The sequence below is a fragment of the Siphonobacter sp. SORGH_AS_0500 genome, assembly GCF_002838835.1.
In the GTDB taxonomy this organism is placed as follows: Bacteria; Bacteroidota; Bacteroidia; order Cytophagales; family Spirosomataceae; genus Siphonobacter.
In genome coordinates, this window is record NZ_NHPP01000017.1 from 1 (window position 1) to 57,671 (window position 57,671).

General features: G+C 44.3%; 48 protein-coding genes, 2 tRNA genes and 2 pseudogenes (1 of these 52 running past the window's edge). 17 read left to right on the top strand and 35 right to left on the bottom strand.

Going from position 1 to position 57,671, the window contains the following annotated elements; all coding sequences use genetic code 11:
* A partial coding sequence (locus BWI96_RS17290; RefSeq protein WP_157830414.1) for a hypothetical protein occupies positions 1-1,140 on the bottom strand: 1,140 nt, incomplete at its 3' end.
* Positions 1,141-1,764: 624 nt separating this feature from the next.
* On the opposite strand from BWI96_RS17290, the gene BWI96_RS17295 reads away from it, so the two are divergent.
* Complete coding sequence (locus BWI96_RS17295) at positions 1,765-1,968, top strand: hypothetical protein (RefSeq protein ID WP_157830415.1); 204 nt, start codon at positions 1,765-1,767, stop codon at positions 1,966-1,968.
* Between the two features lie 107 nt (positions 1,969-2,075).
* On the opposite strand, the gene BWI96_RS17300 is transcribed toward BWI96_RS17295, so the two are convergent.
* From BWI96_RS17300 to BWI96_RS17310, 3 genes are all read right to left on the bottom strand, one after another.
* Positions 2,076-2,966, bottom strand: a complete 891-nt coding sequence (locus tag BWI96_RS17300) for a zeta toxin family protein (RefSeq protein ID WP_106637793.1) — start codon at positions 2,964-2,966, stop codon at positions 2,076-2,078.
* A complete protein-coding gene (locus BWI96_RS17305) occupies positions 2,963-3,364 on the bottom strand; it encodes a hypothetical protein (RefSeq protein ID WP_106637794.1) in 402 nt (133 codons plus the stop codon). Before BWI96_RS17305 ends, BWI96_RS17300 begins: the two co-directional genes overlap by 4 nt.
* Before the next feature lie 307 nt (positions 3,365-3,671).
* Positions 3,672-3,977: a hypothetical protein gene (locus BWI96_RS17310; RefSeq protein WP_106637795.1), complete on the bottom strand. Its 306-nt coding sequence runs from the start codon at positions 3,975-3,977 to the stop codon at positions 3,672-3,674.
* Positions 3,978-4,271: 294 nt separating this feature from the next.
* Between BWI96_RS17310 and BWI96_RS17315 the strand changes: the two genes are divergently transcribed.
* Positions 4,272-5,345: a hypothetical protein gene (locus BWI96_RS17315; RefSeq protein WP_106637796.1), complete on the top strand. Its 1,074-nt coding sequence runs from the start codon at positions 4,272-4,274 to the stop codon at positions 5,343-5,345.
* Positions 5,346-5,721: 376 nt separating this feature from the next.
* Here the strand turns inward: BWI96_RS17315 and BWI96_RS17320 are convergent, their stop codons facing one another.
* The 6 genes from BWI96_RS17320 to BWI96_RS17345 all read right to left on the bottom strand — a co-directional run bounded on the left by BWI96_RS17320 (position 5,722) and on the right by BWI96_RS17345 (position 11,187).
* Positions 5,722-6,084 carry a hypothetical protein gene (locus BWI96_RS17320; protein ID WP_106637797.1) on the bottom strand — a complete coding sequence of 121 codons (363 nt, stop codon included), beginning with the start codon at positions 6,082-6,084 and terminating at the stop codon, positions 5,722-5,724.
* A gap of 40 nt (positions 6,085-6,124) precedes the next feature.
* On the bottom strand, positions 6,125-7,249 hold the full coding sequence (locus BWI96_RS17325; RefSeq protein WP_198555290.1) for an XRE family transcriptional regulator: 1,125 nt from the start codon (positions 7,247-7,249) through the stop codon (positions 6,125-6,127).
* 126 nt (positions 7,250-7,375) lie between these two features.
* Positions 7,376-8,122: a hypothetical protein gene (locus BWI96_RS17330; RefSeq protein ID WP_106637799.1), complete on the bottom strand. Its 747-nt coding sequence runs from the start codon at positions 8,120-8,122 to the stop codon at positions 7,376-7,378.
* Positions 8,123-8,419: 297 nt separating this feature from the next.
* Positions 8,420-9,529, bottom strand: a complete 1,110-nt coding sequence (locus tag BWI96_RS17335) for a site-specific integrase (RefSeq protein WP_106637800.1) — start codon at positions 9,527-9,529, stop codon at positions 8,420-8,422.
* A 335-nt stretch (positions 9,530-9,864) separates the two neighbouring features.
* Positions 9,865-9,937 (bottom strand) — tRNA-Thr (locus BWI96_RS17340).
* Positions 9,938-10,002: 65 nt separating this feature from the next.
* Positions 10,003-11,187: a sorbosone dehydrogenase family protein gene (locus tag BWI96_RS17345; RefSeq protein WP_106637801.1), complete on the bottom strand. Its 1,185-nt coding sequence runs from the start codon at positions 11,185-11,187 to the stop codon at positions 10,003-10,005.
* 466 nt (positions 11,188-11,653) lie between these two features.
* Here BWI96_RS17345 and BWI96_RS17350 point away from each other — a divergent pair, with 466 nt between their 5' ends.
* A complete protein-coding gene (locus tag BWI96_RS17350; RefSeq protein ID WP_106637802.1) occupies positions 11,654-13,381 on the top strand; it encodes a diadenylate cyclase in 1,728 nt (575 codons plus the stop codon).
* A 212-nt stretch (positions 13,382-13,593) separates the two neighbouring features.
* On the opposite strand, the gene BWI96_RS17355 is transcribed toward BWI96_RS17350, so the two are convergent.
* Together BWI96_RS17355 and hflX are read right to left on the bottom strand one after the other, a co-directional pair.
* Positions 13,594-13,665: transfer RNA gene (locus BWI96_RS17355), tRNA-Arg, on the bottom strand.
* 60 nt (positions 13,666-13,725) lie between these two features.
* Complete coding sequence (hflX, locus tag BWI96_RS17360; protein WP_255400707.1) at positions 13,726-14,928, bottom strand: GTPase HflX; 1,203 nt, start codon at positions 14,926-14,928, stop codon at positions 13,726-13,728.
* A 373-nt stretch (positions 14,929-15,301) separates the two neighbouring features.
* Here hflX and metF point away from each other — a divergent pair, with 373 nt between their 5' ends.
* Positions 15,302-16,255, top strand: a complete 954-nt coding sequence (metF, locus tag BWI96_RS17365) for a methylenetetrahydrofolate reductase [NAD(P)H] (RefSeq protein ID WP_106637803.1) — start codon at positions 15,302-15,304, stop codon at positions 16,253-16,255.
* A gap of 107 nt (positions 16,256-16,362) precedes the next feature.
* Here metF and BWI96_RS17370 read toward each other — a convergent pair whose 3' ends face one another.
* Positions 16,363-16,890, bottom strand: a complete 528-nt coding sequence (locus BWI96_RS17370; protein ID WP_106637804.1) for a hypothetical protein — start codon at positions 16,888-16,890, stop codon at positions 16,363-16,365.
* A gap of 184 nt (positions 16,891-17,074) precedes the next feature.
* Between BWI96_RS17370 and BWI96_RS17375 the strand changes: the two genes are divergently transcribed.
* Positions 17,075-17,512, top strand: coding sequence for an iron-sulfur cluster assembly accessory protein (locus tag BWI96_RS17375; RefSeq protein WP_106637805.1), 438 nt, complete (start codon positions 17,075-17,077; stop codon positions 17,510-17,512).
* Here BWI96_RS17375 and BWI96_RS17380 read toward each other — a convergent pair.
* Positions 17,441-18,019, bottom strand: coding sequence for an HNH endonuclease (locus tag BWI96_RS17380; RefSeq protein WP_106637806.1), 579 nt, complete (start codon positions 18,017-18,019; stop codon positions 17,441-17,443). The two genes, BWI96_RS17375 and BWI96_RS17380, sit on opposite strands and share 72 nt — an antisense overlap.
* 206 nt (positions 18,020-18,225) lie before the next feature.
* On the opposite strand from BWI96_RS17380, the gene BWI96_RS17385 reads away from it, so the two are divergent.
* Positions 18,226-18,582 (top strand): CoA-binding protein, encoded by a 357-nt coding sequence (locus BWI96_RS17385; protein WP_106637807.1) that lies wholly within the window; start codon positions 18,226-18,228, stop codon positions 18,580-18,582.
* Between the two features lie 252 nt (positions 18,583-18,834).
* On the opposite strand, the gene pssA is transcribed toward BWI96_RS17385, so the two are convergent.
* The 5 genes and pseudogenes from pssA to BWI96_RS17410 all read right to left on the bottom strand — a co-directional run bounded on the left by pssA (position 18,835) and on the right by BWI96_RS17410 (position 22,708).
* Positions 18,835-19,533, bottom strand: a complete 699-nt coding sequence (gene pssA / locus BWI96_RS17390; protein ID WP_106637808.1) for a CDP-diacylglycerol--serine O-phosphatidyltransferase — start codon at positions 19,531-19,533, stop codon at positions 18,835-18,837.
* A gap of 27 nt (positions 19,534-19,560) precedes the next feature.
* Positions 19,561-20,217, bottom strand: a complete 657-nt coding sequence (locus BWI96_RS17395; RefSeq protein ID WP_106637809.1) for an MBL fold metallo-hydrolase — start codon at positions 20,215-20,217, stop codon at positions 19,561-19,563.
* Positions 20,218-20,285: 68 nt separating this feature from the next.
* A complete protein-coding gene (locus BWI96_RS17400) occupies positions 20,286-21,209 on the bottom strand; it encodes an alpha/beta fold hydrolase (RefSeq protein WP_106637880.1) in 924 nt (307 codons plus the stop codon).
* Positions 21,210-21,219: 10 nt separating this feature from the next.
* Positions 21,220-21,935 (bottom strand): annotated as a pseudogene (locus BWI96_RS17405) (SAM-dependent methyltransferase).
* 2 nt (positions 21,936-21,937) lie between these two features.
* The gene (locus BWI96_RS17410; RefSeq protein ID WP_106637810.1) at positions 21,938-22,708 is read right to left on the bottom strand and encodes an alpha/beta fold hydrolase; all 771 of its coding nucleotides are present in this window, start codon (positions 22,706-22,708) and stop codon (positions 21,938-21,940) included.
* A gap of 186 nt (positions 22,709-22,894) precedes the next feature.
* Here BWI96_RS17410 and BWI96_RS17415 point away from each other — a divergent pair, with 186 nt between their 5' ends.
* Positions 22,895-23,869: a polyprenyl synthetase family protein gene (locus BWI96_RS17415; RefSeq protein ID WP_106637811.1), complete on the top strand. Its 975-nt coding sequence runs from the start codon at positions 22,895-22,897 to the stop codon at positions 23,867-23,869.
* Between the two features lie 51 nt (positions 23,870-23,920).
* Here BWI96_RS17415 and BWI96_RS17420 read toward each other — a convergent pair whose 3' ends face one another.
* Positions 23,921-24,517: a DUF4082 domain-containing protein gene (locus BWI96_RS17420; RefSeq protein ID WP_106637812.1), complete on the bottom strand. Its 597-nt coding sequence runs from the start codon at positions 24,515-24,517 to the stop codon at positions 23,921-23,923.
* 187 nt (positions 24,518-24,704) lie between these two features.
* Here BWI96_RS17420 and BWI96_RS17425 point away from each other — a divergent pair, with 187 nt between their 5' ends.
* Positions 24,705-25,124: an OsmC family protein gene (locus BWI96_RS17425; protein ID WP_198555291.1), complete on the top strand. Its 420-nt coding sequence runs from the start codon at positions 24,705-24,707 to the stop codon at positions 25,122-25,124.
* A 377-nt stretch (positions 25,125-25,501) separates the two neighbouring features.
* The gene (locus tag BWI96_RS17430) at positions 25,502-26,056 is read left to right on the top strand and encodes a hypothetical protein (protein ID WP_106637813.1); all 555 of its coding nucleotides are present in this window, start codon (positions 25,502-25,504) and stop codon (positions 26,054-26,056) included.
* On the opposite strand, the gene BWI96_RS17435 is transcribed toward BWI96_RS17430, so the two are convergent.
* From BWI96_RS17435 to dusB, 12 genes are all read right to left on the bottom strand, one after another.
* The gene (locus tag BWI96_RS17435; RefSeq protein ID WP_106637814.1) at positions 26,053-26,961 is read right to left on the bottom strand and encodes a Ppx/GppA phosphatase family protein; all 909 of its coding nucleotides are present in this window, start codon (positions 26,959-26,961) and stop codon (positions 26,053-26,055) included. The two genes, BWI96_RS17430 and BWI96_RS17435, sit on opposite strands and share 4 nt — an antisense overlap.
* A 117-nt stretch (positions 26,962-27,078) precedes the next feature.
* Positions 27,079-28,713 (bottom strand): glycosyltransferase family 39 protein, encoded by a 1,635-nt coding sequence (locus BWI96_RS17440; protein ID WP_106637815.1) that lies wholly within the window; start codon positions 28,711-28,713, stop codon positions 27,079-27,081.
* Positions 28,714-28,760: 47 nt separating this feature from the next.
* Entirely contained in the window at positions 28,761-29,633 is an 873-nt protein-coding gene (locus BWI96_RS17445) for a lysylphosphatidylglycerol synthase transmembrane domain-containing protein (protein ID WP_106637816.1), read from the bottom strand.
* Complete coding sequence (locus tag BWI96_RS17450) at positions 29,630-30,589, bottom strand: glycosyltransferase family 2 protein (RefSeq protein ID WP_106637817.1); 960 nt, start codon at positions 30,587-30,589, stop codon at positions 29,630-29,632. The genes BWI96_RS17445 and BWI96_RS17450 overlap by 4 nt, the downstream gene beginning before the upstream one ends.
* Positions 30,590-30,703: 114 nt before the next feature.
* Positions 30,704-31,672, bottom strand: a complete 969-nt coding sequence (locus BWI96_RS17455) for a GDP-mannose 4,6-dehydratase (RefSeq protein WP_106637818.1) — start codon at positions 31,670-31,672, stop codon at positions 30,704-30,706.
* Positions 31,673-31,876: 204 nt separating this feature from the next.
* The gene (locus BWI96_RS17460; protein ID WP_106637819.1) at positions 31,877-33,472 is read right to left on the bottom strand and encodes a glycosyltransferase family 39 protein; all 1,596 of its coding nucleotides are present in this window, start codon (positions 33,470-33,472) and stop codon (positions 31,877-31,879) included.
* A gap of 33 nt (positions 33,473-33,505) precedes the next feature.
* On the bottom strand, positions 33,506-33,817 hold the full coding sequence (locus tag BWI96_RS17465; protein WP_106637820.1) for a hypothetical protein: 312 nt from the start codon (positions 33,815-33,817) through the stop codon (positions 33,506-33,508).
* A 150-nt stretch (positions 33,818-33,967) separates the two neighbouring features.
* Positions 33,968-34,564: a TetR/AcrR family transcriptional regulator gene (locus tag BWI96_RS17470; RefSeq protein WP_106637821.1), complete on the bottom strand. Its 597-nt coding sequence runs from the start codon at positions 34,562-34,564 to the stop codon at positions 33,968-33,970.
* Positions 34,565-35,062: 498 nt separating this feature from the next.
* The gene (frr, locus tag BWI96_RS17480) at positions 35,063-35,623 is read right to left on the bottom strand and encodes a ribosome recycling factor (RefSeq protein WP_106637823.1); all 561 of its coding nucleotides are present in this window, start codon (positions 35,621-35,623) and stop codon (positions 35,063-35,065) included.
* A gap of 72 nt (positions 35,624-35,695) precedes the next feature.
* Positions 35,696-36,415 (bottom strand): UMP kinase, encoded by a 720-nt coding sequence (gene pyrH / locus BWI96_RS17485; RefSeq protein ID WP_106637824.1) that lies wholly within the window; start codon positions 36,413-36,415, stop codon positions 35,696-35,698.
* Between the two features lie 131 nt (positions 36,416-36,546).
* Entirely contained in the window at positions 36,547-37,437 is an 891-nt protein-coding gene (locus BWI96_RS17490) for a DMT family transporter (RefSeq protein ID WP_232793786.1), read from the bottom strand.
* 262 nt (positions 37,438-37,699) lie between these two features.
* A complete protein-coding gene (gene dusB / locus BWI96_RS17495) occupies positions 37,700-38,692 on the bottom strand; it encodes a tRNA dihydrouridine synthase DusB (RefSeq protein ID WP_106637826.1) in 993 nt (330 codons plus the stop codon).
* Between the two features lie 117 nt (positions 38,693-38,809).
* On the opposite strand from dusB, the gene BWI96_RS17500 reads away from it, so the two are divergent.
* Positions 38,810-39,727, top strand: a complete 918-nt coding sequence (locus BWI96_RS17500; protein ID WP_157830416.1) for a CPBP family intramembrane glutamic endopeptidase — start codon at positions 38,810-38,812, stop codon at positions 39,725-39,727.
* Here the strand turns inward: BWI96_RS17500 and BWI96_RS21685 are convergent.
* Positions 39,691-39,852, bottom strand: coding sequence for a hypothetical protein (locus tag BWI96_RS21685; RefSeq protein ID WP_157830417.1), 162 nt, complete (start codon positions 39,850-39,852; stop codon positions 39,691-39,693). The genes BWI96_RS17500 and BWI96_RS21685 overlap by 37 nt on opposite strands.
* Positions 39,853-40,042: 190 nt before the next feature.
* Here BWI96_RS21685 and BWI96_RS17510 point away from each other — a divergent pair, with 190 nt between their 5' ends.
* The 4 genes and pseudogenes from BWI96_RS17510 (at position 40,043) to BWI96_RS17525 (ending at position 44,247) form a co-directional block, all read left to right on the top strand.
* Entirely contained in the window at positions 40,043-40,888 is an 846-nt protein-coding gene (locus BWI96_RS17510; protein ID WP_106637829.1) for a phosphatidate cytidylyltransferase, read from the top strand.
* A 413-nt stretch (positions 40,889-41,301) separates the two neighbouring features.
* A complete protein-coding gene (locus BWI96_RS17515; protein WP_106637830.1) occupies positions 41,302-42,369 on the top strand; it encodes a sensor histidine kinase in 1,068 nt (355 codons plus the stop codon).
* Between the two features lie 121 nt (positions 42,370-42,490).
* Positions 42,491-43,238, top strand: a pseudogene (locus tag BWI96_RS17520) (LytR/AlgR family response regulator transcription factor).
* Positions 43,239-43,305: 67 nt separating this feature from the next.
* Positions 43,306-44,247, top strand: a complete 942-nt coding sequence (locus BWI96_RS17525; protein WP_106637831.1) for an aldose 1-epimerase — start codon at positions 43,306-43,308, stop codon at positions 44,245-44,247.
* Between the two features lie 205 nt (positions 44,248-44,452).
* Here BWI96_RS17525 and BWI96_RS17530 read toward each other — a convergent pair whose 3' ends face one another.
* Together BWI96_RS17530 and BWI96_RS17535 are read right to left on the bottom strand one after the other, a co-directional pair.
* Positions 44,453-47,800, bottom strand: a complete 3,348-nt coding sequence (locus BWI96_RS17530) for a carboxypeptidase regulatory-like domain-containing protein (RefSeq protein ID WP_106637832.1) — start codon at positions 47,798-47,800, stop codon at positions 44,453-44,455.
* A gap of 158 nt (positions 47,801-47,958) precedes the next feature.
* Positions 47,959-51,315: a TonB-dependent receptor gene (locus BWI96_RS17535; protein WP_309707983.1), complete on the bottom strand. Its 3,357-nt coding sequence runs from the start codon at positions 51,313-51,315 to the stop codon at positions 47,959-47,961.
* Positions 51,316-51,932: 617 nt separating this feature from the next.
* On the opposite strand from BWI96_RS17535, the gene BWI96_RS17540 reads away from it, so the two are divergent.
* The 3 genes from BWI96_RS17540 to BWI96_RS17550 all read left to right on the top strand — a co-directional run.
* On the top strand, positions 51,933-53,081 hold the full coding sequence (locus BWI96_RS17540; RefSeq protein ID WP_106637833.1) for a cysteine desulfurase family protein: 1,149 nt from the start codon (positions 51,933-51,935) through the stop codon (positions 53,079-53,081).
* Positions 53,082-53,360: 279 nt separating this feature from the next.
* Positions 53,361-54,782 carry a TolC family protein gene (locus BWI96_RS17545; protein ID WP_232793787.1) on the top strand — a complete coding sequence of 474 codons (1,422 nt, stop codon included), beginning with the start codon at positions 53,361-53,363 and terminating at the stop codon, positions 54,780-54,782.
* A gap of 115 nt (positions 54,783-54,897) precedes the next feature.
* On the top strand, positions 54,898-57,671 hold the 5' portion of the coding sequence (locus BWI96_RS17550; RefSeq protein WP_106637883.1) for an efflux RND transporter permease subunit. 457 nt of this gene lie beyond the right edge of the window; the window shows 2,774 of its 3,231 coding nt (coding positions 1-2,774); it begins with the start codon at positions 54,898-54,900; its stop codon lies beyond the right edge, outside the window.

A 57,671-nucleotide genomic window follows, 5' to 3' on the forward strand; every position in this document is an offset into this window, starting at 1 on the left:
CCAGTTGGCGGGCCGCTGGATGATAAAAGTGATCACGTCAGAAGTGGCTACGCCTTTGATTTCGTAGAGGGTGACGAGGTAGCCATGGCCGTTAGCCTGGCCCGCTTGCTTGAACTCGCTGTTATCAATCTCTGCACTTACCGTTAAATCGGGCAGAGCAGCAGCGGCTTTACCAATGGCCAGAGCCGTAATGGTAGTGCCCGCAGGAATCGTGCCTGAGAGCGTACTGTTTTCAGTATTGCCGCTTGCTCCGGTGGAACCGCTTAAGTTAATCCAGGATGAGCCATTCCAGCCCACCAGTCGTAGTGAGGCAGCCGTACCAAAACTGGTAACATCGGGGATGGAGACGGTTACATTGACAGCTCCTGATCCAGCTACGCGGATATAATCCCAGAAGCCCACAGTAGAAACACCCGTGATAGGACCAGTTAAAGAAGTCACCGAGTGGGTAGCATTATCGGAAGGATCCGTCACCGTAGCCGGACTACCGGCAAACCAAGCCGCACTGATGTGATTACTGGCATCCGTGGAAGCGGCCAGAGCCAGCGTCCGCAGGTCGGTAGCAGAACCTATAGGAAAAGTAAAAGCCGTGTTGCCGATTTTGGAAACATAGCCGTCCACGTGCTGAGCATCGGTAGTGCCGCCTGAGTAGGTAGCCCCGGCTTGGAAGCGAAGGGCTCCCGCCTGATGCAAATTGCGGAGGGTAGTCGTTAAGGCGTTTTGAAAGGTAACGGCAGTGTAAACGTTGGCCCCAGCTGTATTGGTAAAGGCAAACAGACTGGTACTGCCATTTTGAAGCAGCAGGGTAGAAAAGTTAGGAGCTACAGACCCTGACACGCCCTGCGTACCAGCGGTTCCGTTGGGACCACTAAAGGCATCGGTACTTCCTCCAGTTCCGTTGGCATTGTAGGCACTATTTACTCTGAAAGCATCAGCAGAGGTTTCGTAATGCTGGAAAACGGCTCCACCCGAAGCCGAGTAAGCGGAACCAGAGGCATTGGTAATGAGAGTATAGGCATCGCGGTTGGTGACTGTACCCATATTAGTGAAATTAGTGCCATCTATAACTAGCTGAGCCTGAGCAGACCCACCCACTAATAGGCAACCTAACAATAGCCCACTAAGGTAATGCTGTTTCATAAATAAGTTTGGTAGATAGGGGGTTATGGCTACTCCATAGTTTGAATATTCGGCAATATACGTACATAAAGACAGCAAGAGTTAGAAATATAGGCTCAAAAGTTATTTTTGATGGATAATAAGTTCAAAAGTTACACGACTCAGGTATTCTTAACTCAAAACTATCTTCTCGAATATATTCTAAAAAGTAGACTTTGGGATTGACCAAGTAGGAGGGGGTCTAGCCGTTGGTAAGTTCTCTATAGGACTTGAAGGAGCGATTTATGTTGCTCATTATCTAGTCTATAACTGGCAATATCTGATGTTTCAAATGTTGTTTTTTAGGCTTAATGTTGTAATAGTTGGAGTTAGCGAAGGTTAGATTGCCTTTCTGGAAGAAGTAGGGAGTTAAGTACCTACTACTATCTAATGAAAACGGAACCCCATAACTTTGATAGCTACATTATTCCGGGAGCTATATTACTTACTATATAAGCTATAATTCTTTTTTATATGGTATAGTGATAATTGAAGTCTGGATTATAAGTACATAGGAATTTTCAATAGAAAAATTATTTATTGCTAAATATTAACAATATTAGAGAATATACTAAATTTCTAGCTCAAACGCAAATAATTAAATTTATGGGATTCTTTGATTCTCTTTTTAAAGCCCAACCTGTTCAAATTACTATTAATGATGAGCGTGAAGCTTTTGTATCTATTCTCTATGCTTGTGCCTGTGCCGATGGGTACTTAAGCGATGATGAAATAGATGAATTGGCCTCATTTTTAAGTACTAAAGACAAGTTCTTAAGAACCTCTAATGCCATGCCCTATATCCTATGATCATGCGAAGGATATATTCGCTAAGCCAGCTGAAATTCAGGACGAAGCCTTAGCTACCAGAAAATGAATTGAGTAAAAGTTTATAATCATGCATTACTTATTTAAACTTATCTTTTTCTTTTTATAAGAGATTTTGATGGTTGGGGAGGGAATAAGTTCAATCTAATATTATTGGTGTAATATTTTAACCTTTCATTGACAACACTTATTAGGTCAAGTCTATTTTTAAAATAATTAGATATGTTACGATACTTATGGATCAAATGAACTTGTATTTTCAAATCCACTGGTCTTTGCCTATATTTTGCAAATATCTCACGTGCCTCTAATCTCTTTTTACCATCCCAATATTCTAATTCATTACTACCATCAGCCGGTGAATTATAAACAACATCACCATTTCTGAGTATAATCTTTAAACTATACCCATTAGTATTTTTTAAAAACTCTAAAGTATTACTTAAACCATTGAAAGCCTTATCATGTACGTGCTCTGGCGTATATCTTCCATATCCTTCTATCTTTTTAGAAACAATATACCTTTCATAGATCCCTAATAAGCTATAGTCGTATGGGACTGCTAGCATATTAATGGAAATGGAATACTTGTGTTTTTTGAGTAATTTTAGTAATGACTCGCAATGGTCAGGATTTGATAAAGTTTTATCTAGAATTAAGTTGTATTTTTTACTTATAGCTTCTTCCAGCATCAATTCTCCCATTTTTGATGCAAAGTCGTGAGTTAATTCTGCAGATGTAATATCATCCTTAAGATTATACTCATGAAAATTTGGATGATAAGCCCTGATATTATCTACATCAATGACAACTGAATTGGGCTCTTCTTTTAAGAGTAATTCTTTAACTTTGCTTTTGCCTGCTCCTGGTTGTCCTGCTAATATTCTGGCTACAGGATTATTTGAAGGCGTGAAACCATTGAAAAGATCATTCTTTAAAGCAAATAATTCTATAAAATATTTCTTACCGAAGTCATTCATAGGGGGTAGTCAATTTTTAAGAATAGTTCTTTTGGTTCTTCCTTTAATAAGGATTTTAAATTAGATAAAGCAAACTTTATGGTTTCACTATCGTTTAATTGTATTAATCTTTTTATCTTGGATAAGATATTGCTATTTTCTTCGAATAATTTAAGCTTTTCAGGATTGATACTGTTTAGATTTTCATTTCGAATTAAATTGAGATTTATTGACACTAGCTCATTGCATATGTCAATGGCTATTTGATTATTTAATTCTTCCTTTAAAAAAATATCTGACTCAAAAATGTCTTTTTCGAAAGATTCAGAAATGAATTCATTAACTCTCTTTTCGATGTACCCTTCGGGAAGAGATTCTGGATTTCTAAAATCTATTCGTATTTTTTTCTCTTTACTCATGATATTGTTTGTTTAAAAAGGACCATATTTGATTTTTTTTATTAATGAAAAATTTCCCATAATTCAAATTAATAAGTTTAAGACCCAATGAACTATGATACTATAAATATATAGTGTTTAGCTTAAATATAAAGATTAAATTTTACTATGGTTAATGAGAATGCTAATGAATAATCTTCTCTTGATGGAGTGTCATTAATAGTAATAGCTTTAATCAAATTAAGCTGGCTGGCAAAGAAAATTCTTTGTAAAAGGAATAAAGTCCCAGTTTGAAAACGGGACTTTGGAATTACTAATTGTAAAGTTCTTAAAAATTAATCTTGATGTTGGCTAAGGTATGGCTGTCACCTAGAATGGTAACTGTGGTGTCAGTATCCTTGACATCAATATCTTCAATGTAAGAAACAGGACTTTTATATTCTCCCTGCACGTCAGCTCTATCAGGCTCTAGGGTCAGTAGCAAGTCGGTGGGATTTATCCCTTGCGGATCATTTTTTCCCAAATGAAAATTAATCTTTTCTCCGTTCGTAGGTATTTCTCCGGTTACCTTTAATTCAAATGTATTCCCTTTCTCAGAAACTGAGGCAGACCACGATCCAATAGTCGATTCCATTTTAGGTAAATTAAAAGGTTTGATTATAAAGGCGTAAGTGTCTAAAGATAGCTAGTAATTGTATATAATTTCAAATTATTTACTTAAATTTTGTTTATAATGAGTATTTGGTAAAAGATAAGTAATACAACTTCTAAAGGCCATATATACGTACTAAGCAAGACAAACCTTCCGTCCTTTTTTTATGCATTCAGGGGCCTGCTCTGTACGGCCCTGTTAGCACTCAATCAGGAAGATGATAATTTCATCAGCTATGTGAAAGACAATCAACTAGTTATCCAGGCATCACCAAGTATGAAATTAGGCAAATTAACGGTTCAATATGCCGGGAATCAACCTAAAGCCAATCAGGATTTTGCTTTCACGGAAATCTTTTACCGCGACTGGTCTGGCTATCAGCTGGACACCCTGGGAAATACTAACCTGCTGTTAACTGACGATCGCTTTAAATTCGTGACCATCAAAAACGAAGAATGGTATAGCTCGGATCAGTCCAAAGGCTTCGTGGGTTATGTAAATTATTACGCTTCGCTTTCTTATCGATTTAATGATCCGATGTATCCCACGCGGTATTCGTTAAGTCCTAACTTGAAGTTGAAGTGGGTACTTGAGACGATCTTTAGCCAGCTAGGGTACCGACTGGAGAGAGCCTTCTTCAACGAGTATTCCAATTTACACCTATACACTAATAAAAGCCTGGACGAGCAGGTACCGGACCTGGTATACCCTTTCAATCAGTTCAAGGATACCATCCAGTTTGGTGAACACCTGCCTGATCTGACCTTACGTGAATTCCTGGAAGGGTTAGGGGTGATGTTGTTTCATCGATGGGAGCTGGATCCCGTTTTGAAAGTCATTCGATTCATTCCCTTAGATAGTCTGGCTACTTCAAACCCGCAAAAGGACTTTTCAAACCAGGTAGTAAAAGAATACTTAATCCAGGCAAATGAATCTACCGAGCATCAATTCCGCTTCAGTATTGACGGATCAGATGCCCTGGCTAAGGATTCGATAGGCAAGGATGCGACTGATCAGGAAAAAAACAGTTCGGAAATCTTCAAGCCATATCCGGAAACGGAAAGTACGGAAACTGAAAAGACGGAACGTCACGAATCCGTTTTTTCACCCCTGTATCAGGAGCAGGCGTACCTGTCCAGCGTACCGGCTACGGTGTATGGAATGCTCATGGCCAAGCAACGCGGAATTTCTCCTTTGTATGATCAGGAAGATACATCGCCCGCTTTGCCCCGGTTGTTTTTCTATGCGGGTTTAGCTCTGGTAGCTGATGTAAAGAATTCAATTGAAACCTCTAGCATCGATGCGAGCCGGATGCCGCCGGCCGATTGTAGCAGGGAGACTTACGGCTAACCTGGGAATTCATTATCCAAAAGTATGGTAAAAACTGGCTTGCACTTTTAAACGGAAGTTTCGACCTAAAGCGGGGGATGGATCTATCCCCGGTGGATCTGGCCAGCTTAGGCTTTACTAGAAAGCAGCACCTGGAGGGACTCAATTATTTGCCCTATGAAATCGATGTCGAGCTAGATAAGCACGGCGTGAAAGGGACAGCGATCGTAACCTGGAAGAAGGGTTGATTATCAGAAGATAATTCGGAGCCCAAACTTTAAGTGATGCCTATCTAGTCCGAGATCCGGCAGTTATCAGACTACTATAACTGGAATTCTTAACCAAGTAATCAAATATTATTTTGAAGAGACGGTAAAAGCCGTCTCTTCTTTTTTAATTATGATATGCTTTTATCTACTAAGAATGTGGCTAGTATTTTAAGCTTTAGAATGTAGTCATTCCAATATTTAAGATCATTGGAAGGATTTAATCCATCGTTGTAAAACCAGACTTGAATGATGTCTCCTTTATCATTTCGATGGATCCCAGCTGGGTCTTCCCATGCTAAAGCTTTAAGTTTTCTCTCAGTTATTCCTTTATACTTTGTATATATGGGTAATTCCATTTTTTGAAAAGTCCCTTTGTAGGATTCGTCATTAAATGCTAAAGGCATATATTCTCTATTAAATGCATACCATTCACTGGATTCTGTTCTTTTAATCCCGTAAGGTAAATTTATTCTGAAAAAATCTCCTAACATAGTTATGAAGTTATATTAACCTATTTTAAAATAGTAACACTTAATTTGATTTACCTAGCCCAGAAGAAGAATTAGAAGGCTTGCCTGTTGATTTTCTTATTGATGAATCTGGATTGTTATTCTTATTTCTAATAACTGTAAATTTAGGTTTGTATTCATTTAAATATTGTTGTTTAAATTCGTCTATATTTAAATATATAAGTTTAGCTATTTCTTCTTGAGTATAATCTAATTCTGATTGATATAAATTTATTATCTCTCTTATTAAACTAGGTTCTTCTGGAGGTATATCTAAATTAGGAGGTTCTGTTTTATTGTAATGATTGGCAGACATTTGCCTCCAAAGGTACTTTGCTTGATTTACAGTTATAAGATCTCTACTTTCTGCTTTATAAATCATTGCTCTCATAGACACCCGCCAGTAAAGCTTAAGATTTGCTAAAGTAGGTAGATCAAGTTTATTATAATTCTTAACAAACTCAGCCTCAGGTACTAAAAATTCGGAAGCAAATCTAAAAGCATCACCCTCATAATCAATAGCTTCGATAAGTACTTGGCCAAAATGCATAATTAAATGACCAAGTTCATGAGCAATAGTTAATCTTTGTCTATCTCCTTTAAGATTAGAATTATAACATATTATTGGAATTCTATCTTTGGTATACATACTTACTCCATCAACTTGATCTGTTCCAAAATCAAAAGAAGAGACGATTATACCATGATCCTCTATAAGATTAATAAGTTTTTTAATAGGACCTTTGGGGATACGCCAATATTCTCTTAAAAATTGGGCAGCAAGTTCCGGATCTCCTTGTTTAGATACATCCCACTGAAAAAGGTTAGGCTCAGGGCTTGCAACTTCATCTAATAATCTCTCAATGTGAATTCTTACAATGTTCATACGAGCTTCAATCATCTGTACAATTTTTACTGGAAGTGATTGGCTTCGTCTAAAGTAAATGATACTATAGGGATATAATGCATTTTTCTGGGCAAAAAAGTTGATTGGATAACCAAGGGCATCAGCAATTTTTGAAGCGTAATCTTCCTCAAAAGAAATCATTCGATTTTCAATCTTGGATAAAGTACCTTGTTGAACATTCAGCTTTTGACTGAGTTCTTGCTGGGTTATCCCTCTTGCTTCACGAGCTAGTTTAATCATTTCAGGATTAAACAGCTCGTGAGAAGTGGAAAATAAATTGTCGAAACTAAGCATTGCGGGGTTCCTATTATTAAATGGAAAGACTACAGGCGGATAAGTCTTATTCCGTTTTTACTAACAGCAACGTTATTCTGATCCTGATTTCAATCCAGGTGACGTGTTGTCAGAGTTATCTTTATTATCTTTTTTATTCTTACGAACTTTAGCTCTAGTTGGTTTAACTTCCGGTTTTAAATCTTGCTCTTGTACCGTGTTAAACAGAGACATCTGTTTAGAGTAATTTCCATACATGTCTGAAATCCAACTTGGGGTACCGTTGAAGTCCCTTTCAACTAGATATACATTTTTGATTTCAGTTTTACTTCCATCAAGTACGTAGCCAGCATATAAATACCTAATTGGCTTTACCCCAGGTATTGGCAATTGTCCTCTGAGATATCTCTTAGACTGTGTTGTAGGCGTATGTAAAGTTTTTCCGCTTTTATCCATAAGATTGAAGCGTATAACTACTTCTTCATCAATGACCACACAAAAAATTCCCTTCAACTGAACGAATCGGAGATGAGAATGCTCTTGACTAAAAATATCAAAAGAATATCTTAGCATATCCGACATTAAGCTACCGATAGAACGATTTCTAATTTTTACACCTGGATACTTTTCGGCAATAACCTTATTAGCATCATTCCAAACGTCCCAAGCTTCAGATATAACTGTAACTATATCTTGATAATGAGGAGTAACTAATGGAGCAAGAGTTTCTGGAATATCGTAAACTAACCCTGGAATTTTTACATCTTCCTTTTCCTGAGATTCTTTTTGTACTCGAGGTAGTGGTCTCCTGCCACCTTGATTACTTTCCGCCGTGGTCATGCCGTTTTGTTATAATGAAACATGTACTAGTCCAAGTGACTAGTGGTTCAAAGGTATTTCATTTTTACATAAATAAACAAAAAATATTCCTCTTTTTTTGTTAAAAATATTCCAAATATTATTATTTATCTGATAATCAGTGTTTTATGAATTTTATATTAACAACTATATTCTTTAATTGTAATTTATACTTATTAAGAATAAGTTTTGATACTTATAAAACGTTAAAATTAAGATGTAATATACTTAAATACTAAATAAACAGGGTCAACCTTATAGAAGGTTGACCCTGTTTATTTATCTCAAATGAGCGGTTTCCTTCAACACCCGTTTCTCAAGCACTTTCACGTAGTGCCGTTGAGTAGTGGTTATACTGCTGTGACCTAAGATTCTGGAAACCGTTTCCAGGGATACGCCATTATTCAAGAGAAACATCCCTGCCGTTTTGCGTCCTACGTGAGTAGTTATACTAAAATCGACTTTTAGGATTGGTTCCAGTACGTGAAGGTGCCTATTCATCGTATGGATATCGAAGATGGGTAGTCCGTCAGGATATTTGTTCAATAGTGCTCTGGTTTGGGGAAGTATGGGAATTAGACAAACGTCAGGATTCTTCTTCTTTCGTTTTTTGCGGACAATTCGAATGATAGGCTCGTCACAATAGGTTTGAATGTGATGATCTGGATTGAATGAAAAGAGTTCTGCATAGGCCATCCCTGTATAGCATTGAAATAGGAAACAGTCGACAACCGCTTCTAGTGTTCCCGTGAATTCTTTCTTCGACAACAGGGCTAGGTGAGTTTCATCGGCGAAATCCAGTACCCTACTCAAATTCTGCATATTTTTGGCTGCATGATCTAATCCATGCTCTTTCACTACTTTTAAGTACGAGTAGAAGTTATCAGCCTTTATAACCGTTATTTCATTTAAAGCTACGTCTGAGCGTCTGAACTCCTGTTTTATGAAGTCCATTAAATGATCCTTACACGTATACCACTTGCTGATTGTCGCGTTTTCTAAACCGTCTTCGGATCCCTGATTCTCTTCCAGCTTATCCAGAAACTTTTGATAGGTAACTAACAGGGTGGGGGAATACTCATTACCCTTTAAGTAATGGGCTCTAACGATGGGGGCAGTGCAGGGATGGCCTAACAGCCGGAGGGTATTGAATATCTCTTTGATATCAGTTCTTACATTATCCAAAGTAGAGTTATCTTCCTGCACCTGTCTGGACGATCCCTTGATCCTCTGTGATTTAGAATCCCATTTTTCTGGTAAGACAGACACACCGGTAGTGAAATCAGGAGCTGTGATGCCATCAATTCGTATCCGTGCGTAGATTTTGACAGGACGCTCACGATTAGTTTTCTTGGAAAGACGGAGCTTGAAGTTTATGCAAAGTAGCATTCTTTTTTAGGCATAATCATCTAGTTAGGTTGAATAAATGAGTATTAAATACTAAATTATAGTCATTCGTTCACGCTAATAGAGAATTTTTAGAGTAAGACTTTTAGTGTACCCTTTTAGGTAGAGGTGTACCTTCGGGAGTATCGCTAACCCATCCAAGTGTACCTCCAAATAGAAAATGTACCCTCAGGTGTGCCTACAAATAAGATGCTGATTAAATGGCAGTTAATTAAGATATAGGTCCTGAACAAAAGGCCTAAAAACAAAAAAACCGCTGAAACTAATCAGCGGTAAGCAGGATATTTTTCCTTGTGAGCCTCCTACAAGACTCGATGAGCCTCCTACAAGACTTGAACTTGCGACCTACGCATTACGAATGCGTCGCTCTACCAACTGAGCTAAGGAGGCTTTTGGTCGCACAAAGATAGAGCCTGAATAGGTTGCTTGTCAAGCTCTAGGGTAATATTTCTAGGCTAGGGTGTTAATTTGTAGAGAAAGCCTTTATTATTTTCCGTGTTTACGCCGAGAATGTACAGTTCCTTGTCTTCATCTTCTCCAAAACTATAGACCTGCCAGTTAGCCGGGCGATTTCGTAATTGCAATGATCCGCGGGGCCAGGTTTTCCCTTGAGATTCAGATAAGTACCAGGTGGGGCCTGACCAGTCGGCAAAGATGTATTTACCCTTCAAGGCTCCAATTTTATTGCCCCGATACACAAAACCGCCCGTGATGCTAATGCCCTCGCTGTGGGAGTACTCTGTAATGGGGTCGATGTAGTTTTTAGGGTCTGGATCTTTTTCGTTGTAGGTGTGATAGCCTTCCCGCACCCGCCAGCCATAATTGCCGCCCTTGGTAATAATATCCACTTCTTCGTACTGATTCTGTCCGACGTCCCCCGCAAAGAGTTTGCCCGTGCCCTGGTCGAAACTGATTCGCCAGGGGTTACGTAAGCCATACGCGAAAATCTCTGGTCGAACATCCGGTTTATTTTTGAAAGGATTATCCTGCGGAATGCCGTAAGGCGATTGGTTGACGTCAATTCGCAGAATTTTTCCTAATAGGGTATTCATATTCTGACCGTTACCATGTTCGCCATGCTTGTCTCCGGCTCCTCCGCCGTCGCCTACGGCAATGTATAGCATCCCATCAGGACCGAATTTGAGATCGCCACCATTATGATTGGACTCGGGTTCGTCAAATTCCAACACCACTTTTCCACTTTTAGGGTCAGCGGTTTTCTGATTGCTGGTGAATTCCTCAATGACGCTCTTATGATTACCCCGACCGCTGGTTTTGGCACTGTAATAGACGTAGAACTTCCCATTTTTTGAAAACTGGGGATGGAAGGCCAGTCCCAGTAAACCGCGTTCATCGTAACCATCACGTTTGATGACCATCGAACTAATGTCGAGAAAAGGCGTGGGGTTGAGTTTATTTTTTTCGATGACCCGAATGCGACCGACTTGTTCGGTCACGAATAAACGTCCAGATCCATCACCCGGCACAGCAAAGGCAGTAGGGTAGAGGAGTTGATCAGAAATTAACTGAATATGAACCGGAAGAGGCTTCTCCGTGAGGGCTCCGTCGGTAGACTGGCAGGCGACGTACCCACAACTCAGACTCAGACAAAGTCCCAGGGTAACAAAAGATCGAAGCATAGGAATAGAATTGGTTAATACCGTTTCGGTTCTGAAATAACTTAAAATTGAATACCAGAGGCCATGACTAATAGTAATGTTACGAAAAATGACGTTACGTCGTTAGCCTGGAAGAGCTTTTTTAGGAATATCCAGAATCAAGTAATACCTTAAAATACTCATAAGCATGGAAGATCAGAAACCAACGCAGACCGATCAGGAAGCCCTGATGCAACGGGCCCAGGAACAGCCCAGGAACTGGAAGAAATTCAGAGTCAGGGGCAACCTCTGACGGAATCGTTGATTGAAGAATTCATTCGAAGAAGAAGCCAGTAGTAGCGAATGAAAGAGTCATCCGTTTTCGATTCATTCTAACGTCGTATCATCCGAAAAGTAACTCAGACAATCTGGAGTCAAAAACGGTCTGTATTAGCCGTATTAAAGTTGAATAGAGTCCTAGTATTTCATTGAAACAGAACCCTCGTTTATGATACCTGCCCCTGAACAAACTTTCCAGGTTTTATTTGAATTGTATGCAAAAAGGTTATTTGCACTGCTGGATGTACAATTCGAGCCATTGGTATCGATCATTTGTATTCCTGAGGAAGAGGGAAAGGCCGTATCCATCATTACCTCAGGAGAAAAAGTAAATCCTGAAGCTTTTGACGAGGTAAAATTATTAGCTTCTGCCTTAGAAAAAGTAGACATTGAAAGCAGACTTAATTATTCAAATAAGTCCTACGCGAAAACCCATAAAGACTACATAAAAAGTAAATCGTTGGGCGAGGCGGTCCATAAAATATTAAATAGAGAGCTATACGACAGTAATATTGAAAGATTTATCTCGGGGGCTTCTTTGCTGAAAGGCTACCAGTTATTTGTGGTGCTGGAGCTGAATAAAAACACATTAGATAAGTTTTATTCCTTAAAAAAGGATACATATCTCGACTATGTAGTAAAATCTAAATCCTTTATCCATAGCGTGATCACGCTTTTTTTGAAAGAGTGTATTCATACCATTAACAGTTCTAAAGTAAATACGCCTCATTCAATCATCAGAGCCGAAAAAGAATTAATGATCAACGCGGCAAAAGATTTCATGCATTCGGTAGCCATGTCCGTCGAAATGCACGAAGCTCTGGTAGATCTTTATGAGGTTTGTAATTCCATTTCCTCGCTTAAATACGAAGGAAGTGAAAGCATCGGGAAGATGGTTATCGCCAAGCAGCATCACATGAATGTTAGTCTGGTGCTTGAACTGGAAGAGCCCATCAGTATATACGATTATAGAAAAGTAAGGAAGTTTCTGGAAGTATGTAATGACGAGACACTAATTGTCTCTGACTCCTACCGAATATACGGATTAGGAAAGATAACGGGAACCTACAACGCCAATCAGGAATCGCTGTTTGTAATCAACTTTAAAAGTCATTACGTCTGGGAAGTGCTTCACGACGACAAGGTCATGATGATTGTCGATTACCAGATTCCCGCCTTGCCTAAAGAGAGAATAGACCGGGAAGATTTCCATGTTCGCATCAGTCGTATTTTTAAAGACATTTCCGAAGGCGATTTGAATTCGCTTTGGGAGATATGTACCGTGGCATCCGAACAGAAGCACGGCACCATGCTGGTAATTTCAGACCAGGCCGAAAGCGAAGCGAAAAGGCTGAGCAATCAATGTTTCTGTATCAAGCCCAGGAAACTGGAAGCGTCTTTAATGAAACAAATTACCTCCATTGACGGATCGGTTTTATTAGACAAAGATTCCGTCTGTTACGCCATTGGGGTGATACTAGATGGCATGGCTACCAAAAATGGCGACTCGTCCAGAGGGGCCCGATTCAATTCCGCCATCCGCTATTATGACTACGTGGCTAAAGAAATTCCCACGGTTATTGTGATTGTTTCAGAAGATGGCATGATTGATCTGATTCCGAATCTAATGCCTAAAATCCACCACAAGGATATAGAAGAAGCCATTAAAAAACTGCGAGAAATGGAGTCAATTCACGGAAACAGAAGGCATAGCTACAATAAACTGATGAATTATTTCCGAGAACATTCTTTCTACTTAACGGAAGAAGAATGTAACATCATCAATACCCTCAGCGAAAAACTGGGAAATGAATTGACGGAAGAAGGACTAGCGAACATTGACTACGGTAAATTCCAGCCTAATAGTGATATGAATGATTCTTATTATTTAGATTAGTTGATAGTGTTTTGTTGAATGTTTATACTTATTATTCGGTAGTAATTGTCTATATTAATGGCTAAAATAAGCGGTTTTAATCGGTTTATTTCTGATTGATAACTGCTTATATTATGGCTTTTAGCAGTTACCCTATAGCAGAAAGCAATACGACCTATATTGCGACCTAAAACAAATAAAGCCCTGAATTTCAGGGCTTTATTTGTGAAAAGTGGCTCCGGCGGGAATCGAACCCGCATCTAGCGTTTAGGAAACGCCTATTCTATCCGTTGAACTACAGTGCCAGAAGCGTTGGTTTTTGCAAAATTCTAAGGAATCTTCACAAAAACCAACTCTGTTTTCATTTAATATGCATTCGGCAGGTCGAGCCAGTTCGGGAAAATCTGGAAGTGCTTGTCTTTGACCAGATTTAACAGCGACTGACGCAGTTCGTCGATGTTTTCTTTTTTCTCCGCCGAAATGAAAATCGCTTTGGGCTTCTCGGTGTCGAGGTAGCTGTTTTTCAGAAACTCGATGGGCGAGAAATTCCCTTCCTGAGCCTCAAATTCCAGTTCCGGGCTGGGCTTATAAAGATCAATCTTGTTAAAGACCAGGATGACGGGCTTGTCCGCCGCTCCAATTTCCGACAGAATCTGATTGACCACTTCAATGTGCTCTTCGTAACTAGGGTGCGAAACATCCACTACGTGCAGCAGAATGTCCGCTTCCCTTACCTCATCCAGCGTTGATTTGAAGGATTCGATCAGCATGGTAGGCAGCTTACGAATGAACCCAACCGTGTCCGTCAGCAGGAAAGGAATGTTTTCGATGGTTACTTTTCGCACGGTCGAATCTACCGTGGCAAAGAGTTTATTTTCGGCGAATACCTCCGCTTTGGCCAAACGCCGCATTAAGGTAGACTTCCCAACGTTGGTGTAGCCCACCAGAGCCACCCGAACCATCTGTTCGCGGTTTTTCCGCTGGTTTACGGCCTGACGGTCAATCTTAGCCAGTTTGTCCTTTAAAAAGGAAATGCGGTCGTTGGCAATCCGTTTATCCGTTTCCAGCTCTTTCTCCCCGGGTCCACGCATCCCTACACCGCCGCGTTGCCGCGATAAGTGCGTCCACATCCGGGTCAGGCGGGGTAATACGTATTGTTGCTGGGCCAGCTCCACCTGCGTACGAGACTGAACGCTCTGGGCACGCATGGCGAATATGTTGAGAATAAGCAGACTTCGGTCGATGATCTTCACCTCCTTATTGCGAGCCTGAAACGCCGTTTCCATGTTGCGGATTTGTCGGCCGCTCAGGTCGTCATCACAGATGATGAGATCCACCGCGTTGTCGATGACATAAGCCACGACGTCTTCGAAACGTCCTTTGCCCAGAAACGTATTCAGATCGGGGCGTTCGAGGCGTTGTACGAAGGTTTTAACAGTTTTTACGCCCGCCGTTTCAGCCAGAAACTCCAGCTCGGCCAGATATTCCGTGGTCTGTTCTTCGGATTGCTTAGGCGTAATCATGGCGATCAAAACCGCCGTTTCTATATCTTTTTCGGTGCTAAACAAAACTATATAAGGTCTTTTAAGGTAGCAAGACAGGGTAATCAGGTTGCAAAATCAGGTGTTTACCGCAGAACGGCCGCCTGGTCCCGTCACCACTACTTGTGAATAATAGAAGAAAATGATTCAGGAATGAATCATGACCGTACTTAGAAGAAAAAATTAATCCACATGATGGTAGAATCGTCGAATAATAGGGTTGATAAGGCAACAGCAGAACCTTGATATTCGGTTCAAAATCAGTGCAAAAATAATTAAAATTCCAGAAAAAACTGAACTGTTCGCGGAAATTGACGCTTAGAAAAGTAAAACTATGAAGCCCAATCAGCACAAAGCCTGAAGTTTTTCCGTACTTTGCCAGACTTATCCTAGTTTCCCCATGAAAGTTACCGAACACATAGAGCAGGCGAACGGAAAGTCGCTTTTTTCTATCGAAATCATCCCTCCGATTAAAGGACAGAGTGTCACTGAATTATTCGATTCCATTGAGCCTCTGATGGAGTTTAAACCTCCCTTCGTAGACGTTACTTATCACCGCGAAGAACTCATTGAAAAAAAGCATCCGAGTGGCCTGATTCAGAAGGTTCCCGTGCGTCGTCGCCCCGGAACGGTTGGGATTTGTGCGAAATTAATGGAACGTTTCAAGGTCGATCCCGTGCCGCACGTGATATGCGGTGGCTTTACGAAGGACGAAACCGAAGATTTTCTTTACGATTTACATTACCTCGGCATTGATAATACGCTGGTTCTGCGAGGCGACCCTGAGAAATCTGCGGGTGTGTTCAAACCCAAAGAAGGCGGACACGCGTACGCTACGGATCTGATTTCGCAGGTTGTAGATATGAATAGTGGTCGGCTGCTGCATGAAGAAACGGAGGCTCAGCCTACGAATTTCTGCATTGGGGTGGCGGGTTACCCAGAGAAGCACTTTGAAGCTCCCAATCACGCCAATGATTTGCGTTACCTCAAAAAGAAGGTAGAGTTGGGAGCCGACTATATCGTGACTCAAATGTTTTTCGATAATCAGAAATACTTTGATTTCGTAAAACGCTGCCGGGCCGAAGGCATTAACGTCCCCATCATTCCGGGACTGAAACCCATTTCCACGAAGAAACAACTGACGGTATTACCCCGCATTTTCCACCTCGATTTTCCCGAGGAATTGGTGAAGGCCGTGGAAGACTGTAAGAATGATCAGCAGGTACGGGAAGTGGGTGTGGAGTTCGGTATCAAGCAGTGCAAGGAGTTGCTAGACTTCGGTGTGCCGGTATTGCACTTCTACACCATGGGTAAATCCGATTCCGTAAAGCGAATCGCGGAAGCCGTATTTTAAGTTAATGTTTAGCGTTTTGGGTTTTGAGTTATTGATCTCATAAAATAAATGATAAAGCTATTTGCTGAACATTTTAACTCTAACCCCAAAACGCTAAACACATCAACTCATTGCCAGATTTTCTGGGCTTCCTGTTTGATTGCGTTTAGGGTTTCCTGCCATACTTCCATGGAGCGGCCTACGGATAACTCGCTAATCTTGCGGGCGAGGTCGAGAGCTGGGGCTTCGGCGGGAACTTCTGAGGCCGAACGATTGATTAAGGAAGTAACCTCCTGTACGGTTAAACGCAGGCGTTCCCAATTTTCATGGCTGATGTAAATCTGCTGGGCTACGTTATGCTGAAATTCCTGCCGGATTTCAGCGAGTAATAGCTGTTGTAGTTCAACGGCGGTAATGGCTTGTCCAGCGTTACGAATAAGCAGACTATTGGGACTAATGCGTTCAAGTAGGAGTGTGAGGCGTTCGTAAGCCTGCAAACGTAAGGGTAATACCTGCTTCAGAGCTTCTCCCTGGGCGTTCTGCTGCTGTTCAATAAGCTGTTTGTTCAGGAAAGCTTTTATGGTCAGGTAAAAAGCATATAAAACGAATCCGGCGGGTAAGGCTACTTTAATAAGATCACTGATAAGGTCTTGCATAGGAGTTTAGTTTGCAGTTTGCAGTTTGCAGTTTGCAGTTTGCAGTTTGCAGTTTGCAGTTTGCAGTTTGCAGTTTGCAGTTTGCAGTTTGCAGGAAAATATAAATCGGTAAATATAGGGGATATTGTTTGAAGTCAAGAGCACCTAACTCTAAACTGAAAACAGTAGACGGAAAACTGAAAAAATGATTACGCAGAAGATAATACCCATCACTCTAACTTCGGAGGCCCAGGAGCAGATCCGTGCGATCATCGAGAGCAAGAGCCTGCCTGAGTTTTATGGCTTGCGGGTAGGGCTGAAAGGGGCGGCTTGTGGGGCTTCGTTTCTGTTAGGGTTCGATACCAAGTCGCCTGACGATGATGAGTATACTCTGGAAGGAATCACGATTTACGTAGATCGCCGGCATTTGATGTACGTGATTGGTCTGACCATTGATTTTGATGAAGACGGCGAAGGGTTTGTTTTCCAGCCAGATCTTAAATCAATGCCCACAAGAAAAGCCCGACAGATTAGATTGCTATCGGGCTTTTCTTATGAAGGAATCAAAGGTCTATTTCACACCTTCAGTATCGTCCTCAACTTTCACGTGTCCCCAGTTCTCACCGGAACGTATGCGGTTTAGTTGAGTATGAGTAATGCCGAATTGCTTGGCAATCATCTTCAGACGATTCTTATCGCTCTTCAGCATCTTTTTAATCATCAGAACTTTACTCTCAGTTAGTTTGTAGTTTTTCGTGCGTTTTGGGCGTGGTTTTTCCTGGGGATTGGTTCGGTGGTGCTCGGTCATTTCATCACGAGTAACCCACTTCAGGTTTTCCCAGTGGTTGTTCAGCTTATCGTGGTCACGGTGAATGATAAATTTACGGTCGGCGTCGGAACGCTCCACAAAAAAATCAGCAACCAGCCGATGCAGGTAGCGGTTAATGACTTTACCTCCTCGGATACGGATATTCAGAGAACGATATCCCTGAATGATAGATCCCTTAATAATTTCCCCCTCAGGATCGTTCTGGAAACTACGAAGCCTTCCATAGTTTGATACTTCGTAATGGGGGGGATTTTCGATGCCTTCAAAAGGAATCTTAATCCATTTCTCATTCCAAAAACTACTAGATTTCTTCTCGCTCATGGTTAATTAATTAACATCCGTTCAAGTCAGGTTGACGGGTTAACTTACTTTAAATGTAGATTGGTTTTGGGCGGGCGGAGATGAAAGAAGATATAGTTGTTCAGAGCAGATGGTAAACTTTTTTTATTCATCACGACAAAACCAGTGCCGAATATCGTAAGAAATTTTCACGATTCACATGATTTATCCTATTAAATAAAAAAAATATGAAAACTTTAATTGTTGGAGCCTCTACCTATCCCGGCCGATACTCATATCTGGCAGCTAATAGCCTGTTAGGGCACGGACATGAAATCGTATTAATTGGAAAAGAAAACGGACAAGTGTCTGGTAATCAGATCTTACATGGACAACCCGAGCTCGAAGGCATTGATACTATTACTCTATATATCAACCCGACGCGGCAGCCCGAATTGTACGATTATTTGCTTAGTTTAAAACCTCGTAGAATCATCTTTAACCCCGGTACAGAGAATCCTGAGTTCGAGCAAATGGCAGAGGATCAAGGAGTTGAAGCGATTGAGGGATGCACGCTGGTCATGTTGAGTACTAGGCAGTATTAAGTATTAACCAAGGCAGGTTAGATTCTATTAATGAGTGATTTTTCCTAAATACTATCGAATATGAACTGGGTATAATTGGCCCTACGTTTGTTATAATTGAAATTTCTTAATAGATCCTTATATGTTAAGTGTACTGATTTAAATAGTGCCTAGTAAACGTTGGTGTTAGTCAATTATTGTTTCAATTACCTGAATAATAAAAAGAAAAGAAGCCCCTTAACTAAGGGGCTTCTTTTCTTTTTATTGCTGAATTTAATAGCTAGTCTTTCGGGTATTATTAAAAAGCGAAAGCAAAATGTATAAGGCAATGATTAAAGGAACAGATGTGAAGTTTAGCAGGATAAGCAGTAAGGCCGAGACAAGGAGGAAAATGAATTTAATTTCATTACCCTTCCAGCCAAACCCTTTAAACTTCAAAGCAAAAAGGGGCACTTCCATCACCAGCAAAAAGGACATGATGAAGCTAAATGCAATTAGGTAATTGGCATTGAGAATGATAGGACCCCACTCTTCGTGCTGACGCAGAATAACCGGAATGGAAGCAATCAGGAAGGCATTGGCGGGCGTAGGCAGGCCGATGAATCCAGAGGTTTGTCGTTCGTCGATATTGAATTTAGCTAGTCGCAGGGCCGAGAATACAGCAATGACAAAGGCGAAGTAACATTTCCAGGTACTGACTAAATCAGGAACACTTTCCAGAATCAGATGATAAATGATAATGGATGGTAAAACGCCAAAAGTGACCATGTCGGCCAGCGAATCAAGTTCTTTACCAATGGCCGATTGAGCTTTGACTAACCGGGCTACAAATCCATCGAAGAAATCCAGAATTCCGGCGATGACGATCAGGTACGAACACAGCAAAAGGTCATTATTAAAAGCCGCAACAATGCCGACGCAACCGCACAGCAGGTTACCGCAGGTCATGGCATTAGGAAGGTGCTTGAGCATACATTTCAGAAAAATAAAGTTTGTTAATCAGGCGTATTGCCCATTAGCCCCCACATAAGGATTGTATTGTTTCTCGCGACCAATGGTGGTCGAAGGACCATGTCCGGGAAAGACCTGTACTTCGTCGTTCAATTTAAAAAGCTTGTTTTTAATGCTGCTGATCAGGTCATCAAAGTTACAGCCGGGAAAATCCCAGCGGCCAATGCTTCCCTGAAACAGAACATCCCCGCCGATGCAGAGATTGTATTCCCGGTTCACAAAAGCCACATGACCCGGAGCATGGCCCGGCACGTGCAATACTTCAAGGATAGTGTTCCCAAAGGTTACATTCGTACCTTCTTCCAGCCAGGCATCGGGTTCGGCCTCTTCGTAATTAAAGAATCGGTAGGAGGGTGCCCGAACAACTACGGATTTTAAAATCGGCAAGTCAAGCGGGTGCAGGAAATAGGGAACGTGATAGGTCCGCTTCACGAAAGCATTGCCCAGCACGTGATCCACGTGAGCGTGCGTGTTCAGGAGCTTCACCACAATCAAACCCTGATCTTCAATAAAATCCTTTAACTCCTCCTGTTCTTCTTTGGTATAACAACCAGGATCAATAATCACGGCCTCTTTCGTATCATCCCAAAGCACGTAGGTATTTTCCTGAAGGGCGTTGAATGTAAAAACCTGTAGATATATCATACAAATTTGATTGAAAGCGTACGGTAGGATGGATGTTAAAAAAAGAACCATTGAATGAAATGATACTGCTAGTGTGGACGAAGCCAGCCAGTTACCGTATCGACAAAAATAGTTCGTTGATCGGCAAAAAGGTAATGTGAACAGTGATCTACGTGGGTAAAGAATCTTTTGCCAACCAATGATTTCAGCTGTGAAATCTGTGAGTCAGGAAAAATGCCGTCCAGTTTTCCATAAATGGCATAGATACGGACTTTTTTCTGCTGAATGTTTTTCAGTCGAGGAAATACGTTGAGACGTTTCAGCGGCTCATTCTGGTAAAAAAGAATCGGAGCTTCGTTATTCCGTATGCTCTGTTTCGAAAGGTCACTTTTCTCATAGGCTTCATATGTTTGCCGGGTTTCTATATCGGGCTGTACCACTTTGAAAAATCCGTTTTCTGAGGCGAGTTCGAAGCACTTTTTTCGGTAGGCCGCTGAATTTTTATCCAGTTTTTCTACGGCTGCAATCCTCGCCAGCATCGCCGGATCAGCGGCGTATTTTTGTTTTAACGTATCCAAAATGTGAGTGTACGTACCTTGTTGATCGACCAACGCTCCAGCCAAAATAAGCGAGGTTACCTTTTCAGGATGTGCTTCGGTGAAAAGCGTTGATACGAGTCCACCGAAACTATGGCCCAGAATTGTAGCTTTTTGAATGCCGTATTGAGCATACAACTGATTCAAATCCGTAAGGGCTTCCTGATACGTAAACCGGGCCTGCGGGTCTGTCGACCGGCCTTCGCCGCGACGGTCGTATACAATCACAAAAAAACCTCGATCGGCCAGCGTTTGTGCGGTGGTTCCTTCAAACAATGCGGAATTACCGCTGGGACCGCCGTGAATGAAAATAATCGGGGGATTTTTGCGATCTCCGTAAGCCGCCGTGTATAAGTTTTGAGCAAAGCTGGAAAAACTCCCTAGCAGGAAAAAGAATAAAATGAGTATTCGAAACATGAAGGAGTAATTAAACACCGAAGGCAAAAATGGTGGGTTTTTTATGTAAATCGGGTGGTTGTTCTCTCCACTGTTGAATAGAGAGCGTTCGTATCAATTCGTCGGGAGCCGTGAGATTCGAGCCTATACATAGCAACGTACGCGGATTACACACTCGCAGGACATCTTCCAGAAGGGCATTATTGCGATACGGCGTTTCCATGAATAACTGTGTTTGTCCGGTTTGGGCTTGCTTTTCAAGAGCCTGTATCCGCCGAATCCGTTCAGTTTTGTCGATGGGTAAATAGCCGTTAAAGGCAAACGATTGACCGCTAAACCCTGAACTCATCAGCGTCAGCAAAATAGAGGAGGGGCCTGTGAGGGGCACGACCCGAATGCCCAAATCATGAGCAAACCGAACAGCTACCGCTCCCGGATCGGCAATGCCGGGGCAACCCGCTTCCGAGAGAATGCCCGCATCTTTCCCCAACTTGAGTAAGTCTTTTACCTGTTGCTGCGTTTCTGCTCGCGGTGTGTCCTTGTGTAACTCAAAAAAGTAAGCTCGTCTATTTTTCGTCCGGTTTTCAGTTCAGAGATAAATCGACGGGCTGTTCGCAGGTTTTCAACGAAGAAAATATCCGTGCGGCTAATAACTTCCCGAATCTGTGGACTCAATACCGTCTCTGCCGTTTCGGGAGCGAGTACGGTGGGTAATAAAAACAAAGTTGGTTGCGTTTCTTCTGCCATCATTAACCCCGGATAAATTTCATCACTGCTTCAATAAACGCCTGCGGTTGCTCGGCCTGTACCCAGTGGCCCGCTCCGGCTATGGTTTCAATGCGAACGTCCGTGAAAATGCGGCGAATTTCCTTCTCATCTTCGTCGGTAATGTAAGACGATAGAGCCCCTTTCAGGAACAGAACGGGTTTGGTAATCGTCCGAATGCCGCTCAATTCACCGCCCACGGTTTCAATTTCCCGGGTTAGTACGGGCAGATTCAGCCGCCAGCTAAAGCCGCCATTTTCTCCACGAGCGAGGTTTTTCAGAATAAAATTCCGGGTGCCGGGGTGATCTTCGTATTGCGTAAAGAACATCTCCGCTTCCTGCCGACTTTTCATGGCCGCCAGCGGCATCAGATTCATGCCTTTGAGAATGCTGGTGTGATGAACGGGGTAGAAGCGGGGAGCAATATCCACCACCACCATTTTCTGCCAGGTATCGGGGTAGTTCATGGCGTACTGCATAACGGTTTTGCCACCCATCGAATGCCCAATCAGGATAGGATTGGTAATCTGCTGGTCGTTGAGAAACTCCTGTAGATCTTCGGCCATTTCTTGGTAACCGAAGTCATCACTCCAGGGCGAGCGGCCATGATTTCGCTGATCCAGCATAGAGACCCGGAAACCCAGGTCGGCCATTTGTTTGCCCACGGTCAGCCAGTTATCAGCCGAGCCAAAAACTCCATGCAATATCACGATGGCGGGGCCAGTCTCGCCCGCTTGCCGAAAGAACAATTTCATAGGTACTGAAGTCTGTTTCTGGAATTTTCTGAAAAAATTCCGGGTTAACTATACAACTTTTGCGGACAAAGTTATCCACGCGAAGCCAATCCTTCGTAAACTTGCCGAGGATTACCGTATTCATAGAGAAAATTTCGAGGTCTTAGCGAGTGAAGAACGGTCTTCTCTGAATACTGATCACCACACATGAGTCTTTCCATTCAACAAATACAAGCCCCCATCGATGCCGAAATGAAGGCATTCGAGGGAAAATTTCGTGATTTCATGAAAAGCGACGTCATGTTGCTGGATCAAATCATGAATTATATCGTTCGGCGGAAGGGGAAGCAGATCAGGCCCATGTTCGTTTTTCTGGCGGCCGGCGTTTGCGGAACTATTAACGATTCAAGCTATCGCGGAGCCGCTTTAATTGAGCTGGTTCACACGGCCACGCTCGTACACGATGACGTAGTGGACGATTCGAATTACCGTCGGGGTTTCTTTTCCGTGAAAGCTCTCTGGAAAAATAAAATCGCCGTTCTGGTGGGGGATTACCTGCTGTCCAGAAGTTTGATGCTGGCGGTCGATCACGAGGACTTTGATTTTCTAAAACTCATTAACCAGACGGTGAAGGAAATGGCTGAAGGGGAGTTAATGCAGATAGAGAAAGCCCGTCGCCTGGACATTTCAGAAGATATTTACTTTGAAATCATTCGTCAGAAAACGGCTACTTTGATTGCTTCCTGTTGTGCCGTCGGAGCCCGTTCGGTGGGAATGACGATGGACATTGTGAACCGGATGCGTCTCTTCGGAGAAAAAGTAGGCATTGCGTTTCAGATCAAGGATGATTTATTCGATTATGGCGATGCTGAAATCGGGAAACCCGTAGGAATTGATATCAAGGAAAAGAAAATGACCTTACCGCTCATTTTTGCCTTGAATCAGGCCGACTGGTTTACCAAACGCCGGATTATAAACATGATCAAGAACGATTCTGAGAATCCGAAGAAAGTGGCCGAAGTGATTGATTTTGTGAAGAAATCGGGGGGCATCGAATACGCCACGCAGGTAATGAAACGCTATGTAGATGAAGCTCTTGAAATTTTAAAGGAATTTCCGGTTAATCCTTTTAGTGAATCCCTGAAAAATCTGGTTCAATTCACGATTGAGCGGACGAAATAATAAAAAAGCTCCCGGACCAATCTAGTCGGGAGCTTTTTTCATGAAGGAGAATTAGTCGGGAATAAAGGTAAAATCAGCAACTCCAGTAAATAGATCCGTAGCTATATTATCCGTAGGAAATACCGATTCTGTTGTCGTCGATGTAATGGATTTGGATTGCTTTTGCAGGATGGTTACGTTACCCATAGTGAAAGGCATAAAACTTTCTCCTCCGGTTTTTTTAATGATATAGTAAGGTTTGTTTACATTTCCGCTTAGCGTATTGACGCTGATAAGGTATTTTTTAGTGGCATCCGTAATTTCAAGCGGATCAATGGAGGCCATTACCATCTTTTCCGGAGTAGAAATTTCAATGCTCTTCTGACGCAAGGATGTTTTTGTAGCCACATCCCACACCGTTACGACATAGGTACCCGTTTGAGGCAATTTACATCCGATTTCAGTAATTTTCCCCGGCACATTCCCCGTAAACACATACCCTACTTCCCAGCGGCCTGTAGTGAAATTTGTAGTCGTGAGATCCGTTCGTTTCAGGAACGTTTCCATGGGCCTTTCGGCTGGTTTGCTAGGTTTAGCGTCTTCTCCTTTTTTGCAACCTGTAGCTAGTACAACCAGTACCAGACCTACAATGGTAATCATAGCTTTCATCTTATGTTGAAGGTTTTTTGAATGAACAGGTACAAAGGTCAGACTTCGGCAGATCGTTGGAAATCCCCTATTTTAGGGACAAAGACTAAGGAGTTGCAGAAATTACCGGGGAGCTATAAAGGAGGTATACTTATTTTGAATGTATCTTTCGAAGATTTCTAATCTATCTTCATTATCTATCACAACCATGATCAAACGTAACGCAACAGCCGTCTGGAAAGGCACCGGCAAAGAAGGTTCAGGAGTAGTATCTACCGCAAGTACGGTATTAAACGAAACCCAATATTCATTTAATACGCGTTTTGAAGACGGAGTGGGAACGAATCCTGAAGAACTCATTGCAGCCGCTCACGCGGGTTGTTTTGCCATGAAACTCAGCTTCGACCTGAACGCAGCCGGTTTCACCGCTGACGAGATCAACGCGAAGGCTACCGTTGTGCTGGACCCCTCTAAAGGAGAAGTAACGGAAAGTAATATCGTATTGACGGCTAAAATTCCGAATATCAGTGAAGAACAGTTTCAGGCAATTGCGGCTGGAGCCAAAGCTAACTGCCCGATTTCTAAGTTATTGAACGCTTCTATCTCACTTGACGCTACGCTGGCATAAGCTGCCTGACTCTTTAGTTTGCGGAATAACGGCTCTGAAAAAGAGAATCGTTATTCCGCCTTTTTTAATCGTATTTTTGTGTTTAGGGAGATTGTATAAAGGAAAGTTTAGAGTAGAGTCTCCGCTGCCAGCTTTTCTGCTTGTAGCTAAACTAAAGGGTAGGTAGTAGGTACTGCCAGCGAAAAAAGCTGGCAGCGGCATGGCGATGGTTTTTTGTGGAGAGATACAAAAAGGAAAGTTTAGAGTAGAGTCTCCGCTGCCAGCTTTTCTGCTGGCAGCCAAACTAAAGGGCATGGATTAGGTGCTGCCAGCTTTTGCCTTAAAAGAACAACGGGTTTGGTTCTAGAACTGCAAACTAAAAATAGTAAACGGATAAAATGGCGATTAGTAAAGAATTGAAAGCGGCGGTGTTAAGTATGACGCGGGAGGAAAAAGACAAGCTGTTGGTGCGTTTGATTAACAAACACAAAGACTTGCAGGAACAGCTACAGTTTCAGTTGATTGAAGGGGGAGAAACCGTGCAGGAACGTCGCGATGCCATTCAGAATACGATTGATCGTCTCTACAAATTAGAACCCGATTCATCGGGTTGGTTAATGATGGATATGCGGAAAATACATTCCATGATTACCTATCACGTGAAGATTACGAAGGATAAATACGGCGAAATAGAACTGGTGTTGTATCTTTTGAATCAATGCTTTGAAAAACAGCTACCTTACGTTCAGAAATACACATCCAAAACGGATGGCATTGCTGAATACATCGCTAAAAGGACCGAAGCCGTTTTGAAGAAAATTCCCAAACTGCACGAAGATATTCAGTTTGAGTTCATGGAAGAGGCGAATGCTTTACTCGAACGGGTTCATACATACGCTCCGGCAACTTATGCCAGGCAATTGGGGTTACCGAAGCGTATAGAAGTCAGTTAAAGATCCGTTTCTTTTTTGCGTTTGCGATGGAGGTAACGATCATAAACGTACTGAATAATGCCGTCCTTTAAACCCAGATCCGGCACCATAATTTCTTTGGCACCTGACCAACGCATGGCTGACAGGTAAATCTCTGAAGCGGGGACAATAACGTCCGCCCGGTCGGGGTTGAGTTGCAGTTTATTGATCCGGTCTTCCAGCGTATACGACGCAATGTGCGTTTTAATCCGCTCCAATTCTTTAATGTCCATGCTTACCGGAGAAAGCCGGGTTTCAGAAAGATTAAAGAGCTTATTGATGTTTCCACCCGTTCCGATGGCGATCAATTCGCTTTGGTTGGGATCGATATTATCCAGAATCCAGCGTTTCATTTTATCCCAATCCGATTTCTGTTCTTTGCCTTCCAGCAAACGAACCGACCCAATTTTGAACGAACGGCTGGTCACTTTCGCCCGATTAACGTATAAATTAAGCTCGCTGGAACCACCGCCCACATCGACGTGGAGGTAGTTTTTATCCGAAGCCAGCGACTGTACCACTACATTATTAATTAGCTCGGCCTCTTTTGTACCGTCAATAATCTGGATTTTCATGTCTAACTGACCTTCAATCCGCGTAACAATATCCAGCGAGTTACTGGCTTCCCGCATGGCTGAGGTGGCACAGATCATGTAGTCTTTGCACTCGTGCAGTTCCATCAGCAACTTGAACGAATGCAGCATTTTATAGAGGCGTACTTCGCCTTCGGCACTGATCGAGCCGGTATTAAACACATCCATTCCCAAACGCAGGGGGAAACGCACGTATTCTACTTTCTTAAAGGTTAAAACGCCTTCATTATCAAGGACTTTTGAAATCTGTAGTCGAGCGGCGTTCGAGCCAATATCAATGGCTGCTATTTTCATGCGTAATCGTTTTCAGTGATAGGAATTATATAGGTTAACCTGGAGATTCGGCTTAGTGTTTTTAAGCAAAAAGGCTTTCCTCAAACCTAATCAAACATTAATCGTTCTCCAACCTTTTTAGTATCGTTCAATCAAATATCGACGTTCACAAACCTGGAACCTTGTTTTAGGGTCGAGAAATTTTCCCGAAAACTTCGATAGATGGTAATGTTGGTTCGTCCGAATCTGGGCGATTTTTACCCCTGCTTTCCGAAGCTGAGCTAAGCCTTCAGCATCGGTCATGACCCATCGGCTGGTTGGTAACTGGCCCGGCAGAAGGGGTGGGTGAATCTTCTGCGTATAAAAATCGAAGGTATAACTATAGATGTTATAGAACTCAAACGAATCCAGAATGGCGGGTTCTTTACGAGTAGACTGGGCAAACTGATAGCCCGCATCGTAATTGAATAACTGCGGGTAACCATTCGCATTCAGAGCCATAAAGGTAATGGTTGCTCCCGCGACGCAAACGCTGATGAGCCGTAAAAACAGAGGCGATTGCCGGAGACTCAAAAACAAAATCACTCCGGCGACCGTAGCTGCTACCACCTGGTTTATCACGCCCGGAATGGGAAAGTAATAGGTGTTGATGTAAGTGACCATGCCGAGCATGAGCACTACGACCAGACACTGAAAGTAAAACACCCAGCGAATGTGTTTGCTGGGCAGGTCGAACAACTGTCCGCTGAGCTGAAGAGCCAGGTAAGGAAACAGCAGGTTAAGGTAATGCGGAAGTTTGTACTGAGCCATCGATAGGATGATCATCATCAGAATGATGATACCCGGTGTCAGAACTTCTTTGAGATTTTTATAAGCAATCAGACTGCGAATCAGGCTCCAATAATTTAGAAAAGCCCAGGGCAGCCCGGCCCATAATAAGGTGTGCAGAAAAAAGTAAGGATCGTTACTGCCCGTGCCGCCCCAGGCTTCGCCCTGAAAACGCTCAATGCTTTGCCCCAGCAGTATGAATTTGATTCCTGAAATACCCGTCATTCCCCGGATTACTTTCTCAGGATGCAGGTCAAATTGCTGGTAAAAAGCGTATAATACCGGGCTGATGAAGATCAGAAAGAAAACCCCCATTAGTATCCATTTCCATTGCAAAAGGGCTTTCCAGTTTTTTTCAAAGAGTAACTGCATTCCTACGGCCATTAGTGGCATTGCTACGCCAATGCCGCCTTTGGTGGAAAAGCCCAGAGCCATGCCAAAGGCCGCTGCTATGGCAAATCCCAGGCTTTGGGTTCGTACAAAAGCCATCAGTGTCCAGATCGAAAAGACGATGTAGGCCGTTAGCATGGCATCCATCCGTACATCCTGATTAGCCAGAAACTGAGCAAAGTAAGTCGCGTAAATCAAAGCGGCCAGTTTTCCGACGTTCTCGCTGTAAAGCAGTTTTCCTAAGCGGTAAGTGGAATAAAATCCGAGAATGGAAGCGAGTAATGAAGGGAATTTATAAGCAAAGGTACTGACGCCAAACAATTTAAACGAAGCAGCTGATAACCAGAATAATAAATGCGGCTTGTCCAGGTAATCTTTCCCCCGGTCGATTAGACTGATAAAGTCGTCGGTTTCGAGCATATGCAGGGCAATCAGGGCGTGGTGAGCGGGGTCGGCATCATAGATCGGGACGAAAAGTCCGATGATATAAACGGCCGCGATGGCCAGCCACATAATGCCGTAAATGGGTCCCGAAAGCAGGCGGTCGGTATTCATAGAGGATCAATCAGAGAGGAAACTTCAAAAATAGGGCTAGAACCTCATTAGTCAAGCGTCGCGTTAGCGGGTTGATTGGGCAGGGATACCAAAGCTCCGGCTAAAGAACTCAAGGCGTTAATCAGAAAAAAGAGCAAACTGGCTAATACCGCCTGATCAGATGCGATGGGTAAATAATTCGCTGCTTCCAGAAAAATAAACTCCCGAACGCCGATGCCTCCGACGGTTAAGGGCAACACCGAAGCCAGCGAAGAGCCTAGAAAGATCAGTCCATATTCGATCCGGGCGTTCTGCACACCCATGGATTCAAGCAAGCATAACAGGACGATCATCTGTAAAGACTGAAGTAAAATGGATAACAGGAAAGTCCGTAAGTAGACCCCGGTAAACTTTTTGAAAAATAGCCAGTAAATCATCCAGCCTCCCATAAAGACGACTAACGCAAATCCCGCTAGAAAAAGCGATGGAAAGGGTAAGACTGCGGCTACCCAGGGACTGAATCCGGCTAGGGTAAGGGCAAGAAAGGTAATAGCGACCAGTCCACTACCCCGATCCAGTAATAAAGCCGAGAGTAATAATCGGTAATCGGACTGATGGCGTTTGCGGAGTAACCAGACTTTATACCCATCACCGCCAATCCCTCCCGGCAAAAACAGATTAAAGAACATGCAACGGTAATAAAGCTGAATCAGAAAGGGAAAAGGTTCTTGGATGGGTACTACTTTCAGATGTTCTCCCATGCGAAGCGTACTAGTAAGCTGGGAGGCATTATAAATCAGAAAAGCCAGCAGAATCCAGCCCCAGTGAGCTCGCTGGAGCAGCGGCAGGGTCTTGTCCCAGTCGATCTGGTACGCGATCCATCCTAAAGCCGCCGTTGTGAGGACGAGCTTTAGGAGGGTAGTAAGTGTAGTTTTTTTCAAAGGGAAACAACTTCAGAAGAACGGGAATAGATTTCGCGGACGAGGTAAGTCGATTTATTACCTGTTTCGTAATAGGTTCGCATCATCATTTCAGCCATAAATCCAAAGGTAATAATCTGTAAACCACCTAATATCATAACCACGGCAACGGTTAGCAAAGGACGATTGCCAATGTTTTCGCCACTGATTTTTACTCCGGCTAAATAAAGGCTGATTAAAGCTCCCGCGAAGAAAGTAAGGATTCCAACCGGACCAAACAGGTGCATGGGTTTGCGGAAGTATTTCTGGAAGAAGACCATCAGTAATAAATCCGACATGACCTTAAAGGTGCGACCTAGGCCGTATTTTGATTTCCCAAATTGCCGGGCGTGGTGCCGAACGGGCATTTCCTGCATCCGGGCTCCCTGCATGGCGGCCAGCACGGGAATGAAGCGATGTAACTCACCGTATAAGCCCAGGTTCTGGGCAATCTGGCGTTTGTAAATCTTTAACGTGCAACCGTAATCATGCAGGTAGACACCCGTCATGCGACGAATGAGAGCATTGGCGATTTTACTGGGAATTTTACGTAAGACCATCCCGTCCTGCCGATTGGCCCGCAGTCCGGCAACTACGTCCAGATTTTCTTTTTGCAGTTTTTCCAGCATGAGGGGAATGTCAGCGGGATCATTCTGTAAATCACCGTCGAGAGTAACCACATAGGGTCCCAGAGCCTGACCGATACCCGCCGCCATGGCGGTGGTCTGTCCGTAATTTTTATTAAGCACAACCAGCTTCACCTGTTCATCCGCGTATTGCTTGATCCGGGCAACGGTAGCATCGGTTGATCCATCGTCCACCAGAATTAGCTCATAGGAAAGACCCGTCATGGCTTCGCGAACGCGGCTCAGCAGGGGCTGAACATTATCTTCTTCGTTTAATAAGGTGATTACCAGCGAAAGTAAAGGACTAGACATGTAGAGTATAGAGTTTCGAGTTGGTTAGTTTTGAGTTAATGGATGATTACCAGGACAAAGGCACTTCCCTGTGGAAGCGTGACCCTAAACTCAAAACCCACAACTCCAAGACGCTTATATTGTTAAATGGGGCAAAGCCGCTTTCCATTGAACGAATTCCCGGAGACCGTCTTCGAGGCTTACCGTCGGTTCATAACCCAGGAGCTGCCGTGATTTGGTTAAGTCTGCGTAGGTTTGGGAAACGTCGCCGGGTTGTTCTTCTTTATGTTCGTAAATCGCTTCCCGACCAAGGGCTATCTCCAGTGAAGAAACGAGTTTTCGTAGCGTAACGGGCTTTCCAGAAGCTAAATTAAAAGATTCAAAACCAGATCCTTCGTACTGAAGAGCCCGTTCAATACCAGTAATAATGTCGCTGATGTGGGTGTAATCCCGCTGGGTGCTGCCGTCGCCGTAGAGTACGATGGGCTGAGCGTTGAGAATCAGATCGGTAAATTTATGAATGGCCAGATCGGGCCGCTGACGGGAGCCATATACGGTGAAAAACCGTAGGGCTAAAAACTGAATTCCGTGTAAGTGAGCGTAGGTGCGTCCCAGCATTTCTCCTGAAATTTTAGAAGAAGCATAAGGACTAATGGGTTGTAAATCCGTATCCGTTTCTTTCCAGGGTACATTTGGATTCTCCCCATAAATGCTTGAAGAGGAGGCATATATGAATTTCTTAACCGACAAGGTTCGAGCAATCTCCAGCATGGAAAGAGTACCCATAACGTTGGTATCGTAATACTCTTTTGTCGAGTGAATGCTATTCCGAACGCCCGCTTTGGCTGCCAGGTGAATAATGGCTTCAAACCGCTGACTCTGAAGGATTTTAGTAAGGTAATTTTGATGCGTAACAGGAGCTTCAATTAATTGAAAATGAGGATGCTGGCTAATAGCCTGGAGGTTAGCCTGCTTTTGAGAAGAGCTATAGAAATCGTCGAAGTTATCAATAATAGTAACGGCGGTATCTGGCGTAGACAGTAGTCGCTCGGCAAGGTGACTACCTATAAATCCTGCTCCTCCCGTAATCAGAAAATGTTTCATGGTTTTCTGGGATTTGAGACCAATCGATTCGGATTAGCTTCGTCTCAGCATGGAAGGCTAAAGAAACGGTAAGTTACAATTCTTTACGACGTTTTCAGCCTTTTCTGCGGACGAATGAATAAGGTCCGGGTACGTTCATCGGTTCAGTCCAATGGTGAAGGGCATGAGTACCCCTTCAAACAGTGGAATTAAACGATTTATGAACTAGTATTCCGGAGATTTCTTTAATAAAATCGTGGTGGGGGTTTCGAAAAGGTCACGCTTTCGGATGACTTCCTGTAACTGTTCGAACTCATCCAGTTCGGATAGAAATTCAGTTCGGGAAATAACCATGACGGACGGATGCACTTGCAACGCATTTTGCAAAGCCTCGGGCGTTTGCATCACTTCAACCGGGCGATTGAGATAAAACACATATGCTGGATTGAATTGTTTATAAGCAATGACTTTTTGCTCGGGCCCGATGAGCTGAATGGTCTGACTCACCGGATTTTCCCGATCAATAATAGGATAAGCCAGCTGGAAAAACAGAATGGCTGTAACAATGAATGAACCCGTTAGAGCCATGATTGTTCGATTCAACTGATGATGCCGGAAGCGATACCAGGCGGCGGCGGCTCCCAGGGGGAACGTCAGAAAAATGAATGCCCAGTCCGCCAGATGCGATACCACCGGATCGAGTCGAAGTCCCAGATAAAAAGCAATGGGTAATAAAGCCGCGAGTACGATGTATACGATCAGCGAAGGGCGAAGTGATTTCCAGAGTGATTCCTGCTCCAGAACTGTATCCAGAAAAGCCCCGATCAGGAAGGCAACAAAGGGATAACTCGGCACCGTGTAATTGAAAAGTTTGGTACCGGAAAAGCTGAAAAACCCAACCACTACCATAGCCACACTCAGGGCAAATGCCAGCACCTCCTGCTGTCTTCGCTGCTTCCAGGCCGAGTAAATGGCCTGCGGAAGAAAGACGGAAAAAGGTAACAATCCAATCAATACATACAGGGGTGTAACCAGAAAAAATCCGCCGTGCCCTTCCATGGGTGCCTGAAAACGGCTGAGGTTATGTTTCAGAAAAAAGCCTTCTGTCCAGGCTCCGCCGGTTGCCTGATGCACGCTTAAATACCAGGGTAAAGTAAGGACTAAAATGAGTATAATGCCCGGTAAAAGTTTCATTTGCAGGAGGTAGCCGAGTTCTTTTCGCATGAAGAGAAACAGGCCTCCGGAAAGTCCTACGAGTACCAACGCAATTGGACCTTTGGTTAACACGCCCAAACCCAAGGCCAGATACATGAGCCAGATCCAGCGGGAAGACTGAAAAGACTGATCAATCTTTCGATACCATTCAAAAAAAGAAACCCAGGCTAAGGTCAGGAAAAAAATCAGGTAAGGATCGGGAACGGCCATTCGAAATTGAACGCCAATGTGCAGGGAGGCCAGTAGGACCAGAGCAGTAATCCAGGCCGTTCGCGGATTTCGGTTTCGCCAGGCGAAGAAAAAGGTTAATAGAATGGTACCGACCCCGGCAAGAATAGACCCCAACCGGGCAGAGAATTCGCTTACGCCGAAGAGGTGGTAGCTGCTCATCATTACCCAGTAATGCAGAGGCGGCTTATCCGTGCGAAGTTCGTCATTAAAGGTCGGGACAATCCAGTTATGATGCTCAAACATTTCGCGGGCACATTCGGCATTTTTGGCCTCATCGAGCGAATAGAGCATGAGTTTATTGGTTCCCAGTGAAAGCAATAGGAAGCTGAAAATCCCCAGTATAACCAGAGATTTTGATAAAGTAAAGGTTTTCATGGCAAGGGACGCTAGGTCCGAAAATCCTCAGTATTAACTCATTAAAGCTGAATAAGAGGAGGGTGAGGACGTGAAACTAGAAACAGACTGATTCTGGCGGAATTCATTTACCAGGTCACCAACGGTAATGATGTGACGGAGAGAAGGATTCGCCAGCTCAACGCCCAAAACGTGTTCTACTTCGTTCGTTAACTCTCGTAATTCGGCATCAGTCAGTCCAAAATCCTGCTGAAAAGAATGTTGGAGACGGATGGTGCGGGGGGCGTACACGTAGAAACTTTTGCGAAACAGCGTACGCAGAACAGAGATGATCTGTCCCTGGAGGGGGTCAATAATAGTTTTCATGGCATAGCCCGTTCGGGCATCATTAAGGTACTACGGATAATCAAACTAATTCATAAGGTGCATAAGTATAGATCGGGGTTGCATTAACATAGGTTTAGATTTTTCGACTGATTTTGTATTTCGGTCGAAAATGAGGTAAAAAAAGGAACGCTATTCAAGCCCTTTTCCGAGGATGTCGATCATTAAATCCAGTTTAGTATCTAAATCAGGATTCTCATCAAACATCAGAATATCAATTTCGATCCCGCGTAAGGCACTTAAAATCACGTGGGATAATAAGCTTAAATCCGCCCGGTGACGTTCGTGGATCTCCTTTCTTTCAATACCGAAAGTAATGATTCCTTCGAATAAATTGATTTCCCGGCTACTGAATAAATTCCGGCAGGAATCAATAACCGAGCGATTGCACTGCACTTCCGCGGACAGCGTCCGGTAAAGATTCATCTTTTTATGAAGGGCAATAATCTTGGTCTGCGTAACGGCTTTGAATTTTTCCCGGGTAGTAGTGGCCTGTTCGCAGGCTTTTTCCATCAGGGTAAAGACATCACTCATTTCTTTGAATAATACAGCTTCAAAGATTTCTTCCTTGCTGGCAAAGTAATAATACAGTGTACTCTTTCCCTTACCCATCGCCTTGGCAATGTCTTCCATCGTGGTTTTGTTCAAACCATATTGCTGAAAGATTTTCTGAGCGGCTTCCATAATGGAGGCTTTAATCTGCTCATCTTTAAGGAGGAGTGCAGTCATTTCGACTAAAAACGTTTTACGGTCTAAAAGTGGGACTTAGTTTTTAATTGACCTAATTTTTTTGCACTTTTTTGGAGACTGTCTAAAAATAAGTAAGCTCTCCACTTCGGGAGAACCGTTGGGGGAAGAAATTATGCTAAAATCTGTCGTAGAGAGCGAAGCGGAGGAGCTTATTGGGTTGCTTCCCCGGATGAAATCCGGGGACAACCCGAGGACACGGTTGGTATTTGAGACCATTTCATACCTGAAGGATATTTATCATGAATCAGCGTCTGTCATTCAGAGCGAAGCGAAGAATCTTATGACCTTTTTCGAGCTCGTTAGGTCAGGCGTTAACTTAACTAAGCTAGACCCGTTCTACAGCATAACTCTCTCTTCGTTCGAGAGGTCAGTTAAGGTAATGACTGGTGCGAGAGTCCATCTCGTTACTGCTCTAGGGTGTGAAAATAAAAAAACCGGTTTCTGTGCAGAAACCGGTTTTAAGGGAATCATTCCTATCTAGACAGACATAATATCCACCTCTTTGGCCAGAAATACCTGATCAATTTTAGCTACGTATTTATCCGTTAATTTCTGCACGCGATCTTCGCCTTCCTTCACGGCATCTTCAGCAACGCCATCTTTCGTCAGTTTTTTGATGCTGTTATTGGCATCCTGACGGGCGTTACGAATATTAACCTTCGCCGTTTCGATTTCCGCTTTTACGCGTTTAACCAGATCACGACGACGTTCTTCCGTTACGGGAGGAATACTGATGCGAAGAACTTCTCCGTCATTGGCGGGAGAAAAACCAAGGTTCGAGTTGCGGATAGCCCGATCAATGTCGTTCACCATCTTCTTTTCGAAGGGCTTAACTGTGATCGTCCGGGCATCGGGGGTAGTAATGGAAGCCACGTTTTGCAGCGGGCTGGGAACACCGTAGTATTCTACCATAACGCCTTCGAGCATCGCTGGTGACGCCTTTCCTGCCCGTATTTTACTTAATTCAATGTTCAGGTGCTTCATAGCCCCTTCCATTGTTTCTGTCGCAGCTTCGAGATAAAACTCTATTTCGTCCATTGCGGAGATAGTATGATGTTACGTGTAATACCGTTTCAGGAGAAATTGATCCTCCAGAAAATCTGAAATCAATTATGAAATAAGCGTTCCTACTTCTTGACCCATGATGAGGTTATGCAGGTTGCCAGGCTTATTCATATCAAAAACGACGATTGGAAGTTTGTTTTCGCGGCATAAAGCAAAAGCTGCTAAGTCCATTACTTTCAGATCTTTCGCGATTACTTCGTCGAAACTTACACTGTTGTAACGCGTTGCCGTAGTGTCTTTCTCGGGATCAGCCGTATACACGCCATCCACACGAGTTCCTTTCAGAACAACATCGGCTTTAATTTCGATGGCCCGGAGGCTGGCCGCTGAATCCGTAGTGAAATAGGGGTTACCCGTTCCCGCACCGAAGATGACGATACGACCTTTTTCAAGGTGACGCATGGCCCGGCGGCGAATCAGAGGCTCGCAGATTTGCTCCATTTTCACGGCTGACATCAGACGCGTGAACAAACCTACTTTCTCCAGAGCAGCCTGCACGGCCATTCCGTTGATGACGGTGGCCAGCATACCCATGTAATCACCCTGCACACGATCCAGACCAGTGGCTTCGAGTTCTTTTCCGCGGAAGATGTTTCCTCCTCCTACGACAATAGCTACTTGAACACCGAGATCAGCGATACGTTTTACTTCCTGGGCGTATTGTTCAAGAATGGATGAATCAATGATTTTGTCCGACTTCTTTTCGCCGCTGAGGGCTTCTCCACTTAGTTTGAGTAAAATTCGCTTGTACTTCGGCGTTTCCATAAAGGCAGTTTTTGGGTCGCTAAGTTAAGGCGTAGGCTGCCAGAAAGGCAAAGCTCTATTCAATTTTCTTTACGACGTGCTAAAAAATGTGAGGATAGTTAAGTTAGGTATTGGCGGGTTCCTAATGAGGGTTAAACGCTTTTAGTTTTCGGGGTGGAATTCACCAGATAAACCCCAAACAAGATGATAGCCATGCCCACAAAATGCTGAGCCTGAATCTGTTCATGGTCGATTACACCCCAGGCTACGGCAATGATGGGCATTAAGTACGTGACTGAACTCACAAAAACGGGCCCGGTAAGCTGAAGTAACTGATTGTAAAAAATCATCGCTATACCCGAACCAACGAGTCCTAACGTGACTGCCGCCGCAAAAGACCAGCCCGCATTGGCTTCTTGAAAACGATGAACAAAATCAGTCTGAAATAAAAAGGCTGCCGCCAGCGGAGCAACGGTAACGAAGGTAATGCCGGTTAATATAAAGGGTTTTAAATCAGATAAATACGTCTTTAATAAGTGCGGATTAATCCCATAAAGAACCGTCGCCAGTATCACCAGTAGCGAATAATAATTGAACGTAATGGCTCCCTTATTTCCGCTTAGGGTTATTAAAATACAGCCTATTAATCCTAGTGCTAAGCCAATGACTTGCCGGGAAGTCATTTTCTGTTTGAAAAACAGGAAGCCAATGATGAGTACGAAAAGGGGGGTAAAGGCATTCAAAATTCCGACGAGTGAGCTATTCATGTGCATAACCGCAAACGAGAACAGATACGCCGGGATAAAGCTACCGACCATTCCGCACACGAAACCCCAAAACCATTGCTTCGCCGTAGGCAGGTTATTGACCTGAGTAAGCAGAATAGGCACAAAAAAAGCTCCGGCTGCCAGTAAGCGAAACGAAGCAATTTGAATACCTGAAAATGTGTGAAGGGCCTGTTTCATCAAAATAAACGAGCTGCCCCAGGTCAGAGCGAGTCCCATTAATATAACCCAGGCAATAGGAGGAGTAGATTTTTGCATAAATTTTTCAGTTAGGTTAATGACGGAATTGTACTCTTGTTCTGGATTCATAATCCAGTGGTAAATTTTAGGTGGCAGTCATTCGGCTTTGCCGAACGACTGCCACCTAAAATTTAAAAGTAGATCGGATGCTGCCGCTGCCAGCGTGGCCCGGCCAGCTTTTTCGCTGGCAGCATTAATTAGGTGATCCACACTAATCTTGTTATTAGCTAGTCTTTACGGATAACCAATCCAAAAGAGCAGCAAAACAGCTAATGGTAAACTAGTAACTAACTTCAACCGCGTGAGCAGCGGAGATTTCGTGTAAAATCTCATCTACTTCAGCGAAAGTCTCTACTAATACCAGACGGCTGCGGAATGATTTTGCTCCCTCGATGCCTTTGAAATAACTGGCGTAATGTCTCCGCATTTCCAGAATGCCCAGCCGCTCGCCTTTCCAGCGAACCGAAAACTCTACGTGCTGACGACATACTGCTACCCGGTCGGCAATGGTTGGTGGAGCAAGCATTTCACCCGTTTTCAGGTAATGCTTGATTTCGTTAAAAATCCAGGGGTAACCAATACTGGCCCGACCTACCATAATTCCGTCTACGCCGTAACGATTTTTATACTCCAATGCTTTTTCAGGACTGGAAATATCGCCATTCCCGAAGATCGGAATTTTAATACGGGAGTTATCCTTAATCTTGCCAATCAGTGTCCAGTCGGCATCACCTTTGTACATTTGCACGCGGGTACGACCGTGAATGGTAAGAGCCTGAATACCGATGTCTTGCAGACGTTCCGCTACCTCTTCAATGTTCTTGGTGGAGTCATCCCAGCCCAGGCGGGTTTTTACCGTTACGGGTAAATGCGTGGCTTTTACCACCGCCTCCGTCATGCGAACCATTTTGGGAATATCCTGTAATAAAGCGGCTCCGGCTCCGCGACAGGCGACCTGTTTTACGGGGCAACCATAGTTAATGTCGATGAGGTCGGGAGAAACTTCGGTAGTAATTTTCGCACATTCGGCCATCGTATCTACGTCCGAACCGAACAACTGAATCCCGATGGGGCGTTCGTATTCGAAAATATCAAGCTTCTGACGGCTCTTGGCTGCGTCGCGAATCAGTCCTTCGCTGGAAACGAATTCCGTATACATTAGATCGGCACCACCGGACTTACATACGGCCCGAAATGGAGGGTCACTCACGTCTTCCATCGGAGCCAATAGTATCGGAAATTCGCCTAATTCAATATCTTTGATCTTTACCATTCGAGTGGAGGAAATAACTGGAGCTACGGTTTATGAAATAAGAATAAAAGAAAAGACCTTATTTCGTATCCGCTCCGTCTTATTGGATGCGTCTTGATTTTACAAAATTACATGGAAATGCTTGAATCCCCTGATCGTCCAGCCAGACGATTTTCACCTGTGGCCAGTTTATTGATACTTTTTGGCTTGATGGTGGTATTAAGTGCCGTTTCACAAATCGCCCTAATTTACCCGCTGGTCAAATGGCTAACGGGAGCAGACTTATCCGCGGCGGGCACGTCCTTATTTACCAATCCTACCGCTTACCCGCACAGTTGGGCCGCCATGATGCTTATGCAGGGCATCAATTCATTATTCAGCTTCACTTTGACGGCTCTTATTTATTGGTATCTGATTGAGAAACGCAACATCGTTTTTATAGAAAAAGGTTCGCCGGACCCTTTGATTTGGGTGGCAGTTTTGGTGCTGGTCATTAGTTACATTCCTTTCAATAGCCTGATTTTCGAATGGAACCAGAAACTTCCCTTACCCGAATGGATGGTCAATAGCGAAAAACAGCTCGAAACATTAACGAAGTTTTTAACCCAGTTTCCTGATTTTCTACACTTTATAGTGGGGCTTTTTGTCATTGCGGTATTGCCCGCTTTAGGAGAAGAATTACTATTTCGGGCTACGTTACAGAAACTCTTCCAACGCTGGTGGGGAAGTCCACACCTGGCCGTTTGGCTGGCAGCGGCTATTTTTAGTGCCTATCATATGCAGTTCATGGGATTTTTTCCCCGTATGATTCTCGGAGCCATGTTTGGTTACCTATACCTCTGGTCGCGAAACCTCTGGATTCCTGTGTTTGCCCATTTTGTTAATAACGGTTTTGTGGTATTGATGATCTACCTGCGGGGGCAAAAGCTGGTAGATATTGACGTAGAAAACAACGAATCCATTCCGCTGACTTCGGCACTGGTTTCGGGAGTGATTGCCCTGTCGTTAATGCGAATCATTTATACCCGATTGAAACCCCAAATCCCGGAAGCCTGAGAAAGTATTTCACCCGGAAACCACCAAAGGCATTCGCCCTGCGTTACTTTTGTCAGAATTAAGGAAATAGAATCCCATAAACAAAGCTGATTACTCGTCCGTTTTACCTGTAAATCTTTTATCATTTGGAAGGCTGGGTTAAAATATATGAGTCCTTTATGCCCTGGCGAGTAGAGCTCGTCAAGGGTTGGTTATTGGATGAATATCAAATCGATGGGGTAGTTTTGAGCAAGCAGGATAGTTCCTACTTATGGGGACATTGCGAGCTTCACGTTCCGGTACAGGATGCGGCTTTTGCCGAATTTATCATTAAGCATGAGGAAAAAAATACAGACACGACTGAGTAGTTATTCAAACCTTGGTCAACGGGTTATTACCGCCATCATCGGGGCTGCCCTGATGATTTTTGGCATTTACTGGAGCGAGTGGTCTTACCTGGTTTTATTCGTGCTCATCGGTGGGTTAAGTCAACTGGAGTTCTATCGGTTGGTCGGTCTGGACGACATCGCACCGCTGAAGTATTACGGCACAGGTGTGGGCGTATTCATGAATATTCTGACGTTCCTGATTGAAAAGCATTACCTGCATTTTGAGTTATACTTCCTGCTTTCGCCGCTTTTTACGCTGATTTTCTTTATTAAGCTGTACAAGAAAAACGAAATCAAGCCTTTTACTAATATTGCCTATACATTCCTGGGAATCATCTACGTAGCCATCCCTTTCGCCCTGATTACGGTTATTGCCCTGCTAGGAGGAACGTACAGTTACGAGCGGGTTTTAGGTTGTCTATTCCTGTTATGGGCGAGTGATTCGGGAGCGTATTTCGCCGGAACCAAGTTTGGCCGGACGAAGCTTTTTGAACGGGTGTCTCCTAAAAAATCCTGGGAAGGGAGTTTCGGTGGAGCTGTTACCGCAATGGTTGTCGCTTATATTCTTTCACAGACCTACGCGGATTTGAATCCCTGGCAATGGTACTGGATAGCCGCCGTTATTGTAGTGGCCGGAACGTATGGCGATCTGGTTGAATCGCTTTTCAAACGCAGCATTCAGATCAAGGATTCAGGATCAGTAATACCCGGTCACGGTGGTTTTCTGGATCGTTTCGATGGCTTGTTACTTTCCGCTCCGTTCATTGTTACATTTCTGAAAGTTTTTGAATAGCATCCGAGTAGTTCTCTATAAAGACGCCAAATCTGGCGTCTTTTTTGTTTAATGGCTAAATTTGCCTTTTTGAGAGGGTTTAGCATCCGAAGTGGGAGATGCGATACAGGGACGTCTTTACGTTTGGAATCAAAATAGGAATCTTCATGGCAAGGGACGGCCTTAGGAAAATTCGGCTTTTCGGTGGCGAGTGGTGAGAATTCTCAGGCAGCTTTCGAACGGATTTACCTTTGGTCTCCTCTGTGTTCCGTTCATCACGCAGACTTGAACTTCGGCCTTTAAATTTCCGGTTTCATCTACGTATTTCCCCGTTAGTCCCAAAAAGCAGAAGCCTCACGTAGGATCGGACTATCTTTCCTAAACGTCACAGCCCCTGAATGAATCTTCGAGCTTACGACTAGTTGTTCGTACTTATGAATAATAAAGAAAAGGTATATTGGATTTGCCAATTGGTAGCGTGGCCGCTCTGGTTGTCGAATGATTTGCTAACCTATTCGCTGGAGTTTAAGGAAACCGAAAATTGGGTTCTTGTCCTTAACTATTTTATTAACATCGTTCTGAGTATTTTCCTGACCCATCAGTACCGCCGGTATGTTAAAAAATTTAATCGGGATGTGTCAGATTACCGAAAAGTAGTTCCGCAGGTGTTATTAACGGCCTGTATTCTGGCTTGCGTAATGACCGCTCTGAATATTCCTTTTGATGTCTTTACGACCGAAATGGAATACCCCGGCGGACATTTGTTCAGTTTCCTTTTCTTCTGGGGAAAACCAATGCTGATCTGGTTAATCCTGTATCACATGTTCCAGTATCTGGAAACGACGCGGGAAATCGCCGTTGAAAAGGTAAAGCTGGAGTCTTTAGCGAAGGAAACCGAAGCGAAAGTATTACGGGCTCAGCTAAACCCGCACTTCATGTTTAATGCTTTGAACAGCATTCGGGCTTTAATTCTGGAAGACCCGGATCGGGCTCAGAAGGGCATTACTCAAATGTCTAATATCCTCAGAAGTAGCCTGTTAGCGGATCGTCGGCAAACAGTAACCTTGGGCGAAGAAATGCGAACGGTAGATGATTACCTCGCTTTGGAGAAAATTCGCTACGAGGAACGGCTGGAAGTGCGGCGGAATGTGTATCCCGAAACAACAAATTGTCTGGTACCACCTATGATGTTGCAAACCTTAGTGGAAAATGCCATCAAGCACGGGGTATCCAAACCCATCAAAGGTGGTTTTGTCAGCATTGAATCGAAACTGAATCAGAACCGACTGGAAATCCGCATTTCAAATACGGGTATTTTACAGGATACCGACTCGGGTGGTTTCGGACTAAAAAACACCGAACGCCGGCTGAAATTATTATTCGGAGAAGATGCCGAATTCAAGATTTACCAATCTGCGAAAGATGTCGTTTGTGCCGAAGTATTAATCCCGATGGAAAACCCAAAACCGAAGGAAGCTCCGGTCGTAGTAAACGTTGAGTAAAGACGCGATGGAATGCATTAAGGGCGAAAATAATACAACCAACCCTTTCAAGTAAAGCATCAGACGCGGTTAATAGCGTCTTTATAACCTATCTAACACTAAACCCGAAACTCATAAAAGGATGAAAGCCTTAATTGTTGATGATGAACGTCTGGCTCGTAATGAATTAAAACGATTACTGGAAAACTTTCCGAAGGTTCATATTGTAGGTGAAGCGGCCAATGCCGACGAAGCCATTCAACTGATCGATGAATTAAAACCTGATCTGTTATTTCTGGATATTCAAATGCCGGGTAAAAACGGGTTTGAGTTGCTGCAAAGCCTCGAAGGCGATGTGCCGGAAGTAATCTTCACGACGCTTACGATGAATACGCCATCAAAGCTTTCGAGCAAAATGCTCTGGATTATTTGCTCAAACCCGTCGAGCTTTCGCGTTTAACCGAAGCCGTTCAACGGGCCGAAGAGGAGATCCATCACCAGGAACTGGAACATCAGGGTAAGGTTGATGGAACGACCAAAGCCTTATCTGAAAACGACCAGATCTTTATTAAAGACGGAGAAAAATGCTGGTTTGTGAAGTTGGGGAAAGTGCGTTTGTTTGAAAGCATGGGTAACTACGTGCGTCTGCACTTTGACGATCAGAAACCGCTGGTCCTGAAGTCACTGAATGCTTTGGAAGACCGTCTTGATAGTAAAATTTATTTCCGGGCGAACCGCAAACATATCATTAACCTCAATTACATTGATAAAATTGAGCCCTGGTTTTCGGGAGGCTTACTGGCAACGTTACGCAGCCCCAACGATAAACCCGAGAAAATTGAAATATCCCGTCGTCAGGTATTCGCTTCAAAGAATTATTAAGTTTGTAAGCCAAGTCGCAAGTTTTCTTACTTTTCTCTATGTATGAGCAGGGTGGCTAACCGACCCGTTTGATTCATGAAAATTATCAAGTCAACGTACGGCTCGTATGAGTCGTACATCCTTCAAAATCCAGTTACGGGTGATGAAGTACATATTTTGCCTGGCCTGGGTGGGATCATCCGTCAGCTAAAACTTAGCAAAGAAAATCAATCTTTTGCGGTCATTGATACTCCTGAAGACCCGGCTGTTTTCGGAGACAATCCTAAGTATGGCAGTGCATTCCTTTTTCCCTGGCCCAGCCGGATTAAGGATGGCGTGTATGCCTATCAGGGGAACACGTATCAGTTACCCATTAACGAACCTGAAAAGCAGGCGGCGATTCACGGCATTGTGCACCACGAAACTTTTGAAGTAGTGGAGGAGTGGTCTACCGTTGCTTCGGCAGGTATTCGTTTGAGATACCAGCACGATGGCTCTTATCCGGGCTATCCCTTTCCGTTTCAATTTGAAATCCGGTATGATTTACTGAGTTCAGGAAAGCTGGATATTAGTCCCCAAGCCCTAAACACTGGAACCGAACCCATGCCTGTTGCTTTAGGCTGGCACCCGTACTTTCAGTTACCGGGCGGTACAGTGGATGACTGGACGATCTACTTCCCCGCTAAAAACCAAATCCTGCTGGATGATGAACTCATGATGCCCGCTGGAGTGGAGCCTTTCGAGGCCACTGAAGGCTATAAGCTGAAAGGACGCTCTTTAGATGCGATTTATGAGCTGAACGAAGGCGGTTATCTTACGCAGTTGGTTTCAGCAAAACAGGGCGTAACCCTTAATCTGGAATACCAAAGAGGGGAGGGGAACGTAAATTATCAGGTAGTCTATACCTTCCCGGATCGGGAACGGGTAGCGATGGAGCCTTTAACGGCCAACGTCGACGCTTTTAATAACGGCGAAGGGCTATTTATTCTTAAGCCCGAAGAAGTATACCAGACGACTTATCAGGTTTACCTAAGTTAGAGTGGTTTGGTGAAGTTTGATATAGTTAGATGAGGGTTGTGCTATTTGAATTATGAACGCGTTCGGCTAAACCGCGAGTTCTTCGATCAATGCAGACCTCAAACTTTCAAACCTTCTCAAACTAAATCAAACCTACTCAGACTATTAACCAAAAATCCCCCGACTGAAGCCAGCCGGGGGATTTTCGTATACGTAAGCTTTTTTCTTAGTTGAAAATATAACGTAAGCCAATCTGTGCCTGCCAAACGTTGTCAAGCGTAATTGATTTTACGAAAGAATCCTTCAACAGAACGGTTTGGCCATCGATGTTCTGAGTGCCTAAACGATATGAAGGAACACCTTCAGAGCTGGTAGAAACGTAAGACAGCGGGTTAGCTGAAGTAGATACGTAACCCACACCCCATTTGTTATTTAAAAGGTTACCAACGTTCAGGATATCAGCCCGTAACTGAATCGTATTTTTCTTACCCTTATCGCCTACTTTAACGTAGAACTCCTGAATAACGGTAAAGTCAAAACGAGTCAACCAGGGGAATTGTCCACCGTTACGCTCAGCATAAGAACCACGACGAGTCTTCAGGTAGCTGTTGCCATTGATATACGCTTCATAAGCCGCTTGCTGCTCTGCTACGGTATATACGCGGGCACTAGAGCCTGATCCAACCGTCAGGGGAACAAACGTGATGTCTGAAGCAGAGTTAGGTACGTAAATTAAGTCGTTACCATTTTGGCCATCTCCGTTGAGGTCACCGTTATAGGTGTAGGAAATTTTGCCTCCGCTGGCAGAGGTCATACCTAAGGTGAAGGTAGTTGATCCACCAAATTGACCACCATAGTTAAGACGGTAATTTACGTAACCAATGATGCGGTGACGCAGGTCATTGTCAGCATAGGAAACGCCCAAATAGTTTTGACCATATACCGTTGGAATGTTGGCTTGAACCGTACTTCCTACGGATTGTAAATCCCGAGCCTGACCGAAGGTATACGCTAACATTCCTCCTAAACCTTTAGAGACAGGCTTTTCTAATTTAGCAGTCAAGGTATAGGCCTGACCTTTGTTCGTGTTTTTGATAACGAATGTGCTCGTAACCGCCGAATTAGCGAAACGTGACGAAGGATAACGGTCGCGAGAATCAGGACCCGTAAACTTACGGTCAGCCGTTTTCAAGTTAGCATCAATGTAACGTAAGCCCTGAAGTGTTTGGTTATAAATCACCTCCAAAGTACCGATGAATCCACCTGGTAAACGCTGATCGACTGCTAAGTTGGTTTTCCATACCAAGGGGTACTTCAGGTTAGGATCGGTAGCATTTACGGTGTAAGGTTTTAACTTTCTAATGTCCGTTTCGCTAGGGATAAACCGGCTTGGGTTTAGCGTGAAAGGAATATTAGTAGTGTTTTCCTCCGTAACCAAGGCCGTGTTGATACCATTGTTACCTAACTGGTTAGATACCAATACTTCAGGAATACGAGATACGAAGAAACCGCTACCACCGCGAATCTGAGTCATTTTGTCGCCCTTTACGTCCCAGTTAAAACCAATACGGGGAGAAATCAACAGACGTGGTTTAGGGAATACGCCAGTATTAACCGTATAAGGGTTATTGTTCTCATCGTGGAATTTACCTGCTAAATCCTCCGTAAGAACGGGGTTATAGAAGGACTCGGCTGTTTTCTTATCGTAAGCAAAAATATCTGCACGAACGCCAGCCGTCAGCTTGAAGTTAGGATTGATTTGGAATTCATCCTGCACATAAGCACTATACGTGGCTCTTTTCAGCGTTTGTAAAGGCTCGGCTCCACCTGGTAATAATGAATATCGGTAATTGAAACGTCTTACAGATACGGGTGAAGTAGTGGCATTGGGATTCGCTAAGTAAGCCAAAGCCGCTGTCTTGAAGTCATCTATAGAGTTATAGACGTATACGCCGTTCGAAGCTGGGAAGAAAACGTTGTTAGAAGTAAAGTGCTCGTATGACAGACCGAAAGTCAGGGTATGCTTACCCGCAAAATAACTGAAGTTATTCGTGACGTTAAATGTCGAATAGTTCAGTTTGTTGTTAGGAGTAAAAGGATCAAATCCAACGGAAGTATAAGTAGAACCATCTTTCAGGATGTCAACAGTAGGGAAAAGACCAGTTCTGTAGGTCCGGTCCTCAATCTGCTTGTTATACGTAACAATTAAACGGTTCGCAAACTGGCCGTTGAAAGTAGAGTTTAATTCAGCAGCTAAGGAACGCGTGTTATCAGCAATTTTATAACCTGTATTCTGAGCCGAGAGAGCCAGACCTCCGTTGTAGCTACCCGTAGCATAGCCCGTACGGTTACCAAAACCAGCAGTTGAACTACTATTACTGTTGCTGATGGCCTGCTCAGATTGAGAGTCGTGATGAGAGTAACGTACCGAAAGCTTATGGTTATCGTTAATGTTGTAATCCAAACGAAGTAAGCCTTTTGTACTACTAACCTGATTATTAAAGTTATCAATGGCACCTAAGTCAAAATTGAAATTGGTGCTCATGAACTGCTTCAAATCTTCCAAATCAGCCGCAGTTGTTCTGGAAACGTTACCTGTGGCTCCAGGGCGGTTGGCTACCCAATCCAGAGCGGGCGTGCTGCTCTTGTAACGTTCAACGTTAGCAAAGAAGAACAACTTGTTTTTAATGATAGGGCCACCAATGCGGAAACCAGCGGTATTGTTATTGATCGTTACCGGAGGTAATTCTTTACCATTGGCTTTTTTACCTGCTAAATCAGAATTACGGAAAAGGTAATAAACCGAACCTGAGAATTCGTTGGTACCGGAACGAGTCACGGCATTGATACTCGCTCCTGAGAATCCCGTTTGGCGAACGTCGAAAGGAGCTACGTTTAACTGAACTTCATCCAAAGCGTCGAGTGATACGGCCGTAGTTCCCGTACGTCCACCCGCCGAAGCTGAAGAGCCTAAACCGAAACCGTTGTTGAATACGGAACCGTCAATGGTAATGTTGTTGAAACGGGCATCCTGTCCACCGAAAGACTGGCCGTTTCCGTAGGCGTTGTATTTGGTAATGTCGTTGATGGTACGGCCCAGGGTAGGAATCGTATTGATCGTTTCGCGACCATACGAGGCAGCAGCACCGGTCCGGTTCGAACTGAACACGCCGTTCTGGTTACTCGTAATCACGACTTCAGACAATTGGGAAGAAGCGTCTGATAATTGAAAGTTTACGTCCGCTGAAGTACCCAGGTTGGTGTAGATACCATCTTTCACTTGGTCCTGAAAGCCTACGAACGTAGCAGTAATTTTAAAAGGACCGCCTACCCGTACGCCAATCAGGGTATAACGACCGGAAGCATTGGTGGTAGTTCCATAACGGCTACCGGAAGGTTCGTGGATGGCAATAACGGTGGCTCCGGGCAGAGCTTCACCTTTATTATCCACCACAAGTCCCGTCACTGTAGAGGAAGTTACCTGAGCATGAGCCGAATTTAAACCGCAGAACACGGCTAAAAAAAGACCCAGAAACGAAAGCGTATGCCTTGATTTCGCTAAAAGTGCTTTCACAATTTTTTTGGTTAAATTTTAAGGAGTTTTGTTTTGAAGTATGTATGGGTACTGAAGTGGGTTCACTGCTAAACATAGAAAGACCTGACAGAACAAAAAATTCATAACTGTCAGGTCTTTCTAGAGGTGGTCAAATGTCAAATTATGATGCTAATCTACTAAAACAGGTAACGTAAACCAAATTGCATGCTCCAGGTAGTTGCCGTCGTCGTAACATTTCTGAACGGAGTGGTAGGCAACATGGTCTGGCCGTTTACAGACACCGTGTTCATCTGGAATGTAGGAACACCAGCAGTAGTTACAGCTGATCTTCTTAACACGTTGTTAGAACCGGTAATTAACTCCTGCTGGATGCCCCAGTTGCTGTTTAGGAGGTTACCCACGTTCATGATGTCCAGGCTAAACTGGAGGCTGTGACGCTGCTTGCCAATGTTCGTGAAGATATCCTGTAACAAACGGAAATCGAAGTTATTAACCCAGGGCAGTAAACCTGCGTTACGACTTACATAGCCGCCTTTGCTATCACGTAATACCTGCACATTGTTCACGTACGTATCGAAAGCTTCGCGTTGTTGCTCTGCGGTGAAAGTTACACCGTTTGAAGTGAACGTAGCAAAGTTTAACTCTGAAGCACTGTTAGGGACGTATAACAGATCAGCTGAGATCCCATCACCGTTCAGGTCACCGTTGTACTGGAATGAGTAACGGCCCCGATTGGCACCATTGTAATATAAGGTGATTGTAGTAGCCAGGTGTTTCAGGTATTCGAAACGGTAAGAAAGGTTACCCACGATACGGCTTGGCAGAGCGTTGCTAGACGTGTAGAGCGTCAAGTCGTTCGGATTATTGATGTTCGGGCTGCTTCCCCAGGCCGAGCTTGCGTTAGATCCTGGGTTGTCCGAAATCGTTTTAGCCGATGTGTGTGAATAGAATAAAGATCCGTAAAAGCCTTTCGTCTGGCGAAGAGTGACCCCAATCGTTGCATTAAACGAGTGACCTTTCGTAGTGTTCGTTAATACACTACCTGCGTTACCACCTAGGCGATTGTTATACGTGTAAGAAGCTGCATTAGGATAGAAATCACGCGTGTCGCCTGAGTAAGCCATCTTCTGCGTAGCCGCCTTGCGGTTGGCTCCAAATTGGTACACGCCCTGAAGGTCTTTCGTATACATCAGGTCAGCCGTGATTACGAAGGGAGTTCCTGGAATTACGTAATCAGCACCCAAACTGCTTCTCCATACTTGTGGCATTTTGAAGTTCCGGTCTACCAGAGCTAAGCTGCTGGGGACACCCGCATTGGGGTTCTTGATGAAAACATTTTCACCACCCGCCGGAGGATTATTCAGCCAGTAATATTTGTCAGGTTGGAAACGGATGTTGTTAATCCATCCTGAAGAAGCAGCGTAGCTACCAGGTTCGATTGTGTTCTGGATCACACCCGAGTTAGAGGGCATGTTAGTTAACCAAACGAAGGGCACACGTCCGGTAAAGATACCCGTTCCACCACGAACAACGAAGCCACCGTCTTCTTTCACGTCATAACGGAAACCGATACGGGGAGACAGCATAACGCGGGCTTTAGGCCATGAACCCGTGCTGTAGGTGCGGGGCTGTCCGTCCGTTCCTAGTAATTCCAGTTGGTCCACTACGGTGTTTGGCGTCAGTTTATTCAGGAACATGGGTAACTCCGCACGCAGACCGGCGGTTAAAGTCAGCTTTTTGTTCACCTGAATTTTGTCCTGAATGTAAGCGGAAGGTAAGCCGTATTTCGCCGGAGCATAAGTATCCTGACCCGCGTAAGGATACGTCAGGGCAAATTGAATAGGAGCTTTTTCATTAGCAGTTCCCGTAGTCAGGAAATCAGCAACGGAAGCATAGCGGTAATAAGAGGTACCAGAACGCAGGTATTGGTTACCGAAGCTTTGGTACTCGAAGCTAACCCCACCCGTGAAGTTGTGCTTGCCCGTTACATAGGTCAAGTTGTTCGTGATGTTGATGTTATCGTTCAGAACGTCATTGCCATAGGTGAACAGTTCGTAACCAGCCGTAATGTAGTTCACATAGTTGTTAGGATAACCCGTTCCGTCGCCAATGTCAATCATTGGAAATTCAGAACTTGGAGACGTACGTACCGACTGGATACGGCTGTAGGTAGCCAGGAACTGGTTGGATAGCTTGTTCGTGATGGAGCTGTTTAATTCAGCAGTCAAGGAGCGAACGATGTTTTTCTGGGTGTACATCGTGTTCGCGAAAGCCATCGATAACTGACTTACCCGGTTAGCTGTAGTGGAACGAGGGTAGGGGCCTGAGTTACCGTTGACAAGCGAAGGAGTGCTGCTTTCAACCTGGTTGTAACGAATGGCCAGTTTGTGTTTATCGCTAATGTTCCAGTCTAAACGAGCCAAAAAAGAGGTCGTTTTTTCGCTGTTATCGTTTGCATAATTTTCGTAGGCTCCTGGATCATAACCCCATTGGTTAATCAGGTGGTTACGAACAGCTTCCAAATCCGAACGACGCACACGAGTAATATTCTGATCGGGGTTGGAGGCTCCGTTTTCAGAAGCTTTCCATAAGTTAACTGCACCGGAAGCAGCACCTTTGTTTTCAATGTGCTCGGCGTTAACGAAGAAGAACAGCTTGTTTTTTACCAGAGGACCGCCTAAGCGGAAACCAATCGTACGAGCCGAAGAAACAGGTTTTTCAATGGTAACATTACCTGATTTTGAGCCTACCTGATTTTGGGTTCTCCAGAATGTGTAAGCAGAACCCGAGAACGTGTTGGTACCTGAACGCGTTACGGCATTGATCCCCGCCCCTGAGAACCCGCTCTGACGAACGTCATAAGGAGCAATGTTCACCTGAACTTCGTCGATAGCATCGATGGAGACCCCACCACCACCGGGCAGAGGGTTTCCATTCAGACCGAAACCGTTGTTGAAGTTGGCTCCATCAATCTGATAGTTGTTATAACGACTATCGCGGCCACCGAAGCTGTTACCGTTAGACTGGGGAGTCAGACGGGTAATGTCCGAGATGTCACGGCTTACGGTAGGAAGTGTAAGGATTTGACGAGCATTAAAAGAGGTAGCTGCACCCGTACGCTGACCCGTGAAGCCATCGCGGGTTCCCTGGATAGTTACTTCAGTTAATTGCGTACCTCCGTCAGACAACTGAATGTTGACGGTTGCCGCAGCACCCAGGTTAGCGAAAATATTGGTAGCCGTTTGTTCAGCATAACCGATAAATGATACCGTCACTTTGTAAGGACCACCTACCCGAATAGTGGGCAAGTTGTAAAGGCCTTCGGAGTTAGTGGTGGTACCATAGCGGGTTCCTGATGGTTCGTGAATAACGATCACGGTGGCACCAGGTAAATTTTCGCCTTTGGTGTCTGTTACGCGGCCATTAATAGCCGAAGTAGTAACCTGAGCATAGGATTGATTGCCAGTGATGATGAACATCAGCATCAGAGCAACTCCTAAGACTCCAGATAAAGGTAAAAACTTCCTCATCATGAAATTTGGAATTTAGTTTAAATTGAACTTTTAGTAGTGAGTGGAAAGAAAAATTTGACACAAATAAACATAGGAATTTGTCTTTTTTCAAGTCTTAATTTGATATGTACACTTTAAATATTTTTAATAATGTTCTGATCTGTAACAATTAGCCACTTTGGTATTGAAAAAGAACAATTTAGTGAATGTTAAATAATCGTTAAGTTTGCATAAGATATACTGTTGTATTTTTTTTATAATGGATGTATCCTCTAGAACCCTAAATTTCAATTTTTAATGAATTAACTGGGAAATACTAAGTTAGGAAGAAGAAAACTTTATAAAAGGATTAAAGCCCTACGGTAAAACAATCTATAAGCCTGGCAGCCATTCAGGAATAGATTACTTACAAACTATTTGGTAATTGATCCATATGCCAAATTTTATACCATAATTCGCTGACGTATATTTATATACGAATTAATTCTTAGGGTTACTGGTAGTTTATACCACAGGAGATGCTTACCATAGACTTGTAATAAAATCAAGGCATTACTAGTTGCTCATATTATATTTGTGGTTCTGTTAACCAACCTAATCCGGCAGGTTACATCATGCTTTAGCAGGCATCCCCATCTATGAAAAGAATTTATCTTGATAATGCAGCCACCACTCCGCTGGATCCGGTGGTTCTGGAAGAAATGTTACCCCTGATGCGGGAACAGTTTGGAAATCCCTCGTCTATTCACGGTCATGGACGGGTGGTTCGTTCGGCCATTGAGAAAGCCCGTAAGAAAGTAGCGGAATTACTGAATACGTCTCCTTCTGAGATTTTCTTTACCTCTGGCGGTACCGAAGCCGATAATACTGCGATTCGGAATACGGTACTTTCCAAAGGCATCAGACATATCATTACCTCGCCCCTCGAACACCACGCCGTTCTGCACACAGCCGAACATCTGGAAAAGGAAGGGCTGGCGAAAGTATCTCTTGTGGAACTGGATTCGAAGGGATATGTGGACTACGCTCATCTGGAAGAATTACTAAAAACAAACGAGCCGAGTCTGATTTCCTTAATGCATGGGAATAACGAAATTGGTAACTTACTGGATCTGGATCGGGTAGGGCAACTGGCAACGGAGTATAAGGCTCTGTTCCATTCTGATACCGTACAGACGATGGGCCATTACAAGCATGATCTTCAGCAGTTGAAAACTAATTTCATTGTTGGAGCGGCTCATAAATTCCACGGTCCTAAAGGGGTAGGATTCCTTTATATGCAGGCAGGAACTAAAATTCCTCCCTTCATTCACGGTGGGGCTCAGGAACGCAACATGCGGGGCGGTACCGAAAACGTGTATGGGATTGTAGGGCTGGCGAAAGCTCTGGAAATTGCTTACGCTGAAATGGCCGAGCACCAACAGCACATTCAGGGACTAAAAACTCATATGATGGACCGTTTGAAAGAGGCGATTCCCGAGATTGGCTTTAATGGTGACCCTGAAACGTCAGAGCAAAGTTTATATACGGTGCTGAATGTAAGCTTCCCACCGACTGCCGATAGTGAGATGTTGTTATTCAATCTCGACATTGAAGGTATTTCTGCGTCGGGCGGTTCTGCCTGTAGCAGTGGGTCAGACGTAGGTTCTCATGTATTGAGAGCGTTGAAAGCCGATCCTTCGCGTCCGTCCGCCCGGTTCTCTTTCTCCAAGTACACAACGAAAGAAGAAATTGATACCGTTGTTGACAAACTGGCGGTGATTATGGGCGTGGAAAAAGTTAGCTAGATTTTTATAAATAGTATCCTAGAAGAAAACCTCCCGGCAGTTACTGCCGGGAGGTTTTCTTTTTATGAGGTCAAGCTGTCATCCTGAGCGAAGCGAAGGAGCTTACCTGAAGATGAGAAAGCACTTTCGGAAAGTACATACGGCATTTAAGTAATGTTAATCCATAAATAACAATTTAAAAATTTGGAATACCTCAGGTAATGCATTCCAAAATGTTTCCAGAATTGGCCATTTGCTTTGTACACGTCGACCGAGCAGTTAAAACGTCGATGTTTGCGTATGAATGGTCTTCCTCTCCAATTATTCCGTGCCCGAAGTTTTCTTTTCAAACGAAAGCCTAGGTTCATTCTTTATGTATTGATGGGCACCCTGCCCGTTTCGGCTCAGGTGCAAACGCTCTCGCAGGTATTAGACCGCAGTGTAAAGCAGTTTCCGTTTCTGAAATCCAAGCAATCAGAGATGGAGAGTGCTCAGCAGCGAAAATCGGCGGCTCTAACCGAACGGTTACCTATTCTGACGGTTCAGCATCAGTATAATTACGCCACGAATAACAGCATTACCGGTTCGGTTTTTAATACCGAAGGAACCAACGTCGCTATTTCCGGTGGCGTTCGGCCTGAAAATAATTATGAAGGGGTCTTCGGCAGTTTTACAACGGCAGTAGCCGAATGGCGGCTCATCAACTTTGGTCGCGTGAAGGCCAGCATTCGGGCCGCCGATGCCGAAGTGACCCGTGCTCAAGAGGATTATCAGAACGAAATCTTCCAGCATCAGATTCGCGTATCGGATGCGTATCTGGCTTTGCTGATTAATCAGAAACTCGTTGACATTCAGCGACGCAACCTTGATCGGGCTCTCACGTTCAAGCAAATTGTGGACGCTGGGGTCCGTTCCGGCATGCGTCCGGGCGTAGATAGCTCCCTGGCCACAGCCGAGGCTTCCCGAGCCCGGATTTTATTACTTGAAAGTCAACAGCGGGAACAGGTTCAACGCCTCCAGCTTTCTGAATTAACGGGTCTGGTTGAAGATCATCTTCAGATCGATAGCCTTCGTTTTTATACCAGCTTACCCGCTTCACCTTCCGCTAGTGACAGCCTATTCTTAAATCATCCTGCCTTACGTTTTCAGAGGAGCCAGGTAGACTGGGCCACGGCCCGCAGCATTGCGACGCATCGTTCGTTATGGCCTACTATTTCGCTGGTGGGAGCAGGTTGGGCCAGAGGTTCGGGGGTTCAGAACAACGGCGATGTATACCGAACGGATGTGTCGAATGGGATAAAATATCAGGTTGGTAACTACCTCTTTGGCGTTTCGGCCCGCTGGAATCTAACCAATGCCTTGCGAATCAAGCGGGAATACCGGAGTGATGTAGCCCAAACGGAACGGTTTCAGCATTTATACCAAGAACAGAATAACCGCCTACAACGACTGACGCGAGAATCAGAAACGCAGTTTAACGTCGCGATGGAACAGGCCCGTCAGGCTCCGGTACAGTTGCAGGCTGCTCGTCAGGCGTATCATCAGGCACAGGCTCGCTACAAAAACGGGCTTGCGGATTTACCCACGGTTCTCCAGAGCTTCCTGACCCTTAATCGGGCTGAAGTCGACGCGTACGTAGCCAACAGCAACGCCTGGCGTTCCCTGCTACGCATCGCCGCCGCCGAAGGAGACCTCTCTCTCTTCCTAAATCAAGTAAAATGAGTTTGGATGTTTTGAGTTTGGGGTTTTGAGTTGGAAGTCAGCCAAGTAATAACTCAAAACCCTAATGGCAACCGCTCGAAACTCAAAACCCCAAACTCAAAACGCGAAACAAGCTATGCATCAACTCATCAGATCTGCTTTACGAAAGCCTGTGGCAATTGTGGTGGCGGTGGTGGGGCTACTGTTTTTTTCAGTACTCTCGCTTCGTACCATTCCTGTCGACATTTTTCCTGACCTGGACTTGCCGACCATTTATGTGGTGCAACCCTACGGGGGGATGGCCCCCGACCAGATGGACGGCTTTATTGCCACCCGTTACCAGGATCACTTTCTCTACGTGTCCGGTATTAAGGATGTAGACGTGAAAACCATTCAGGGTTTATCCCTCATTAAGCTTCAGTTTTATCCCGGCACGGACATGGCACAGGCAGCGGCAGAGGTTGCCAATAACGTGTCGAGGGCGAAAGCCTACATGCCCGAAGGCACCGTACCGCCACAGGTCGTTCGTTTTGATGCCAGTTCTGTTCCGGTGGGGCAGCTGGTGTTTGAAAGCGAAACCCGTTCGCTGAATGAAATTCAGGATTATGCTTCTTCACGGGTGCGTCCGATGTTCTCGCGGATTGAAGGCGTATCAAGTCCGCCGCCGTTTGGGGGTAACCAGCGTACCATCGTCGTTCGTGTGGATCCTAAGAAAATCCAAAGCTATCAATTAACGCCTGAAGAGGTTATTAAATCCATTGTGAGTAATAACCAGCCTTCGCCCGCAGGTAACATCCGGGTAGGAGACAAGGCCGTAATGACGCCCGTAAACTCGCTGGTGAAGAAGCCCGAAGACTTTCTGAATATTCCCATTCGCACAGGCTCTGGCCCTACGGTTTTTATGCGGGACATCGGTACGGTGGAAGACGGAGCAGACGTAACGGTGAGTTATGCCCTCGTCAATGGTCGTCGGGCGGTATACATTCCGGTCGTTAAAAAATCGGATGCTTCGACGCTTCAAGTCGTTACCAACCTGAAAAATGCTTTACCCGAAATTCAGAAATCCGTACCCGAAGACGTAAAGATTTCCTATGAATTCGATCAGTCCGTTTACGTAACCAATGCTTTGAAAAGTCTGGTTACCGAAGGGGTGCTGGGGGCTTTGCTAACGGGTTTGATGGTATTACTCTTCCTGCGAGATTGGCGAAGTGTAATCATTGTAGTATTAACGATTCCCATCTCAGTCATGATTGCGGTGATGATGCTGAATCTGTTCGGGCAGTCCATTAACACCATGACGCTTTCCGGATTAGCTTTGGCCGTGGGGATTCTGGTCGATCAGGCCACCGTTACCATTGAGAATATCCACCAGCATCTGGAAATGGGGAAACCCAAAGCCGAAGCGATTTGGGACGCATGTAAGGAAATCGTTTTCCCGGAATTCCTGATTCTGTTAGCTATTCTGGCCGTATTTGCCCCCGCCTTTGTGATGACGGGCGTACCGAAGTCCATGTTCTTGCCCTTGTCGCTTTCCGTGGGTTTCGCAATGATCGCTTCCTTTTTATTGTCACAAACGCTGGTTCCGGTGCTTTCTAATTGGTTATTGAAATCCCATCCTGAACACGAAGCTCCAACGATGGCCCTGGACAGTCGGGAAATGCACTCGGTTATAGAAGAAGACCTGCATCCACCCGTTCCTGAAAGCGGCTTTGATCGCTTCAAGCATCGCTATAGCCGTTTTCTGGAAAAGCTGGTGCAACGCCGCAAGTGGGTAGTTCCCGTTTATTTGATTGGAAGTATTGCGTTGATTGTGCTGTGCTTTCAATGGTTAGGAACGGACATCCTACCGCATGGGAATAGCCATCAGTTCCAGATGCGATTGCGGGTGCCCGATGGAACACGGGTGGAACGAACCGAAACGGCAACGCTGAAAGTGCTGGACCTTATTAAGGAAGCCGTCGGTCCCGAGAACCTCGAAATTTCCTCGGCTTATGTAGGAACGGTGCCTTCGAGTTACGGTACTTCTAATATTTTCGTCTTTAATAGTGGCCCGCACGAAGCTGTAATGCAGGTTTCTCTGAAAGAAGATTATCACGTAAAAATGGATAACCTGAAGGAAGAACTGCGTCGGAGAATTGCCAAAGAGTTACCCAACGCACGAATCTCTTTCGAACCCATTGAGCTGACGGATAAAATGATGAGCCAGGGGTCGGCTACACCAATTGAGGTAAGCGTGGCAGCGAAAGACCTGAAAGAGGCCGGACGTTTCGCAAATCTGATCAAGGCCAACATGCAGAAAATTGATTTCCTGCGGGATGTGCAAATTGCCCAGCCGCTGGAATATCCGGTGTTGAAAGTAACGATGGATCGCGAGCGGGCCGGACAATTGGGCGTAACCTCTTCGCAGGTAGCCCGTTCGATGGTGGCGGCCACTTCATCAAGCCGTTTTACCGATAAAAACCTCTGGCTCGATGATTCGAAAGGGCTGGCTTACCAGGTGCAGGTGCAGATTCCAGAGTATTTGATGACTTCGGCGAATGAGATTGGAAATATTCCGCTGCGGTCAGGAGAAATGCATCCGGTCTTATCAGATGTGGCTCACTTTACCGAAGAAACGGCTCCGGGTGAATACGACCGGGCGGGGCCTAACCGACTGGTAACCATTAACGCCAACCTCCAGAACATTGATTTGGGGACGGCTCAGAAAGCGGTACAACAAGCCATTAAAGACGCAGGCGAGCCGCCTCGTGGGGTCATCGTGGAAATGAAAGGCCAAACTCAGTTATTAACCGACACGTTGTCGGGGTTGCAAACGGGTTTGATGGTAGCCATTGTGATTATCTTCTTATTACTCAGTGCTAATTATCAGTCGCTGAAGTTATCCCTGGTCATTCTATCAGCAGTACCGGC

What these genes read in the sequence shown, in the direction of transcription:
- BWI96_RS17320 (WP_106637797.1), bottom strand. Translation starts at nt 6,084, where the DNA reads ATGTTAGGAGATTTTTTCAGAATAAATTTACCTTACGGGATTAAAAGA.
- BWI96_RS17380 (WP_106637806.1), bottom strand. Translation starts at nt 18,019, where the DNA reads ATGAGCGAGAAGAAATCTAGTAGTTTTTGGAATGAGAAATGGATTAAG.
- BWI96_RS17420 (WP_106637812.1), bottom strand. Translation starts at nt 24,517, where the DNA reads ATGAAAGCTATGATTACCATTGTAGGTCTGGTACTGGTTGTACTAGCT.
- BWI96_RS17500 (WP_157830416.1), top strand. Translation starts at nt 38,810, where the DNA reads ATGCTTGAATCCCCTGATCGTCCAGCCAGACGATTTTCACCTGTGGCC.
- BWI96_RS17425 (WP_198555291.1), top strand. Translation starts at nt 24,705, where the DNA reads ATGATCAAACGTAACGCAACAGCCGTCTGGAAAGGCACCGGCAAAGAA.
- BWI96_RS17400 (WP_106637880.1), bottom strand. Translation starts at nt 21,209, where the DNA reads ATGTTTCGAATACTCATTTTATTCTTTTTCCTGCTAGGGAGTTTTTCC.
- BWI96_RS17455 (WP_106637818.1), bottom strand. Translation starts at nt 31,672, where the DNA reads ATGAAACATTTTCTGATTACGGGAGGAGCAGGATTTATAGGTAGTCAC.
- BWI96_RS17515 (WP_106637830.1), top strand. Translation starts at nt 41,302, where the DNA reads ATGAATAATAAAGAAAAGGTATATTGGATTTGCCAATTGGTAGCGTGG.
- metF (WP_106637803.1), top strand. Translation starts at nt 15,302, where the DNA reads ATGAAAGTTACCGAACACATAGAGCAGGCGAACGGAAAGTCGCTTTTT.
- BWI96_RS17345 (WP_106637801.1), bottom strand. Translation starts at nt 11,187, where the DNA reads ATGCTTCGATCTTTTGTTACCCTGGGACTTTGTCTGAGTCTGAGTTGT.
- BWI96_RS17535 (WP_309707983.1), bottom strand. Translation starts at nt 51,315, where the DNA reads ATGATGAGGAAGTTTTTACCTTTATCTGGAGTCTTAGGAGTTGCTCTG.
- BWI96_RS17410 (WP_106637810.1), bottom strand. Translation starts at nt 22,708, where the DNA reads ATGAAATTGTTCTTTCGGCAAGCGGGCGAGACTGGCCCCGCCATCGTG.
- BWI96_RS17325 (WP_198555290.1), bottom strand. Translation starts at nt 7,249, where the DNA reads ATGATTAAACTAGCTCGTGAAGCAAGAGGGATAACCCAGCAAGAACTC.
- BWI96_RS17395 (WP_106637809.1), bottom strand. Translation starts at nt 20,217, where the DNA reads ATGATATATCTACAGGTTTTTACATTCAACGCCCTTCAGGAAAATACC.
- BWI96_RS17510 (WP_106637829.1), top strand. Translation starts at nt 40,043, where the DNA reads ATGAGGAAAAAAATACAGACACGACTGAGTAGTTATTCAAACCTTGGT.
- BWI96_RS17370 (WP_106637804.1), bottom strand. Translation starts at nt 16,890, where the DNA reads ATGCAAGACCTTATCAGTGATCTTATTAAAGTAGCCTTACCCGCCGGA.
- BWI96_RS17335 (WP_106637800.1), bottom strand. Translation starts at nt 9,529, where the DNA reads ATGCTACTTTGCATAAACTTCAAGCTCCGTCTTTCCAAGAAAACTAAT.
- BWI96_RS17460 (WP_106637819.1), bottom strand. Translation starts at nt 33,472, where the DNA reads ATGAAAACCTTTACTTTATCAAAATCTCTGGTTATACTGGGGATTTTC.
- BWI96_RS17310 (WP_106637795.1), bottom strand. Translation starts at nt 3,977, where the DNA reads ATGGAATCGACTATTGGATCGTGGTCTGCCTCAGTTTCTGAGAAAGGG.
- pyrH (WP_106637824.1), bottom strand. Translation starts at nt 36,415, where the DNA reads ATGGAAACGCCGAAGTACAAGCGAATTTTACTCAAACTAAGTGGAGAA.
- BWI96_RS17300 (WP_106637793.1), bottom strand. Translation starts at nt 2,966, where the DNA reads ATGAATGACTTCGGTAAGAAATATTTTATAGAATTATTTGCTTTAAAG.
- BWI96_RS17490 (WP_232793786.1), bottom strand. Translation starts at nt 37,437, where the DNA reads ATGCAAAAATCTACTCCTCCTATTGCCTGGGTTATATTAATGGGACTC.
- BWI96_RS17315 (WP_106637796.1), top strand. Translation starts at nt 4,272, where the DNA reads ATGAAATTAGGCAAATTAACGGTTCAATATGCCGGGAATCAACCTAAA.
- BWI96_RS17450 (WP_106637817.1), bottom strand. Translation starts at nt 30,589, where the DNA reads ATGTCTAGTCCTTTACTTTCGCTGGTAATCACCTTATTAAACGAAGAA.
- BWI96_RS17385 (WP_106637807.1), top strand. Translation starts at nt 18,226, where the DNA reads ATGAAAACTTTAATTGTTGGAGCCTCTACCTATCCCGGCCGATACTCA.
- BWI96_RS17430 (WP_106637813.1), top strand. Translation starts at nt 25,502, where the DNA reads ATGGCGATTAGTAAAGAATTGAAAGCGGCGGTGTTAAGTATGACGCGG.
- frr (WP_106637823.1), bottom strand. Translation starts at nt 35,623, where the DNA reads ATGGACGAAATAGAGTTTTATCTCGAAGCTGCGACAGAAACAATGGAA.
- BWI96_RS17435 (WP_106637814.1), bottom strand. Translation starts at nt 26,961, where the DNA reads ATGAAAATAGCAGCCATTGATATTGGCTCGAACGCCGCTCGACTACAG.
- BWI96_RS17330 (WP_106637799.1), bottom strand. Translation starts at nt 8,122, where the DNA reads ATGACCACGGCGGAAAGTAATCAAGGTGGCAGGAGACCACTACCTCGA.
- BWI96_RS17295 (WP_157830415.1), top strand. Translation starts at nt 1,765, where the DNA reads ATGGGATTCTTTGATTCTCTTTTTAAAGCCCAACCTGTTCAAATTACT.
- BWI96_RS17540 (WP_106637833.1), top strand. Translation starts at nt 51,933, where the DNA reads ATGAAAAGAATTTATCTTGATAATGCAGCCACCACTCCGCTGGATCCG.
- pssA (WP_106637808.1), bottom strand. Translation starts at nt 19,533, where the DNA reads ATGCTCAAGCACCTTCCTAATGCCATGACCTGCGGTAACCTGCTGTGC.
- BWI96_RS17440 (WP_106637815.1), bottom strand. Translation starts at nt 28,713, where the DNA reads ATGAATACCGACCGCCTGCTTTCGGGACCCATTTACGGCATTATGTGG.
- BWI96_RS17305 (WP_106637794.1), bottom strand. Translation starts at nt 3,364, where the DNA reads ATGAGTAAAGAGAAAAAAATACGAATAGATTTTAGAAATCCAGAATCT.
- BWI96_RS17545 (WP_232793787.1), top strand. Translation starts at nt 53,361, where the DNA reads ATGAATGGTCTTCCTCTCCAATTATTCCGTGCCCGAAGTTTTCTTTTC.
- BWI96_RS17350 (WP_106637802.1), top strand. Translation starts at nt 11,654, where the DNA reads ATGATACCTGCCCCTGAACAAACTTTCCAGGTTTTATTTGAATTGTAT.
- dusB (WP_106637826.1), bottom strand. Translation starts at nt 38,692, where the DNA reads ATGGTAAAGATCAAAGATATTGAATTAGGCGAATTTCCGATACTATTG.
- BWI96_RS17415 (WP_106637811.1), top strand. Translation starts at nt 22,895, where the DNA reads ATGAGTCTTTCCATTCAACAAATACAAGCCCCCATCGATGCCGAAATG.
- BWI96_RS17470 (WP_106637821.1), bottom strand. Translation starts at nt 34,564, where the DNA reads ATGACTGCACTCCTCCTTAAAGATGAGCAGATTAAAGCCTCCATTATG.
- BWI96_RS17525 (WP_106637831.1), top strand. Translation starts at nt 43,306, where the DNA reads ATGAAAATTATCAAGTCAACGTACGGCTCGTATGAGTCGTACATCCTT.
- BWI96_RS17465 (WP_106637820.1), bottom strand. Translation starts at nt 33,817, where the DNA reads ATGAAAACTATTATTGACCCCCTCCAGGGACAGATCATCTCTGTTCTG.
- BWI96_RS17375 (WP_106637805.1), top strand. Translation starts at nt 17,075, where the DNA reads ATGATTACGCAGAAGATAATACCCATCACTCTAACTTCGGAGGCCCAG.
- BWI96_RS21685 (WP_157830417.1), bottom strand. Translation starts at nt 39,852, where the DNA reads ATGATAAAAGATTTACAGGTAAAACGGACGAGTAATCAGCTTTGTTTA.